40 protein-coding genes and 6 pseudogenes (2 of these 46 cut by a window edge) are annotated in these 57671 nt (G+C 56.1%); 29 read left to right on the top strand and 17 right to left on the bottom strand.

Translation table 11 applies throughout. The annotated features are described in order from the left end of the window. The 10 genes and pseudogenes from ispC to LJ360_RS13900 all read left to right on the top strand — a co-directional run. Positions 1 to 1053: pseudogene (ispC, locus tag LJ360_RS13945) on the top strand (1-deoxy-D-xylulose-5-phosphate reductoisomerase); it begins 152 nt to the left of the window's first position. 34 nt (positions 1054 to 1087) lie between these two features. Next, entirely contained in the window at positions 1088 to 2434 is a 1347-nt protein-coding gene (rseP, locus tag LJ360_RS13940) for an RIP metalloprotease RseP (protein WP_264996048.1), read from the top strand. 43 nt (positions 2435 to 2477) lie between these two features. Further along, complete coding sequence (bamA, locus tag LJ360_RS13935; RefSeq protein WP_091854136.1) at positions 2478 to 4796, top strand: outer membrane protein assembly factor BamA; 2319 nt, start codon at positions 2478 to 2480, stop codon at positions 4794 to 4796. A gap of 169 nt (positions 4797 to 4965) precedes the next feature. Continuing rightward, complete coding sequence (locus LJ360_RS13930) at positions 4966 to 5421, top strand: OmpH family outer membrane protein (RefSeq protein ID WP_413774431.1); 456 nt, start codon at positions 4966 to 4968, stop codon at positions 5419 to 5421. Position 5422: 1 nt separating this feature from the next. Next, positions 5423 to 6447: pseudogene (gene lpxD / locus LJ360_RS13925) on the top strand (UDP-3-O-(3-hydroxymyristoyl)glucosamine N-acyltransferase). A 12-nt stretch (positions 6448 to 6459) separates the two neighbouring features. Further along, positions 6460 to 6897 carry a 3-hydroxyacyl-ACP dehydratase FabZ gene (gene fabZ / locus LJ360_RS13920; protein WP_264994329.1) on the top strand — a complete coding sequence of 146 codons (438 nt, stop codon included), beginning with the start codon at positions 6460 to 6462 and terminating at the stop codon, positions 6895 to 6897. After that, positions 6897 to 7687 (top strand): annotated as a pseudogene (gene lpxA, locus LJ360_RS13915) (acyl-ACP--UDP-N-acetylglucosamine O-acyltransferase). The gene fabZ and the pseudogene lpxA overlap by 1 nt, the downstream one beginning before the upstream one ends. 89 nt (positions 7688 to 7776) lie before the next feature. Continuing rightward, positions 7777 to 8907 carry a lipid-A-disaccharide synthase gene (lpxB, locus tag LJ360_RS13910; RefSeq protein WP_091854171.1) on the top strand — a complete coding sequence of 377 codons (1131 nt, stop codon included), beginning with the start codon at positions 7777 to 7779 and terminating at the stop codon, positions 8905 to 8907. After that, a complete protein-coding gene (gene rnhB, locus LJ360_RS13905; protein ID WP_264994328.1) occupies positions 8907 to 9605 on the top strand; it encodes a ribonuclease HII in 699 nt (232 codons plus the stop codon). The genes lpxB and rnhB overlap by 1 nt, the downstream gene beginning before the upstream one ends. 63 nt (positions 9606 to 9668) lie before the next feature. Beyond that, a complete protein-coding gene (locus LJ360_RS13900; RefSeq protein ID WP_264994327.1) occupies positions 9669 to 10334 on the top strand; it encodes an SOS response-associated peptidase in 666 nt (221 codons plus the stop codon). Positions 10335 to 10548: 214 nt separating this feature from the next. On the opposite strand, the gene LJ360_RS13895 is transcribed toward LJ360_RS13900, so the two are convergent. From LJ360_RS13895 to LJ360_RS13885, 3 genes are all read right to left on the bottom strand, one after another. Continuing rightward, on the bottom strand, positions 10549 to 11502 hold the full coding sequence (locus LJ360_RS13895; protein ID WP_264994326.1) for a cyclase family protein: 954 nt from the start codon (positions 11500 to 11502) through the stop codon (positions 10549 to 10551). 81 nt (positions 11503 to 11583) lie between these two features. Further along, on the bottom strand, positions 11584 to 12474 hold the full coding sequence (locus LJ360_RS13890) for an alpha/beta fold hydrolase (RefSeq protein ID WP_264994325.1): 891 nt from the start codon (positions 12472 to 12474) through the stop codon (positions 11584 to 11586). A gap of 224 nt (positions 12475 to 12698) precedes the next feature. Then, on the bottom strand, positions 12699 to 13943 hold the full coding sequence (locus LJ360_RS13885) for an acyl-CoA dehydrogenase family protein (protein ID WP_413774430.1): 1245 nt from the start codon (positions 13941 to 13943) through the stop codon (positions 12699 to 12701). A gap of 709 nt (positions 13944 to 14652) precedes the next feature. Here LJ360_RS13885 and LJ360_RS13880 point away from each other — a divergent pair. Next, positions 14653 to 20073: a hypothetical protein gene (locus LJ360_RS13880; protein ID WP_264994323.1), complete on the top strand. Its 5421-nt coding sequence runs from the start codon at positions 14653 to 14655 to the stop codon at positions 20071 to 20073. Positions 20074 to 20121: 48 nt separating this feature from the next. Here the strand turns inward: LJ360_RS13880 and LJ360_RS13875 are convergent, their stop codons facing one another. Next, positions 20122 to 20691, bottom strand: coding sequence for a hypothetical protein (locus LJ360_RS13875; protein WP_264994322.1), 570 nt, complete (start codon positions 20689 to 20691; stop codon positions 20122 to 20124). An 886-nt stretch (positions 20692 to 21577) separates the two neighbouring features. On the opposite strand from LJ360_RS13875, the gene LJ360_RS13870 reads away from it, so the two are divergent. The 6 genes from LJ360_RS13870 to LJ360_RS13845 all read left to right on the top strand — a co-directional run bounded on the left by LJ360_RS13870 (position 21578) and on the right by LJ360_RS13845 (position 31320). Beyond that, the gene (locus tag LJ360_RS13870) at positions 21578 to 22699 is read left to right on the top strand and encodes a metallophosphoesterase family protein (protein WP_264996047.1); all 1122 of its coding nucleotides are present in this window, start codon (positions 21578 to 21580) and stop codon (positions 22697 to 22699) included. Next, on the top strand, positions 22696 to 25344 hold the full coding sequence (locus LJ360_RS13865) for an AAA family ATPase (protein ID WP_264994321.1): 2649 nt from the start codon (positions 22696 to 22698) through the stop codon (positions 25342 to 25344). The genes LJ360_RS13870 and LJ360_RS13865 overlap by 4 nt, the downstream gene beginning before the upstream one ends. A 237-nt stretch (positions 25345 to 25581) precedes the next feature. After that, positions 25582 to 26364 (top strand): hypothetical protein, encoded by a 783-nt coding sequence (locus tag LJ360_RS13860; protein WP_264994320.1) that lies wholly within the window; start codon positions 25582 to 25584, stop codon positions 26362 to 26364. Continuing rightward, positions 26357 to 29299, top strand: coding sequence for a hypothetical protein (locus LJ360_RS13855; protein ID WP_264994319.1), 2943 nt, complete (start codon positions 26357 to 26359; stop codon positions 29297 to 29299). The genes LJ360_RS13860 and LJ360_RS13855 overlap by 8 nt, the downstream gene beginning before the upstream one ends. Beyond that, a complete protein-coding gene (locus LJ360_RS13850; protein ID WP_264994318.1) occupies positions 29292 to 30719 on the top strand; it encodes a hypothetical protein in 1428 nt (475 codons plus the stop codon). Before LJ360_RS13855 ends, LJ360_RS13850 begins: the two co-directional genes overlap by 8 nt. After that, positions 30712 to 31320 carry a condensin complex protein MksE gene (locus LJ360_RS13845; protein WP_264994317.1) on the top strand — a complete coding sequence of 203 codons (609 nt, stop codon included), beginning with the start codon at positions 30712 to 30714 and terminating at the stop codon, positions 31318 to 31320. The genes LJ360_RS13850 and LJ360_RS13845 overlap by 8 nt, the downstream gene beginning before the upstream one ends. A 195-nt stretch (positions 31321 to 31515) precedes the next feature. Here the strand turns inward: LJ360_RS13845 and LJ360_RS13840 are convergent. Beyond that, positions 31516 to 31842 (bottom strand): annotated as a pseudogene (locus LJ360_RS13840) (IS66 family transposase); the annotation flags it as partial. A 184-nt stretch (positions 31843 to 32026) separates the two neighbouring features. On the opposite strand from LJ360_RS13840, the gene istA (LJ360_RS13835) reads away from it, so the two are divergent. Both istA (LJ360_RS13835) and istB (LJ360_RS13830) read left to right on the top strand, forming a co-directional pair. After that, positions 32027 to 33568: an IS21 family transposase gene (gene istA, locus LJ360_RS13835; protein WP_264994316.1), complete on the top strand. Its 1542-nt coding sequence runs from the start codon at positions 32027 to 32029 to the stop codon at positions 33566 to 33568. A 12-nt stretch (positions 33569 to 33580) separates the two neighbouring features. After that, the gene (gene istB, locus LJ360_RS13830; RefSeq protein ID WP_264994315.1) at positions 33581 to 34336 is read left to right on the top strand and encodes an IS21-like element ISSpu5 family helper ATPase IstB; all 756 of its coding nucleotides are present in this window, start codon (positions 33581 to 33583) and stop codon (positions 34334 to 34336) included. 103 nt (positions 34337 to 34439) lie between these two features. On the opposite strand, the pseudogene tnpC reads toward istB (LJ360_RS13830), so the two are convergent. Together tnpC and tnpB are read right to left on the bottom strand one after the other, a co-directional pair. Further along, positions 34440 to 35687: pseudogene (tnpC, locus tag LJ360_RS13825) on the bottom strand (IS66 family transposase); the annotation flags it as partial. A 75-nt stretch (positions 35688 to 35762) separates the two neighbouring features. Next, complete coding sequence (gene tnpB / locus LJ360_RS13820; RefSeq protein WP_264994314.1) at positions 35763 to 36098, bottom strand: IS66 family insertion sequence element accessory protein TnpB; 336 nt, start codon at positions 36096 to 36098, stop codon at positions 35763 to 35765. Positions 36099 to 36392: 294 nt separating this feature from the next. Here tnpB and LJ360_RS13815 point away from each other — a divergent pair, with 294 nt between their 5' ends. Continuing rightward, positions 36393 to 37646: an IS256 family transposase gene (locus LJ360_RS13815; RefSeq protein WP_091854776.1), complete on the top strand. Its 1254-nt coding sequence runs from the start codon at positions 36393 to 36395 to the stop codon at positions 37644 to 37646. Between the two features lie 3 nt (positions 37647 to 37649). On the opposite strand, the gene LJ360_RS20060 is transcribed toward LJ360_RS13815, so the two are convergent. From LJ360_RS20060 to LJ360_RS13800, 4 genes are all read right to left on the bottom strand, one after another. Next, positions 37650 to 37862: a transposase gene (locus LJ360_RS20060; RefSeq protein ID WP_413774368.1), complete on the bottom strand. Its 213-nt coding sequence runs from the start codon at positions 37860 to 37862 to the stop codon at positions 37650 to 37652. 441 nt (positions 37863 to 38303) lie between these two features. Then, positions 38304 to 38990, bottom strand: a complete 687-nt coding sequence (locus LJ360_RS13810) for a helix-turn-helix transcriptional regulator (RefSeq protein WP_264994313.1) — start codon at positions 38988 to 38990, stop codon at positions 38304 to 38306. 140 nt (positions 38991 to 39130) lie between these two features. Next, positions 39131 to 39385, bottom strand: coding sequence for an AMP-binding enzyme (locus LJ360_RS13805; protein WP_264994312.1), 255 nt, complete (start codon positions 39383 to 39385; stop codon positions 39131 to 39133). Between the two features lie 17 nt (positions 39386 to 39402). Next, positions 39403 to 40722 (bottom strand): AMP-binding protein, encoded by a 1320-nt coding sequence (locus LJ360_RS13800; RefSeq protein WP_264994311.1) that lies wholly within the window; start codon positions 40720 to 40722, stop codon positions 39403 to 39405. Between the two features lie 216 nt (positions 40723 to 40938). Between LJ360_RS13800 and LJ360_RS13795 the strand changes: the two genes are divergently transcribed. Together LJ360_RS13795 and LJ360_RS13790 are read left to right on the top strand one after the other, a co-directional pair. Further along, positions 40939 to 41358 carry an RrF2 family transcriptional regulator gene (locus tag LJ360_RS13795; RefSeq protein WP_245742734.1) on the top strand — a complete coding sequence of 140 codons (420 nt, stop codon included), beginning with the start codon at positions 40939 to 40941 and terminating at the stop codon, positions 41356 to 41358. Between the two features lie 83 nt (positions 41359 to 41441). Beyond that, a complete protein-coding gene (locus tag LJ360_RS13790) occupies positions 41442 to 42623 on the top strand; it encodes an acyl-CoA dehydrogenase family protein (protein ID WP_264994310.1) in 1182 nt (393 codons plus the stop codon). A gap of 57 nt (positions 42624 to 42680) precedes the next feature. Here the strand turns inward: LJ360_RS13790 and LJ360_RS13785 are convergent, their stop codons facing one another. Then, on the bottom strand, positions 42681 to 43844 hold the full coding sequence (locus LJ360_RS13785) for a C4-dicarboxylate TRAP transporter substrate-binding protein (RefSeq protein ID WP_264994309.1): 1164 nt from the start codon (positions 43842 to 43844) through the stop codon (positions 42681 to 42683). A 440-nt stretch (positions 43845 to 44284) separates the two neighbouring features. On the opposite strand from LJ360_RS13785, the gene LJ360_RS13780 reads away from it, so the two are divergent. The 6 genes from LJ360_RS13780 (at position 44285) to LJ360_RS13755 (ending at position 51262) form a co-directional block, all read left to right on the top strand. After that, positions 44285 to 45157, top strand: coding sequence for a CoA transferase (locus LJ360_RS13780; RefSeq protein ID WP_264994308.1), 873 nt, complete (start codon positions 44285 to 44287; stop codon positions 45155 to 45157). After that, a complete protein-coding gene (locus LJ360_RS13775) occupies positions 45150 to 46325 on the top strand; it encodes a thiolase family protein (RefSeq protein ID WP_264994307.1) in 1176 nt (391 codons plus the stop codon). Before LJ360_RS13780 ends, LJ360_RS13775 begins: the two co-directional genes overlap by 8 nt. Before the next feature lie 10 nt (positions 46326 to 46335). Next, on the top strand, positions 46336 to 48003 hold the full coding sequence (locus tag LJ360_RS13770) for a long-chain-fatty-acid--CoA ligase (RefSeq protein ID WP_264994306.1): 1668 nt from the start codon (positions 46336 to 46338) through the stop codon (positions 48001 to 48003). Then, a complete protein-coding gene (locus LJ360_RS13765; RefSeq protein WP_264994305.1) occupies positions 48003 to 48779 on the top strand; it encodes an enoyl-CoA hydratase/isomerase family protein in 777 nt (258 codons plus the stop codon). The genes LJ360_RS13770 and LJ360_RS13765 overlap by 1 nt, the downstream gene beginning before the upstream one ends. A 5-nt stretch (positions 48780 to 48784) precedes the next feature. Then, positions 48785 to 49945, top strand: coding sequence for an acyl-CoA dehydrogenase family protein (locus tag LJ360_RS13760; protein ID WP_264994304.1), 1161 nt, complete (start codon positions 48785 to 48787; stop codon positions 49943 to 49945). A gap of 112 nt (positions 49946 to 50057) precedes the next feature. Then, positions 50058 to 51262 (top strand): IS3 family transposase gene (locus tag LJ360_RS13755; protein WP_264994303.1). Its coding sequence is split into 2 segments (ribosomal slippage): positions 50058 to 50385 and positions 50385 to 51262, totalling 1206 coding nucleotides; the frame shifts between segments, so codons are not numbered across the junction. 178 nt (positions 51263 to 51440) lie between these two features. Here the strand turns inward: LJ360_RS13755 and LJ360_RS20055 are convergent. The 3 genes and pseudogenes from LJ360_RS20055 to LJ360_RS13740 all read right to left on the bottom strand — a co-directional run. Next, a pseudogene (locus LJ360_RS20055) lies at positions 51441 to 52456 on the bottom strand (IS256 family transposase); the annotation flags it as partial. A 262-nt stretch (positions 52457 to 52718) separates the two neighbouring features. Then, positions 52719 to 53723, bottom strand: a complete 1005-nt coding sequence (locus tag LJ360_RS13745; protein WP_264994301.1) for a hypothetical protein — start codon at positions 53721 to 53723, stop codon at positions 52719 to 52721. A gap of 480 nt (positions 53724 to 54203) precedes the next feature. After that, the gene (locus tag LJ360_RS13740; protein ID WP_264994300.1) at positions 54204 to 54674 is read right to left on the bottom strand and encodes a MaoC/PaaZ C-terminal domain-containing protein; all 471 of its coding nucleotides are present in this window, start codon (positions 54672 to 54674) and stop codon (positions 54204 to 54206) included. A 191-nt stretch (positions 54675 to 54865) separates the two neighbouring features. On the opposite strand from LJ360_RS13740, the gene LJ360_RS13735 reads away from it, so the two are divergent. After that, entirely contained in the window at positions 54866 to 55474 is a 609-nt protein-coding gene (locus LJ360_RS13735) for a TetR/AcrR family transcriptional regulator (protein WP_218144780.1), read from the top strand. 241 nt (positions 55475 to 55715) lie between these two features. Here the strand turns inward: LJ360_RS13735 and istB (LJ360_RS13730) are convergent, their stop codons facing one another. Next, positions 55716 to 56456: an IS21-like element helper ATPase IstB gene (gene istB, locus LJ360_RS13730; RefSeq protein ID WP_041336312.1), complete on the bottom strand. Its 741-nt coding sequence runs from the start codon at positions 56454 to 56456 to the stop codon at positions 55716 to 55718. Beyond that, positions 56443 to 57671: the 3' portion of an IS21 family transposase gene (istA, locus tag LJ360_RS13725; protein ID WP_213480217.1), read on the bottom strand. It continues 277 nt past the right edge of the window; 1229 of the gene's 1506 nt are visible here — the last part of the coding sequence; its start codon lies off the right edge, out of view — the gene reads right to left on this strand; it ends in the stop codon at positions 56443 to 56445. Before istA (LJ360_RS13725) ends, istB (LJ360_RS13730) begins: the two co-directional genes overlap by 14 nt.

Here is a 57671-nt window from a genome sequence, read left to right as displayed (position 1 = left end):
TGAGTTCCGGCCTGCGGTCGCGGTGATGGCGGATGCTGCAGCGGCGGAACAGCTGGAACGGGCCCTGGCGGACCTTTCCGATACCCGGGTGCTGGCCGGTGAAGCCGGGCTGGTGGAGGTCTCTGAGGCGACAGAAGCCGATACCGTGGTAGCCGCCATTGTCGGTGCCGCAGGACTGGCTCCCACGCTGGCCGCGGTCAAGGCCGGCAAGCGGGTGTTGCTGGCCAACAAGGAAGCCCTGGTGATGTCCGGACAGTTGTTCATGGACGCCGTGGCGCAGTCCGGCGCCCTTCTGCTGCCCATTGATTCCGAACATAATGCCATCTTTCAGTGCCTGCCGGCGGAGCGGGTGCGGGACCTGCCCGGTGCAGGGGTGCGGCGCATCCTGCTGACCGCCTCTGGCGGGCCTTTCCGTAACCATACGCAGGACATGCTCCGTGAGGTGACCCCTGCCCAGGCCTGCAAGCACCCCAACTGGTCCATGGGCCAGAAAATCTCGGTGGATTCCGCCACCCTGATGAACAAGGGGCTGGAGCTCATCGAGGCGTGCTGGCTGTTCAACACCGGCCGGACCAGATCGAAGTCCATGTGCACCCTGAGAGCATCATCCACTCCATGGTGGAATATGTGGACGGCTCTGTGCTGGCCCAGCTGGGCAGCCCGGACATGCGCACCCCCATTGCCAATGGCCTGGCGTGGCCGGAGCGGGTGGATGCCGGGGTGGCGCCGCTGGACCTGTTCGCCCTGGGGCGTTTTCATTTCGAGCGCCCGGACGTGGAGCGCTTCCCCTGCCTGCGCCTGGCGGCGGAAGCCTTCGAGGCGGGCGGCACGGCACCGGCGGTGCTCAATGCTGCCAATGAGGAGGCAGTGGCGGCCTTCCTCTCCGGGGAGCTTTGCTTTGCCGATATCCCGGTTATCATAGAGCATACCCTTGCCAGGGTGCCCACCCGGGCCGCGGATGATTTCGGTGCCATCATGGCGGCGGACCAGGCTGGCCGGGTCGAGGCTCGCGCTGAAATCGAACGCCGGACCAGACGCACCCTGGCGCCCTGACGTTGTAACGGCCGGAGGCCACCCTGACACCATGTTGGACATTCTGCAGACAGTACTGGCGCTGATCGTCACACTCGGCATCCTGGTGACCATCCATGAGTTCGGCCACTTCTGGGTGGCCCGCAAGTGTGGTGTGCGGGTGCTGCGTTTTTCGGTGGGCTTTGGCAATCCCATCTGGTCCCGCTATGACCGCCATGGCACCGAGTTTGCGATTGCGGCCATCCCACTTGGTGGCTACGTCAAGATGCTGGACGAGCGGGAAGGCCCGGTGCCGGACGACCAGCGTCATGAGGCATTTACCTCAAAGCCACCAGGGCAGCGTATCGCCATTGCCGCCGCGGGTCCTGCCGCCAACTTTATCTTTGCCATTGCCGCCTACTGGCTGCTCAGCGTGGTGGGCTTCACCACGGTCGCGCCGGTGACCGGCGAGATTGCCGAAGGCTCCATTGCAGACCGCATGGGGCTCCGGTCCGGCATGGAGATTCACCAGGTGGATGGCCGAAACGTGACCTCCTGGCGGGACATCAATATGCGCCTGCTGGAGCGGGCAGGCGAACAGGACGAAGTCAGCTTCACCATCAGCGACGGTCAGGGCGAGCGTACACTGACCACCACGCTGAACGGCTGGCAGCTGCCGGACGATAACCCCGATCCTCTTGGCCAGTTTGGCCTGAGTCCGCTGCGTCCGGATGTACCGGCGCAAATCGGGCAGGTTGTCAGCGGCGGACGTGCAGAGGCAGCGGGACTACAGGAAGGCGACCGGGTGCTCGCAGCCAATGGCGAGCCGGTAGCAGACTGGTTTGCACTGGTGGAAGTGATCCAGCAGTCACCCGAACAATCCCTGGAGCTGCGGGTCCGGCGTGGTGATGACACCCTGACCCTGCAGGTTACCCCCGCTGTTCGAGAGGTGGAGGGTGTCGAGCAGGGCTATGTGGGTGCCGGTGTGGCCCAGGTCAGCTGGCCGGATAACATGCTGCGGGAGGTTCGTTACGGGCCACTGGCGGCGATTCCCAACGCATTTTCGGAAACCTGGTCCGATACCCGGTTGACCCTGGTGGCGATACAAAAGATGATTACCGGCCTGCTGTCGCCAACCAATCTCAGTGGGCCGATCACCATTGCCCGGGTAGCAGAGGCCAGCGTCAGCTCCGGGTTTGAGGACTTTGTCCGTTTCCTGGCCTATCTGAGTGTCAGTCTGGGCATTCTCAACCTGCTGCCCATACCGGTGTTGGACGGCGGGCACATAGTTTATTACACCATCGAGGCCATCCGCCGGCGCCCGCTCTCCGAGCAGGTACAGGCACTGGGATTGCGGATCGGTATGGCCATGATTCTGACTTTAATGGTGTTTGCTCTTTACAACGACCTGATGCGGTTGTGAGAATTGCGAGCTCCTTACGCGCATAAACAGGCGATCTGACTGAATGAGACGTTCTTTACTGGGTGCAGCGATTGGTCTTGCCCTTGCCGGTATGGCCAGCCAGCCGGCCACGGCACAGGAATTTACGGTGGCGGATATCGAAGTCGAAGGCCTGCAGCGGGTTTCGGCCGGTAACGTGTTTTCGGCGTTTCCTGTCGATATTGGCGAATCCCTCAGCGAACAGGAGCTGGCCGAGGCCATTCGCACCCTGTTCAAGACTGGTCTTTTCACCGACATCGAAGCCTACCGTGACAACGGCACCCTGATCCTGGAGGTCCAGGAGCGGCCTGCCATTGCCTCCATTGATATCGAGGGCAACAAGAACATCGAAACCGATGTGCTGATGGATGCGCTCTCCGGTGCCGGCATGCAGGAAGGGCAGGTGTTCCGCCGGGCCACCCTGGAGCGACTTGAACTGGAGATTTTGCGCTCCTACGTCGGGCAGGGCCGTTACAATGCGCGGGTGAAGGCCAACGCAGAGGAGCTGCCCCGTAACCGGGTTGCTATTCGCCTGGATATTAACGAAGGCGACGTCGCCGCCATCCGCCATATCAACATCGTGGGGAACGATGCCTTCTCTGACGAAGAATTGCTGGACCTGTTTGAACTGCGCACCAGCAGCTGGTGGAACTCCCTTACCAGCAAGGACAAGTATGCCCGCGAACGCCTGAGCGGTGACCTGGAATCCCTGCGCTCCCATTACCTTGATCAGGGCTACCTGGACTTCAATATCGAGTCCAGCCAGGTGTCCATTTCGCCGGACAAGCAGGATGTCTTTGTGGCGGTCTCTGTGAATGAAGGCCGTCAGTACACGATTTCTGATATTCAGTTGCGTGGTGAGCTGATTGTCGGTGAGGAAGAACTGCGTGAGCTGATCGAGCTGGAGCCGGGGGATGTGCTCTCCCGCTCAGAGCTGACTGCCACTTCCGAGCGTCTGTCCCGCCGGCTTGGGCGTGAGGGCTACACCTTTGCCAACGTCAACGCCATTCCCGAGTCAGACTCGGAAGACACCGCGGCTGTGACCTTCTATGTGGAGCCGGGCAAGCGTACCTATGTGCGTCGTATCAACTTCACCGGCAACGTAACCACTAAGGACGAGGTCCTGCGCCAGGAAATGACCCAGATGGAAGGCGGGGTGGCCTCCACCGACCGCATCGAGTTCTCCAAGGACCAGCTGGAGCGCCTCGGGTATTTTCGTTCCGTTTCTGTAGATACCATACCGGTGCCCGGCTCGGACGACCTGGTGGATGTTAACTACAGCGTCGAAGAGCAGCCTACCGGCAGTCTGTCTGCCTCTATCGGTTTCTCCCAGGTTTCCGGGGTCATCCTGGGGGCGAATATTTCCGAGAACAACTTTTTCGGCACCGGCAAGCGGGTGTCCATCGGCGCCAACGTGAGCGATTCCATCAAGAGCGCCAACTTCTCCTACGAAGATCCCTACTACACCGTGGACGGCGTCAGCCGGGGCTTCAGCCTGTTCGCCCGGGAGACGGACTTTGAGGAGCAGGACATTTCCTCCTACCTGCTCGACGAATACGGCGGTCGCCTGACCTTCGGTTATCCCATCGACCGCTTCACCCGCCTGAATTTCGGGGTGGGCTATACCCTGTCGAAGATCAAGCCCGGTGATTACACCGCAGACGAGGTGCTGCGCTTTATCGAGGAAGAAGGCAACGACTTCAACAACTACTTCCTCACTGGTTCGTGGCGCCGCAGCACCCTTAACCGGGGCATGCTGCCTACGGATGGTTACAGCCATACGCTGTCGGCCGATGTGGCAGTGCCGGGCAGTGACCTGACCTTCTATAAGCTGCGTTATCGGGGAGACAGCTTCTGGCCGCTGAATGAGCAGGAAACCTGGGCTATCCGTGCCCGTGGCGAACTGGGTTACGGTGATGGTTACGGCGACCGCTCCCAGATGCCGTTCTATGAGCACTTCTATGCTGGCGGTTATGGCTCGGTAAGGGGCTTCGAGGCCAACTCCCTGGGTAACCGTGTCGATACCAACAAGACCTGGACCGACGATGATGACCCGTTTGGCGGTAACGTCCTCACGGAGGGCAGCCTGGAGCTGATCGTACCGACCCCGTTTGCCGGCGACACCCGCAGCATGCGCACGGCATTCTTCCTGGACGCCGGCCAGGTGTTTGACACGGCCCGCGGCTTTGACCCGGAGTTTGGTGAAATCCGCGCCTCGGTAGGTGTCGGCTTCCAGTGGATTACCGTAGTTGGCCCGCTGGCGTTCAGCCTGGCGAAGCCAATTACCGACAAGAGCGGTGATGAGACCCAGATATTCCAGTTCTCGCTGGGACAGAGTTTCTGACGACCGCATGCCATGGGGCGATCGCGGTCACAGCAATGGGGTGGCTTTTCAGGCAAAAAGAGCCTGGAAACCGCATGGCAGGACAGGAGGCAACACAATGGCTGGATTCAGGAAATTCGTAAAGCGTGCGCCGGGCGTGCGAGTGTTTGTGGCTGCCGTGGCGCTGGTCATGGCTATGCCAGCCCTGGCGGAAACCCGTATCGGCGTGGTTGACCTGCGCCAGGCGTTGTTTTCGTCTGACGATGCGCGGGCGTTCAGTGATCAGCTGGAGCAGGAGTTCTCCGGTACGGAGGCCCAGGTTCGTGAGGCCCAGCAGGAGGCCCGCCGGCTGCAGGAACGCCTGCAGAAAGACGGTGCCATGATGAACGAAAGCGAGCGCCAGCAGCTGACGGCCGAGTTCCAGCAAAAGGCAGAGGCGTTCACTCGCCAGAAGCAGCAGCTGGATCAGACGCTGAATAGCCGTAAGCAGGCGTTCCTGGACCAGGCGCGTCCGGAAGTCGATGCCGCCGTGAAAGCGCTGATGGAAGAACACGACCTGGATATCATCCTGCCTTCTGAGGCAGTGGTTTCGGTCAAGCCGGAACTGAACCTGACCGAACAACTGCTGGAAAAGCTGAATCAGTAATATGCCTGCCAGGACCATCACGCTCGGGGAGATTGCCAGTGCACTGGGTGCCGAACTCAGGGGTGACCCGCACCTGGTCATTACCGGGTTGGCGACACTGGAGGCGGCGCAGCCGGATCAGCTGAGCTTTCTGGCCAACCCCTCCTACGGTCGTCACCTGGAACGCACCCGGGCAGGGGCGGTACTGGTTTCCCCGGCCATGGCCGACAAGGTACCGACCAATGTCCTGGTACTGGACGATCCCTACCTTGGGTATGCTCGCATCAGCCACGAGTTTGATACGTCACCGGCGCCGGTGGTCGGGGTGCACCCACGGCGATTATCGATGAGTCGGTGACGGTCCCTGCCAGTGCCAGCATTGGTCCCTACGTGGTCATCGAGGCAGGCGTCAGGCTGGGTGATGGCGTGGTCGTTGGTGCTCACTCCATTATTGGCGCCGGTTGTGTCATCGGTGACCAGAGTATACTGCGTCCGCGGGTTACCCTGGCCCACGGCGTCACCATGGGCAAGCGTTGCCATATCCTCAGCGGGGCCGTGATCGGTTCTGACGGGTTTGGCTTTGCCGTTCACAAGGGTGCCTGGCACCGCATCGCCCAGATAGGCGGCGTGACCCTGGGGGACGACGTGGAAGTGGGCGCTAACACCGCCATTGACCGGGGTGCCCTGGACGATACCCGCCTGGGCAACGGCGTCAAGCTCGACAACCTGGTGCAGATCGCCCACAACGTCCAGATTGGCGATCACAGCGCCATGGCGGGCAAGGTCGGCATTGCCGGCAGTACCCGCATCGGCAGCCACTGCATGTTTGGTGGCGCTGCCGGAATCAGTGGCCACCTGACCATTGCCGATGGCGTACAGGTAACGGGCATGTCGCTGGTTACCGGAGATATCCGTGAGCCGGGGGTGTACTCCTCCGGTACTGGTCATATGACCAATCGCGAATGGCGCAAGAACGCTGCTCGCTTCAGACAGCTGGACGCCATGGCGCGCCGGTTGAAGGAACTGGAAAAGAAAATTGAGGGCTGAGGCCAATACCCGATGATGCAAATTGACGAAATAATGAACTTTCTGCCACACCGATACCCCTTCCTGTTGGTGGATCGCGTGGTGGAAGTGGAAGCCGGTAAATCGATAGTCGGCTACAAGAATGTGACTTTCAATGAGCCGTTCTTTACCGGCCATTTTCCGGGCAAGCCCATTATGCCCGGCGTGTTGATCATCGAAGCCATGGCCCAGGTATCGGGTATCCTCGGCTATGTTACCGCGGGCCGCTCTGCCGCGGATGGTTCTATCCACCTGCTGGCGGGGTCCAACAAGGCCCGTTTCAAGCGTCCGGTCGTGCCGGGAGACCAGCTTCGCCTGGAGTCTACCCTGTTGTCCAACAAGCATGGCATCTGGAAATTTGACTGTCGCGCGCTGGTGGATGGCGAGGTAGTCTGTGTTGCAGAAGTCATGTCGGCCGAGAGAGACGCTTGATGACTGAAAAGCACTGGAATGGTGTCCATCCCCAGGCAATCGTTGATCCTTCCGCCAAACTGGCTGACGGGGTCAGTGTGGGGCCGTGGAGTTACATCGGACCGGGGGTCGAGATCGGTGAAGGCACCGAGGTGCATTCCCATGTGGTGATCAAGGGCCCGACCGTGATCGGTCGCAACAACCGCATATTCCAGTTTGCCAGTGTGGGCGAGGACTGCCAGGACAAGAAGTACGCCGGCGAACCGACTACCCTGGTCATTGGCGACAATAACGTTATCCGTGAGAGCTGCACCATCCATCGTGGTACGGTGCAGGACCGGGGCGAAACCCGTATCGGCAGTGATAACCTGTTGATGGCCTATGTTCACGTGGCCCATGACTGCGTGATTGGTGACAACACCATCCTGGCCAACTGTGCGACCCTGGCTGGCCATGTAACCATTGGCGACTGGGCGATCCTCGGTGGTGGCACATGGTGCACCAGTTCTGCCATATCGGCCCCCACAGCATGAGTGGCGGGGGCAGCATCGTCCTCAAAGATATCCCCGCCTATGTGATGGCCAGTGGCCAGTCGGCCAGCCCCCATGGCATCAACACCGAAGGGTTGCGTCGTCGTGGCTTCAGCAAGGAGGTGCTGGCCGAGCTGCGCCGGGCCTACAAGATGATCTACCGTCAGGGCCTCACCACAGCCCAGGCACTTGAGGAGCTGGAGAAGGCGTGGCCCTCCCTGCCCGAAATGCAGCCTCTGATGGAGTCCCTGCGCATCGCCGACCGGGGCATCGTCCGCTAGGTCGTCCGGTGACTTCCGCCGACGTTTCCATTACTGAGCAGCCTTCGTCGGTGCCCGGGGTTATTCACCGGTCACCGGTCACCATTGCCATGGTGGCTGGTGAGGCTTCCGGGGATATTCTCGGGTCCGGCCTGATTCGCTCCCTGCGCAAACGCTATCCCAATGCCCGGTTCGTGGGTATCGGTGGCGAGGAAATGATTGCCGAAGGCTTTCATTCCCTGGTTCCCATGGAGCGTCTATCGGTGATGGGACTAGTGGAGGTGCTTGGCCGGCTGCGTGAACTCTTTGCTATCCGTGCCCGCCTGATGAACTACTTGCTGACCACGCCGCCGGACGTGGTCATTGGCATCGACTCACCGGATTTTACCCTGGGTGTGGAAGAGCGCTGCCGCAAGGCGGGCATACCCACCGCCCATTACGTCAGCCCCTCAGTCTGGGCCTGGCGCCAGAAGCGTATTTTTCGTATCGCTCGCTCCGTTGACCTGATGTTGACCTTGCTGCCCTTCGAGGCCCGCTTCTATGAGGAACACCAGGTGCCAGTGGCCTTTGTGGGCCATCCCTTGGCGGAGCGTGTGTCGATGGAAGTGGACACCGCCGGTGCCCGGGACGCCCTCGGGCTCGACCAGGACAAGCCAGTGTTGGCGATACTGCCAGGCAGCCGGGCCGGGGAGGTGGAACGACTGGGCGGCCTTTTCATGGAAACTGCCCGAAAGTTGCAGGCGGTACACCCGGACCTACAGTTGGTGGTGCCCTGCGTAAATCGTGAAAGGGAAGTGCAGGTCAGGGCATTGGCCGATGCCCTGGATGTAAAACTGCCGCTGACAGTGGTCAGGGGCCGATCCAGGGAAGTGATGGCGGCCGCAGACGTCGTTCTGCTGGCTTCCGGAACCGCCACCCTGGAAGCCATGCTGCTGAAAAAGCCCATGGTGGTGGGCTATCGCCTGAGTAATCTCAGTTATGCGTTGGTCTCCCGACTGGTGAAGGTGCCCTGGGTGTCCCTGCCCAACCTGCTCGCGCAGGAGGAACTGGTCCCGGAATTGTTGCAGGATAACGCCACGCCAGAGAAACTGGCTGCAGCCGTACTGGAGCGGCTGGACAATCCAGCGGAGCGGGAGCGGCTGCATGAGGCCTTCACTCGCCTGCACCACATGCTGCGTCGCAACGCTGACGAGCGTGCTGCCGAGGCGGTGTCCGCATTGATCGAAAAGGAAAGACGCTGATGGCCGCTAAAGCTGTACTGCCTCCGTTCGAATGCCAATACCAGGGCTGGAAGCTGGCTGGTGTCGACGAGGTAGGTCGCGGTCCCCTTGCAGGGCCAGTGGTGACTGCAGCCGTCATACTGCACCCGGACCGTCCCATCAAGGGCCTGGCGGATTCCAAGAAACTTACCGAAAAGCGCAGGGAGGCGCTGTACGACGAAATCATTGAAAAGGCTGCTGCCTGGAGCCTCGGCCGCTGCGAAGCCGACGAAATCGACCGCCTTAACATCTACCAGGCTACCCTGCTGGCCATGGAGCGTGCCGTAGCCGGGCTATGCGTGCCGCCGGAATACGTGCTGGTAGACGGCAACCGCTGCCCGAACTGGCACTGGCCATCCGAACCCGTTATCAAGGGCGATGGCCGGGTTGCCGCCATCAGTGCAGCGTCTATCCTGGCAAAGGTTACCCGTGACCGGGAAATGGTCGCTATGGAAGAAATCTATCCTGGCTATGGCCTGGCCGGCCACAAAGGCTATCCCACACCCGTACACCTGGAGGCATTACAGCGCCAGGGCGTCACCCCCATTCATCGCCGCTCATTCCGCCCGGTCCAGGAGGCACTGGAGGCGTTCGGGGTCTGGCAGGGTGAACAGGCTGGTATTGCTGACATCCACGGGGAAGAACTGCATTGGCCGGAGGACCTTTTCGAGAAGGTCTGAAACCACTCCCCGACTGGTGTAAGCTCAGGGTGTCACGGTGTACCTTGGTCAGGAAGCCAGCCCATGTGCGGTCGTTATAACGTCACAGATTCGCCAGAGGTCCAGGAACTGATGGGGCAACTGGGCTTGCCGGGCATTGCGCCGCGCCCCCAGTTGAACGTCCCCCCGGGCGGTATTGGTGAGTTTGTTATGGAAGCTGGTGGAGATCGTTACCTTGAACCGGGTATCTGGTCGCTATTGATCGAGCCCCGGCCGGAGGGGCATGGCTACCGGCCAAATCCGAAGTTCCAAACCTTCAATGCGCGCAGTGACCGACTCACCAGCAGCCCGCTCTGGAAGAAGGTCTATCCCTCCCACCGCTGTATTGTGCCGGTCAGCGCCTTCCATGAATGGCAGGGCAAGCAGGTCTACAACATCCACCCGCAGGGGGAGGCCACCGCCCTGGCCGGGCTATGGCAGTCGTGGCATTTTGGTGAGGAACAGGTGAGCTCTTTCACCGTCATCACCTTGCCGCCACACCCAAGGTTCAGTCACATTCACCCCGCGAGCATACCGTTGATGCTCCGGCCGGAGGATTTTGACCTGTGGCTGGACCCGGACTTTCATCATACCGATGCCTTTGCACACCTGATGAAGACACATATCCCGGCGCCGTTGGTGTGTGAGCCGGTCAGGGGTACCAGGGACCTGAAACCCGTCGCAGAGGGCGAAGTGCTTCCGGCAGATTAGGCATTGAGAAAGAGCCAGAGAATGGCGCTACCCAGTGATTGGGGGGTGAAAGGAGAGAGCAATGACCAGATCCAGGTTGTGGTACGCTTCTTAAACCAGTACTTTGCAACCGTAAATAGATCAGCGCGGCGGACGTCTGTTTCCTGGAACTGAGTCAACGGTCCCGTTCCTCACGAGGAACGGGACCTGCGCTGCAACACCTATAAGTCAATATTCACTTGATGGCTATCGGGTTCACCATCATCTGTACGGCACCCTTAACTTTGGGTTGCCCCAGAACGAACATGAATTCATGCACATTATCTTTGGCTAGTTCAGCCGTATTCATGTTTTCAAGAATATAGACGCCATTCTTGGCCAGCAGGGTCTGATGAACTTCGAATACGCCGGTACCTTCTTCAAAGGGGATGACTTCCAGGCCCCAGTTATCCGCACCGACGGCAACGACGCCCTGGTCAGCCAAATAGTTAGCACCATCGACACCCAGTCCCGGTTGAGCCTTGCCAAACCGTTCATTATCTTCACCGACCAGGCTTAGCCAGCCGGTATGGAACAGCACGACGTCTCCCTCCTGAATCTTCACACCTTGGGCTTCCGCTGCAGCGCGGATTTCTTCGCGGTTGAAACCCTGTCCCTCGGTGAGCATGTCCTGGCCGAAGTGTTTCGTCATGTCCAGAAGCACGCCACGGGTGACGATAGGAGGAATACCTTCTGTGCCCAGCTTTTTCAGGCCATCAACAGCTACGATGTCCTCAGCTGCCAGCCCGTTGTAATGTTTGTGATCGATGCCGATGTGGCCGAAGCCATCGATCTGACTGCCAATGCCCAGCCAGGTATGAAGAATGTCATCCGTGCTGGTCAGCTTGGTTGGCCCGATAGCCTGACCGCCGGCCCTGGGCTCCATCACGGTGATGTCAAAGAAGCGCGTGCCATACGCAGGGAAGTCACGATTTAGCTCAACACCCAGGGAGTAGGCCTTGCCTTCAGTGACCAGGCGTGTCGCTTCCAGGATACGATCTGCGGACAGGTAATTGGCGGCACCAATCGTATCGTCGTCACCCCACTTGGAAGTCTGCCAGTCATCGTTCGCAATCGCGCCCGGCGCGGTTGCGGCGATTAAAGTACCTGAGACGATTGTTGCCAGAAGTGGCTTTATTATTGCTCTCATGGGATCTGCTCCATCATGTGGTTTTTTGTTGGGGAATGCTGGCTGCGTATGATTTGTGTCAGTGATGCAGCACACATCGGCTCATTTCCATTTACTGATGAAATCCACTGCGGCAGCATTGACCTCTTTTGGGTCTGAGGCACTCAAGAAGTGCTGGCCACCCTCAACAACTTTCAGCTGCGCATCCTTCGACCCGGTGAAACGGGCGATGCCGTTTTCGGCGTTGGCAACGGAGTAAACCGAGTCCGCAGTGCCATGAATCCACAGCACCGGACAGGTAACGCTGTTAAGCCGTGCCAACAAGCTGTCCCGGTCGCGCAGGTTGATCGAGCAAATCCGCAGACGCTCACGGCCGGCATCTCCGGAATAGTTCCTGCGGTAGACGTCCAGCCAGAAGGCCCGGTCCTCGTCTGATACCGAGTCGCCCAGGCCGGCGTCGAGCACGCCAATAACGAATTCATCCGGTACCACCCAGTCGTCGGGGACGGATTCAGCCAACGCGTCAATGGCTGGCGTACAGAACTCGGTGCCATCCCAGCAGCCGAGCGCCTGGCTTTGCTGGCTTTCGCGGTCCATGGACGTGCCCAGCGGAATAATGCCCTTGATTCGGTCCGGCGCGAGCATGGCGGTTTGGGTAACAATCCAGCCCCCTTGGGATGTGCCCATTGCGAAGGCCTGGTCAATGCCCAGTGCATCCAGCACCTGCAGGTTGGCGATCGCGCTGTCCCAATAGGTGAACTGGCGGTAGGTGGGGTGGGTTTTGCCGTGGCCGTATGGCTCGATGGCCAGGAGGTTGGCCACCTTCAAAAGTTCCTCGTCAGCGAATTGTGGCCTGAACAACTCAGCCGAGGTGGTAAACGAGTTATTCAGGATCAGTGTCGGGAGCGATGGATCGTAGGGCTTGCCAAAGCGGTAACCCACAGTGGAGCCACCGAGGTGGGGGATATCGACGGTTTGGGTGGTGTCAGTCATTGACCAATCCTTTTGTTATTAATATCAGAAAGGAAATATCGAGACATTTGTTACAGCTGGGCGTGGGAGTAAATGCCCAATTCAGTCAAAGCTACAATGGGCTGGAAGTCAAACCCGGGCGGGTGGCAGCCGGTTATTGCGCCGGGGTGCCGAGTGGGAGTTCTTCTGATTGTACTGAAGAAGGGCCGTCCCCGGCGATCACATCCGGGGACGGCTGAGCAGTGTTACTCCTGCCGACGGTAGGGATCCTGGTTATAGGCCTTTACCTCGGCGCGGGCGACCACATTATGGTGGACCTCGTCCGGTCCGTCTGCCAGTCTCAGGGTGCGCTGCTTGGTATACATGTCGGGCAGCTCTGACCACTGGCTGACGCCGGTGGCGCCGTGGATCTGGATTGCTTCGTCGATAATCTTGCAGACTTTCTCTGGCACCATGGCCTTGACCATGGAGACCCAGACGCGAGCTTCCTTGTTGCCAAGCACATCCATCGCTTTGGCGGCCTTGAGGACCATCATGCGCATGGCTTCAATTTCGATCCGCGCGCGGGAAATGGTTTCCATGTTCTTGCCCAGATCCAGGATCGGGCGACCGAAGGCTTCTCGGCTCTGACCGCGTTCGATCATCAGGTCCAGTGCTTTCTCGGCGGCGCCGATGGAGCGCATGCAATGGTGGATGCGACCCGGGCCCAGCCGCAGCTGTGAAATCTCGAAGCCGCGGCCTTCACCCCACAGTATGTTCTCTTTCGGCACTCGCACATTCTCGAGTGTGATGTGCATGTGGCCGTGGGGGGCGTCGTCGTGGCCGAACACGTGCATCGGGCCGACCACAGTCAGGCCCGGCGCATCCATGGGTACCAGGATCTGGGACTGTTGACGCCAGGCCTCGGCATCCGGGCTTGTCTTGACCATGCAGATCATGATCTTGCAGCGGGGATCGCCGGCGCCGGAAATGTAGTATTTTTCGCCGTTGATGACCCACTCGTCGCCTTCCAGTACCGCGCTGGTTTCAATATTGCGAGCGTCTGAAGAAGCCACATGGGGCTCGGTCATACCGAAGCAGGAGCGGATCTTGCCTTCCAGCAATGGCTTAAGCCACTGCTCTTTCTGCTCGGGGGTACCAACCCGTTCCAGTACTTCCATGTTGCCGGTGTCCGGCGCGGAGCAGTTGAGGGTCTCCGAGGCCAGGGGGTTCTTGCCCAGCTCCACCGCCAGGTAGGCATAGTCGAGGTTGGACAGACCTTCACCGGTTTCGGCGTTGGGCAGGAAGAAGTTCCACAACCCGGCTTCCTTGGCTTTCTGCTTCGCGCCCTCAAGCAGCTCGAGCTGGCCGGGAGCGTAGCTGAACCGGTCTGCGCGGCCTTGGCCCAGGCGCTCGAAGTCTTCCAGAATGGGGTCGACATTGTCACGGATATGTTGCTTGACGGCCTCAAGCAGTGGCCGGGATTTTTCCGACATGGTGAGGTCGTTCATTTCTGCTGGCGTGGTAGTGATGTCCACGGGGCTTCTCCTTGTTGTAGTGAGCTTTCCAGACTCGGGGTTGAGGGTGCTTTCCGACAGTTTACGGATTGCCTTCTGTTATTCTTCGTCCAGGTTCTGGCAGAGCCGATGCAGACTCTTGTGGTCCACAATATCAATCAGGCGGGACATAGGTCAGCTAACGCTAAAGGGCAGACCGGGAAGTGTCAATAATAAAACGAGCGGTCGCTCTATTGCTATTGCTCGGTGGTGCGCCCGGGAATGAGTGAAACTCTTTGCACTGGCTTTCCAGTCGTACCAGCCTCAGGGTAGGTGGTCCTGATAGCACAGCGGCACTTTTTTCATCGTCTGCCATGGGATGCGCCCAGGAATCACACCAACGAGAAACAAAAAAGGCAGACCAGTAACTCACTGATCTGCCTTTCTTTTATAGGGTAGCGGGGAGCAGGGGCGACCCAGCGCCGCGGCAGCAAACTTGCTGCAAGCTTTGCGGGTGTAAGGTGCTGACTCAAAAGCCCACTTTAGAAACGAGAAAAGCCAGCTATAAGCTGGCTTTTCTTAATATGGTAGCGGGGGCAGGATTCGGTTATGAGCCTGCGGCAGCAGATACTGATAGATAGTCCCTAATTGGCGTAAATCGGTAATAAATCGTAAGATAGCGGAAAATCTCTAAAAAGAAAGCTTTCGGACGATAGGTCGATTAATGACAAACGAAACAGCTCAGGGATGGCACGGCAGCCACGCTGGAATAGCAAAAAAAATGACCTTAAGGCTCGGTGGGCTTTTTCAGGAGTTATGCGATTGGGCTGTCCGAGAGGAGCTAGACCAATTGTTAGAGGTCAGTTACCACATCCTTGGCTTGGACAGCCAAACGATGGGTATCCCCAACCTCATCAAAGAGCTCGCCTATCCCGAATCACAACGGGTGTTAAAACTCTGGTCAGACAACTCCAGTACGGACAGATTTCTCCGACTCGCCGAAAAATTCAACAACAATGAAACCATCCGTAACAGCTACCAACCACTGAGCCATAAGGGCTCCGCAACACAAACGAAGCGTCGGTTTCCTGACTTATCAACACGTACATTTTTGCTGACTTTATTTACGCATCCATTAGCAGTCACCGATCAAAGCCATATTTTCGAGTTGAGGCGGGCTCTCAGGCTGTGGCTGTTTTTTCAGGCCGTTGATCGGCTTGTTCGTTATGGTTGCATAGCCGACTCAGCTATATCCGATGCAGCCCGCTTCCTGATTCTGGATTCGACAGATCCAGGCTGGGCTCTTGTCGACAGGTTGCTGAGTGACGTCCTGATCCAGTTACAGAACAAAGGGATGACTTACCAGCGATTTGGTAACGCTCTGAAAAGTGCTGCCGAGCGCGGAAGGCAGGATGTGAAATCAACACGGGAAACGCGTTTCCTCAACAGTATCGGCGCAATCGCGAAGGGCAACTGTCAGATTATTGAGGCTCGACAGTCCAAGTGGTTTTCGACCGAGCACCTCAAAGACTGGCGTTTCCAGGCTCAGCCTCGGGTTTCCTTTGAAGCGGACGGGACTCGGTTTGAAGTGTTAGCCGGAGAGATTCAGGAGGAAGAAGGGGGACCTTACAGCTTTCTGGCAGAAGTTGATCCCACTGACTCTCCGGCTCAGCAAACGCTATCCTCCGGTAGCGTTCTCATCCAAAGTATTGAGTTGTCCCATTACTTGCCGTGGTCATGGGATAGGTTGTTGCCCCCGGAAGCTGAGGCAATCGACGAATGGTTAAACGAAACGTTAAGCGCTGACGGTATCCAGGACCGGCTTGGTGCAGTGTTCGTTTGGTTATCGATGAACCTGTCTCGCTCACTGGCTTTAGTCGAACGGATCGTTATTGGTGACGAAGAGGACGGTGATGAATGGGGGTTTTCAAACGACTTTCAACTTTTGTATCGAGCTTCACCTCGACGGCATAGCGGCTGGAAACCCGATGACGAATCCACCCCGTTTGTTGCCCCGACAGAGGAGATCTTGACAGTTGAAACACCTGAGGCTGCAAGAACAGTGCTGCTTGAATCCAGTGAAAGGCTTGATCGGTGGCCAGCTAGCCTGGGTGAACTCTGGGCCGGGATCCACAAGACGTCAGTTGAGCGATGGTTTAACCAGCAAACTACCGGAATTTTGAGGCGCATTACCAGTGCCAAACTGGCAAACCGTAAAGCACAGACTTTGTTCGAGTCTACAGCGGATCACCGGTTTGCCAGGCTGTTAACATCTCATCCTCAAACGGCCTTGCCTGGCGCATGCAGTTACTCAACTTGGAATATGACCGCGATAGAAAAAGGTCTCGGCCTCTCGGTTTATAGAGCGGATCAGCTTCCTGAGGGCCTGAACCTGATTGGCAGTCGATTGGTACCCTTCAAGGCGGTCTTGGTTAGGGAAATCCAAGAGGCACAACGACGGCTGCATTCCACGCAACGCACGGACATGATTGATTACCACAACGCGCTAGCACAGTACGTGGTGATGGCGCTGTACGCCGCAACTGGCTCACGCCCCCTTCGGGATCCTTTCGAGTCGGCTCGGCTTTTTAGCCTAAGCGCCGCTTGTGTTTACGTGAACGACAAAAGCGACGATGGGCTTCATAACGGTCGTTTAGTTCCGTTGCCATCTTTGGCGATTGAGCTGGTGAAGTACTATCAGAGTCACTTGATTACTCTGGCCCGAGAAATATCATTACATCGATCTGAGCTCTCAGACTCGATACGGTCGCTGCTTGAGGTAACGGGGACTGGTATGCCCCTTTTCTTTTTACTGGACCGACAGCTGAGATGGCATTCAATGGCGGATGCAGGTGACGTAAGTGAGGAGCTTTTTCGCTGGCCGTTGCCGGCCAATCTTTTTCGTCATCACTATGCCCAAGAGCTGTCTGCGTCAGGAGTAGATGCCGAGGTAATTGAAGGATGGATGGGGCACGCTGAACGCGGTGTGGCAACCTACAGTGATTACTCTCCTCGGTGCTGGGAAAACGATGCCAGACACTACCGTGAGGTCATCGATGAGGTATTCGAGCGTCTCGGTTTTTCTGTGCCGAATCTTTCAACTAATCCTCCTCCCTTAAAATACCTGCCCAGCGAAGATCGATCATATAAAGAACCCAAAACGTTTGGTATTAAGTCCAGAGCAGCGCAACGAAAACGCCGGCTTCAGGCAGCGATTCAAGATGCAAAGTACGACATCGCACTCTTCCTTGGCGAAAGGGCACTCGAAGATATAAGCGCCGACGAGCTAGCTGAGTTGAGTAATCAGATGCTATTACGCTCGAATCAGCTTCCGCACCCCCAAGCCTCCCTGAGATTCCGTATTCTGGCAAAAAAGGTTGAAAGGTCGTCGTTGGAGGCGAATAAAAAGTTCAAAAAGCGTGTGGTTACTCTCAAAGAAGAAAAGACACTGGTGAAACAGGATGTTATTCGTGCACTTGAGGTTTTCCCGTTGCTCCAGGGCTGGGCAGATAAGATCCGGCTGTCAGCCCAGAAGGCTAAACTGACGAAAACTCACGCATTATGTATCGGGGCGGCACTGCTCGCTATAGAGAAACGGCTGAGTTATCGACGCCTTTTGATCGACGTGACCGCCGGGCGACACTTTCGTGTTGTACAGTGCAAAAACCAATTCTTTTTCGAGTATAACGAATCTCTGATCGCTGAAGATTTTTCAGAGCCAGTCCAGCGGCATGAAATTAGCTATAAAACAGCATCTCTATTGGCCCACGGCCTCGAGCGTACACAAGACATTGCGCCGCCTGAGCCAGGTAAAATCACCGCGTTCCAGGAGCTTTTAAGCCATTTTCGTAACGATTGTGCGCAACAACTCCAGCCTTCAAACGAGGAATTTTTTGACTGGCTTGCCGACACGATTAGCCAGTGTAACCTCGTTCAGCTTCCTGGCATGGTGAGTGCCGCGCTGAGTGAACGAGTCCCTCCAACTAGCGCTTCTTGGGCGGACACACTTCGGCTTACCCACAATTGTTTCATTCAACTCCCGGAACATGCGATTAACGCAGAAAGCGTTAACCTGCCTAATACCGCGATCCCAAAATCGAGAAAGCCCGAGTCTGACAAGTGCGTCCTTCAAATCAATGCAGATCAGTTTATATCGACTGTTCATAAGGAGCTGAAGCAGTATAGACAATCAAGCGCGCTGGATACGGCGAAGGCCATCGAACAGCTCTGTATAGAAAACCGGGCTGCCGTGTCAGTTGCGCTCATATTATTGGCACACTGGATCGCCGCAACCATTCGAAGAGGGAAGGGGGCCAAGGGACGAAAATTCAAACCGTATGCCGGTAGCTCGTTGGAAAACTATTGGGGTGTGATGAATAAACCTTTCGCGCAGCTGGCTTATAGTGCCAACCTGGTCGCTATGGACAACGAGGAAGTCACCGAACTATGTGACCAGATGCTACAGTTCAAGCGACAGTCTTCCACCAACACCCGGTACTTTGCTCAACGGTTGCTCGGGTTCTTCAATTGGGCGGGCCAGATTGGTGTAGAAAGCCCGGATTGGACTGAACTGGATATGGACGTCGATGTGCGGACTGTTAGTCCAGGGCTGATCGGCGAGCAGGAGTACCTGGAAACACAACATCATATTCGCTCAGATTCAGGATTAGCTCGAGAGCAGCGCTTGATGTTGGGCTTTGTGCTGCTTTGCTGTTACCGATTTGGGCTTCGCGCACGTGAGGCAATTTGTTTGTTGAGACGGGACTGGCAACTGGCTAATGGTCACCGCTGGATCCTGGTTCAGAATAATCAATACCGGCACCTGAAAAGTACCGCTAGCCGGCGAGCGGTGCCACTGCTGTTCCAGCTTTCCGGTCAGGAGGAGAAGCTGATCGAACAGGTCCTGAGTCGATACCACAGTATCTGTGGCGACGACACCAAACGCCCCATTTTATGTGAGACGACGGGTGACACCACACCCGCATTAACCGGTTTGGCGTCACGGCTGTCTCTTACCTTAATCCTCGCGATCAGAACGATCACTCGAAGCGATACTTTGGTACTTCATCACTGCCGGCACACTTTTTATAATCGCGTAGCCACGGCGTTACTGGCGCTCGATACGCCGTCATCAAGGCAAATAAGATCCGGGCTTGACCCCCAGCTAGTTCAAAAAATAGTGCTGGGCGTCGAGGTCAACCAGTCTCGTCGGGTAGGTATGGCGTTAGCGCGCCTGATGGGCCATCAGTCACCACGTCCCGGGATGCTTAATTATGCCCATTTATTGACCGAGTGGGCGGATCAGTTAACGCCTGTCAAGAGCCATCGATTAAGAAAAATACGCACGGTCAAGGACATGATGGCCCTCTCCATGGCGTCGCCAAGGCCTGCGCCAGCATTAAAAACTGCACTGGAATACCCGGAGCCGACAATAGCGACTTTGCTGCAGACTCTGCATCTGGTGGCATTGGGGCAATCCTGGGCACGTGCGGGATCGGCGATGCAGTTACCTCCAAATTGGGGGGGCTGTCTCGAAAAGGTATTTTCAAACGCCAACAACAACCAAAGTCACAAAGGCCTTGATGGTGAGAGGGGCTGGCTTGATGGAAAAGACTGTCCCAATGCGCTTTTGGAGAGTATTTCGCCCTCCGCCTGGCACCGTTTAATACATCACGCCAACGAATTGGACGGTCGTGGTGTATTAAAAGACAATCAATATCAAAGCCTGGATTTAGATGAACTGCCGATACTGATCAGCCGGCGACGCCACCTGGTTATGGATCAGCCGGAGCATGCACTTTTCGCGAGGCAATTTCTGAAACTATTCGATATCGCCGATGAGCAATACCATGTGATCGCCCGATTCGATGACCCAGAGATGATCGGCATTCTGATGGATGCGGGATTTGGCGTCGAATCAGAGTATTATATTGCGAAGGAAGACGTAGATGCAGGATCTAAATACCGAGGCAAATTAATAAAGAAACCTACTTATTTGCATGGGTTCCCTATTTATAATCGGCGTCAAGGGCGATTCAGCTATGGCGAGATTATTATTCCGCGATCGCCTACAGGCGTAATACGTAATAGCTACGAGCTCGCTGTTTCATTTTTGACTATTGGAGTTTATAGTGCCATGACTTAAAAATTTAGTTTTTGAAAATTAATTATGTGTGATCCAGGTTCGCGGTTCTTATTTTAGAGTGAAATCTTCATTGTCCTTAACCTCTTTGATACCTTCTAGGTACCAGTGAGTTCGTCCCCTCCCGTCCTCCGTCTGTCGCGCCCGTATGTGCAATATTTTTGATGCCTCCCCAGAGATGGTACATATGCGAGCAATAATTTCATCCAGGTCGGATACAAAAGTCAGAAACTTACCACTCACGTCTTCATCTTCCAATAGTCGCAAAAACGCAATTTTCTTTGAAATTTGGGCGCCGTCAGCTTCTGCGAGACCATCGTAGGATCTAACGTGCCTCTCAACGTCCGGCGCGCGCTGGAAGCGCCCTTGGACTGCAATTTGGTGAGATGGCAATAGCTGTGGGAAATTAATGACAAACGGATCATTTATTACAGAACCACCGTTTTTGGCTATGAATTCGTCCGCGAATATTTTGACATGATCGAACTGAATGTCAGACAGTTGATAATCGATTTCCCGGTTGAATAGATCTTCGGACTCCTGAATTGCAATCGAGAAAAACAAGTGTATGACATGACTGATAATTTTTATGAATTTTTCATTGCATTCATGTGTGATCATTACTGTGCATGAGTGTTTTATGAGTGAGTTGTCATTTTTTCGAGAGATGAAGTCGTCATGTGTGGCAGTCGCCTGATTGCCACTGTAAACTGGTCTGAAAACTGATTGATTAGATTTGCAGCTGAATCAAGTAGCTTTTTTAATCTGGAATCGCTCAGTCGCGTTGGATCGATCTGGTAGAGTTCATCCGAGTGTGGTTGTACGGGCGAATTATTAAACTGAGCTTCAACTATAAGATCACGACGTAGTTCTAGGGTCGTGCGATCGCTATCTTGGCTTATTGCATGATAATTCATTGTCGTTACCTCGCCTAATGCAATTAGGTATTAAAAATGGTTTATCAATTTCGAGTAAACCTCGAGAGTAAGATTTTCTATAGCCGAAAAACCATTTAGAGATAACGTATCTCCTCATAAGCCGAACTACCACACCGCAGCATCATGTTGTCGGGTAAACCGGACTTTTCTAGAAGGTGGCTATCGAGGTAACGGATCGAAGCGGCTCGGAATGTATCATCGCTGCCTCACCTGGTAGCAGAGGAGTGACGCTGTCCGAGCATTCGTTAGTACGTTTCAGTCATTGCTCTGCAATCGTCGATCGGCAGTCATCGACCGGTAAATCCATTTACAAGGCCATAACGGCTTCGGTGAGCGCTAGAAAGGCATGTTCATTCGTTTAAACCTGACCGCCTGACCATGCTAACTGCAGTGGTAAGGCCACCGTCCATCTACAGATGCTGATACAGTTTCCAGGCTCATACAAAGTTCCGAGCCTGAACAGGCCGACACGGTATGTCGTTTTTCTAAGGTAAGATGTCAGCAAATCAAAATTTCCGGAATCTCCGGCACGGCGATTGACAACTTCTGAACAGGTTGAGGGCTACAAGATGCCAAGGTTCTTGCACACGGCAGACTGGCAAATGGGGCGGTCATACAGCCGCTTTGATGCAGAAGATGCGGCTGCGCTGGTTGAGGCCAGATTTCAGGTTATTGAGAGACTTGCTGATTTGGCGACGGAACATGAATGTGATGCTGTTTTGGTGGCGGGAGACGTATTTGACGCTCAAACCGTATCAGATCGCACCATTCGCCGAGTTTTTAACGCAACCAAAGGGTTTTCTGGTCCCTGGATCATGCTCCCCGGCAACCACGATGCAGCACTGGTGGAAAGCGTCTGGACCAGGGCCCGGCGCCTTGAAGCCGTGCCCGATAACGTCCATTTCGCCCTCGAACCCGGCGTGATCGAATTGGAACAGGCGGGCCTCGCGGTTCTTTGCGCACCCCTCACGCAGCGTCATACCTATAGCGATCTGACCGAGCCGTTCAACTCCCTGGAAACCACGGAAGGCCTGATCAGGGTTGGCCTTGCCCATGGCAGCGTGCAGGGCGTGTTGTCCGACGACATCGATGCCACAAATCCCATTGCCCCTGAACGTTCAGTCGTTGCCCGGCTGGACTATCTCGCACTGGGGGACTGGCATGGCACAAAGCAGATTGATGAGCGTACCTGGTACTGCGGGACCCCGGAGCCGGAGCGATTCCGGAATAACGAGACCGGCCAGGCATTGGTGGTCAACGTTGCCGAGCCGGGTGAAAGGCCAGAAGTTACCCAGGTCAGCACCGGTCGTTACGAGTGGCACCAGTGGCGCGAGACGCTGGCCGTCGACTCCGATCTTGATCAACTGCTGGAGCGGCTGCTGGCTCTGCCCGAATCGTCCGTAGTTGACCTCCGTCTGGATGGGTCGGTCACCCTTGTCGGTGAAGAAAAGCTTCTGCGGGCACTGTCAATAGCAGAAGCCAGGTTCCGGAGCATACAGTGTGATCGAAGCGGATTGCATCTGGAGCCCACTGAAGATGATATTGCTGACCTGAAAGCCGATGGCTATGTGGGAGAGGTTGTTGAAGCACTTCGCACTAAACAACAGGAGGAAGACAGTGATGTTGCCAGGGAGGCGCTGGCCATTCTGGCGGGACTGTTGCGGGGCAAAGAACAGGAGGCCGGTCAATGAAGCTTCAGCGCGTACGTATCGAGCAGTTACGCCAGTTCCGCAAACCGCTGGTGCTGGACAACGTGCAGCCGGGTCTGAATCTGATCCACGGCCCCAATGAATCTGGTAAAAGCACCCTGGTACGGGCCATTCGCGCTGCGTTTTTCGAGCGATATCGTTCAACAACGGTGGATGACCTCGCCCCCTGGGGAGATTCAGCCGCCGCACCCACCATCGAGCTGGATTTCGAACACCAAGAGATAAACTGGCACCTTACCAAGAGTTTCCTGAAACGAAAACGCTGCGACCTAAAGGTCGGTACGGACACTTACGGTGAAGATGATGCGGAAGAAAAGCTCGCGGAACTGCTCGGCTACCAATACCCGAAACGGGGTGTCAGCAAGGCAGAACACTGGGGTATTCCGGGATTGCTCTGGGTCGAGCAGGGCACCGGTCAGGATATCGATCAGGCCGTAGAACACGCCGGAGACCACCTGAAATCCGCCCTCAATTCACTGGTCAGTGAAGTTGCCAGCTCCGGAGGCGACGAACTGATCGAGTCCGTACGCTCCCGGCGCGACACCCTGCTCACGTCAACTGGCAAACCCCGGGGTGATTATCTGCAGCTGGAGAAAGACCGTGATCAGTATCAGCAAGACATCGAAGCGCTCAAGGGCCGGATCCGTAATTACCAGGACCAGGTTGACCGACTACAGAAGCTGAACCACGAGTACGAACAGGCCGAGAAAGAACGTCCCTGGGAGGACGCTCAACGGCAACTGGATCAGGCCAAAGCCCGGTATCAGCAGGTAGAACGTCTGGAGCAAGATCAGAAGCAGGACGAGGCTGCGCTCGAGCAATTGCTACGACATCAACGTTTGCTGAAGCAGAACAAGGATCATCTTGAAAACCTGACACGCCAGCTTGAAGGGCGAAAATCCGAGCTGGACAGGGCGCAGCGTGAGTTCGAGCAAACGCAAGCAAACACAGCGGCCATTGCCAGAGGTCTGGTTGATGCGAAGTCCGCCTATGAGGCGGCTGAAAATCAGCTCAAACTGGCCCGATTGCTGGAAACCCGTACCAGGCTTGAAGAGGACATCCGCCGCCTTGAGCAGCAAAACCGTACCTTATCTCAGAACCTGGACAAAGCTCGCGATCACCAACGACAGCTTGACGAGGCCAGGGCCGAAGCCCGGGCGAATCAGATCGAGGCCAGCGCAGTAAAAGCCCTGAAACGCACCGAACAGCAACTCAATGAAGAAACCATACGCTCACAGACCATTGCCACTCGCCTGAGCTGGCAACTTGAACCGGGTGTATCGGTCACCTTGAACGATGCACCATTAGATAAGCAGGGAGAGGAGCTACTGCTGGAAGACTCCAGGCTGGCCATTCCGGGCGTAGGAATCCTCGGCATCACGCCCGGGGGCGAGGAACTGGCCAGCACCCGTCGCAAACTGAATGCGCTTCAGCAGGCCCTGGCCGAGCAGATCAAGACGTTGGGTGTGGATTCGGTTGAGCAGGCCGAGACGCGGCTGGCGACCTATGAAGCGGCCCGGCGCACGCTGCAGCACGCCGAAGAGTTATTCAAATCAGTCGCGCCGAAAGGCATGGATCCGCTGGTTTCCGAGCAGAAGGACATTGAGGTCGGACTGGAGAAGGTCAGGGGCCAGCTGCAGGCCACACCAGAGCCCGTTACGGCGCAGGGTGTGCCTGATATGGCCGGAGCCGAAGCGGCCTTTACCCGGGCAGCAAGCAAGGTTGAGGCGGCCGAAACCGAGGAGCAAAAGCATCGGGCGGATTTGCTCACCCGAGAACAGGCACGGAACAGCGCCAGGGCAGAGTGGCAGCGTCTGGCCGAAGAAGAACAGAGCCCCGAGCGCCAGCAACAACTACGGCAGCTGAGCGACGATCTGGTCGACAACGAAGCCCGGAAGACGGTGCTCGAAACCCGCATCAAAAACCGTGAACAGGAAATCCTTGAAGCCAGACCGGACATGCTCCGGCAAGATATCGAGCGATACCAGAGGAGCATCAACCATCTTCGGCAGGCACAGGAAACCCGCGGGCGTGAGCTGAGGGACATCAAGGTCAGGCTGGAGGCCTGGGGTGCCGAGGGCCTGGAAGAACAGCTGAATGAAAGGTGGGCAGAACTGAAGCAATGCGAACGCCGCCATCAGGAGTTGCATCGCCGGGCCCTTGCCCTGGACTTGTTGCTGACATTATTGACGGAAAAGCGCCAGGCACTGACACGACGCTTACAAGCACCGTTGCAGAAACACCTCAATCACTATTTGTCGGTAATGTTTCCCGAGGCTTCGCTTGAAGTGAATGAGCAGTTAAAGCCCGGAACCTTCTGTCGGGGGTCTGAGCTGGGACAGATAGCTGAGTTGAGCTTTGGTGCCAGGGAACAGATGGGTCTGATCAGTCGGCTTGCCTATGCGGATCTCTTGCGAGAGGCGGGGAGGCCAACTCTGGTGATACTGGACGACACCCTTGTACACAGTGACAGTGATCGGCTTGAGGACATGAAACGCATCCTTTTCGATGCGGCTAGTCGACATCAGATCTTGTTGTTTACCTGCCATCCGGAAAACTGGAACGATCTTGGTGTCCCACCTATTGACCTCCAGAGCCTGAAGGTTCAGACCGTTGAAGGGACGTAAATGGTGGTGACAAGCGTCGGCTCTGCCAATTATGCACGGCTGACGTGACAAGCTGGATACCTTGTTTGGAGGCGGATTGAGGGAACATAACCGGCTCAGGGTGACATCAAGTCTGAAATGCACATATCCATCGCAAGTTTCCGGTTGTGATTTAACCTTGCCGCACTTAACGGATATCCCCTTGTATTTGGCTATAGAATATCGAACAAATTTCATTGTGTATCGTCAGGTGAATAATTGAACGACTATCTCCAGAAAATCCTTCGCGGCGAGGCGATCAATTATGAGGTCTTTCTAAAGAAACTCCCGAAACCGTTTCGTCGTCGCCATCGGGACCTCTTTGCAACGGAGAAGGTTGGAGGCAATCGTTGGATTGTCACGATTTTGGATGAAACGGCTTTTGTCGAGCTCCAGAACTTGGCAGCGGTTCCTGTGAGCCGTGCGGATGCAGCCAGAAAGGGAGATTCCCACCGCCACGGGACCAATGTCAGTTTCCTTCTTGCATACCATCAGGCACTGACCTCCAGCCGACCGGATGTAGTAGTGATTGCTGGCGATGCTGTCGACAAGGGCTTTCGTCGGGCGTCACGGGTGTTGGTGGTGGAGAACGAACGCAATTTCTATTGTTACGAGCAGATGTTGGCGTTTGCTGACGAGGTCCTGGATAAGCGACTGGATCTGGCGACATGCGATGTAGTACTTGGTGGAGGAAACCGGATCACCCGGGCGGCCGTTATTGAATGGCTGGGTGATTACGAGGAAGTGTTATGTGCATTTGACTATGACGCGGGCGGGCTGCAAATGTACGCATCTATTGTCGCGGCGCTGGGTAATGCCGCTGTCTTTGTGCAGCCAGCTAACTGGCAGGCCTGGCTTGGCCATTTCGTCAAAATGCCTGACTCCACCGAACGATTTACAAGAGCCCTGAGACTGGCGGAAGATCTGGGGTTTACATCGCTGGCACAGGTTTTTCGCGCCACCGGTAATTTTATGGAACAGGAAGTGATTCTGGATGAATGATGTACAGGCTGGTTCCAGCGCCTTCAACTTTGGGATCCGTCGGCTGGTTCTGGTGGACTCCGCTGGCTTCTGTTATGTGGAAATTCCGGTAGACAACCATGGCCTGATTCTGGGGCCGGGTAATCTTGGCAAATCCAGTCTGCTCAATTCCTTGCGCTTATTTCTGCTGCCCGAGAACAATTTCAAGAACAGCCGTAAGAAATTCGCCTTCCGCAACGCCAGTGCCGGCAGTTTCTACACCAATGAGGAAAGCTACCAGCATTACTTTCCCACCCAGTTCAGCTTCCTGATCATGGAGGCGGAAAACCCGGCTGGTGTGCACTGCCAGATTCTGTACCGGGAAAATAGGAACCAGCTCAGCTATGGCCGGGCATTTGTGCCGAAAAGCTATGATCAGCTCCGGCCTTTGTTCTGGAGTGGCGACGACTCGGATGGCATTGGCCAAGCAGTGCCGGATTTGTCATTCAGCCGTGTGTCGGAAGCCGTAAAAAAACTCTCCAAAGATACCCGCTTTATCAATGAGCCGGCCCAGCTCAAGAGGATGCTGTATAGCAGCGAACTGATGAACGTGGATGCAGTGCGTTACTCCGTACTGCCGCTGGGAGAATCCGACGAGCGTCGTGTACAGTCCCTGCGTACTTTGATCCTACTGCTGTTCGAGATGAAAGCCGACGACCAGGCCATGGCCAATGCAGTAGCCAGCATTATCGAGGCGGACAAAAAGTTCGCGGACGATGCTTTCGATTTCAATATCGATGATTTTCTGAACCACCATGATCAGCTTAAACAGCAGCAGGCCCAGCTCAACCGAATTGAAAAAGAGCGTGCGCGGTTCGACAAGCTCAATAATGATTACCAGAAATATCAGGCGTTACTGCGCAGCCAGACTGACTTTGCGGCCTTCCGGGATGGTTTGGACAATGCCTGCGCTGATATTGCCCGCCGCCGCAAGACGGCGATGGAGGCTTACACCGAGCAAAACGAAACCCTGCGTCATGTTCGTCGAACCCTGGATAAACTCAAGCAGGAAGCCGACAACCTGACTGGAGAAATCCGCTCTGCCGATCGCCGGATAAAGCAGGCGGAGCAGAACAAAAAAGACGGTGATCTACTGGTCTCGCGATATGGGTCGATGTCCCTGCAGGAAATTGAGGACATACAACGCGATGAATTGAAGAGCAAAAAGGACCACCTGGCGGCCTTGAAAAGCGCTGCCCAGGCTGAAATCCGGTTGCAACAGCTCGAAGAGAAGAAACGACGACTGGACAAGAAGCTTGAAACTGTCCGGGAGCGTGAGAGCAAGCAGCAGTGGCAGTTGCAAAATCAGCTTGATGAGTCCGTGGCTGGGCCACTGCGCTCTGTCGACCCACGTCTGATGATGGCCAGTTCGGGTCGAGACCTGGACGCCAACAGCAAGTCGGCGATCGAAGCCTTCGCCAGGTTGTTTGAGCCCAGCGAACGGGGCTTTGAGTGGTTCGATACCGAATACCAGCCACAACCGGTGCGCCAGGAAAACTTTGCCGAACAGCGACAGCGTCTCCACGGCGAGTTGAATGGCCTGGAGACAGAGCGGTTAGAGCTGACAAATACCACCAATCAGCAGCATGATCGGCCGCGTCTGATTGACCGTACGGAAAAGGAAATCCGAGCGATTGAAAATGACCTGGATACCCTGGCTCGCTATCCAGCGGTTGAGACATCACTGAGTGATGCGACGGAGGAAAAACGAGCGGCGAAAGAAGCCTTGGCAAAACAGGAGGAACAGGCCCGGCAAGAGCGAAAGAAACAGGACGCGCTGCAGGAAAAGGCCGCCAAGGCAAAAGCCGAAAAGGAGCGCATTGAAGAGTTGGAGCGCGAGCTCGTTGGCCTCAGCCGCAGTGTGGGTGTGGTGGAGCACCGCTTTCCTCATCTGAAATCAGTGCAGTCCGAACAACCTCTGGCCATTGAGCACGTCTCCGCGGTTGCGTTTGATGACCTGCAGGCTCAGTTGAACGAGCTGGAAGACCTGCGTCGGGATATTCTGGAGCACCTACGTCGGTTCGTTTACGAGGGCATTCATGAGGACACTGATGGCGAATTGCAGAAGGACAGCCCCACCTCGGCCGCGATCCGCCAGGCATTCAAAAGCCTGTCTGACCTGTTTGCCGGCTTGGCCGAGCGCTGGCGGGTACTGGAAGAGCAGGTCGGCATTCACAATGAAACCGTGGCGAGCTACCGGCAGGCTCTGAAATCCAATGACGAGCATGTTACCCGTTTCGAGTCTCAACTCAATCGGGAGCTGGATGGGGTTCAGATCAACGACCTGGTGGAGATCCGGGTGGATATCCACAAGGATCCGAAGTTCCGCAATCTGGTGGAGGAAGCAAACAACATCGACCCGTTCGGCAGTCAGCTGCAATCTGACGCTTTCTATGATCGGCTGCGGGTATTTGTGGCGGATTTTTTCGGAGAGCAGGGCGAAAGCAGACGGCTGACCATGGACAAGGTGATCACTGGTATTTCCTACCGTACCCGCAAGGAAAACACCTCCACGCTGGACCGGAAAGGTCAGTCCACATCCACCACAGCCCTGATCAATCTGGAGTTGGTATACCGTCTGCTCAAGCGGGTACTTTATCCGGGCGTACAATTGTCGTTTCCGATGGTACTGGACGAATTGGCCAGTGTGGACATCAGCCAGGTTCCGTCCCTCCTGGAGCGTTTGCGCAAGCAGGGCTTCAACCTGTTTTCTGCGGCCACTCACAGTGCCAGTGCCGAAATAATTTATCTCATTGGCCGCCATCTGGAAGTGGGGCAGATGCGCACGGCTCGACCGTACAGCCCGCAGCGAACGCTGGTTTTCTGGGGCGGGCCGGAAGGCTTCACCGATGGCGAGTCCCTGAGCCACTGGGCGGACCATACCCAGAACAGTTTGCTGGAGCCCTCGGATGAGTAAGCGTTTCAGCACGCTGGATACGACCCGGTTGATCTTTGATCACCCGAAAATCCTATTCCGGCTGATCGAACGGATGGATCGTAATGAAACCCGCTACATTCGCGAGAGCGACCTGGTGGCTGAGGTCATGGAGTACACTCGTAATCTGGGCAAGGCTGACCGGGACCGGTTGCGACTGGCCATGAACACCGACAACCTGTTCCGCACCGGTCTGGTGATCGACATCATCAAGGCGGAAGGCGAACGTCGGCTTGTCTTCCAGGATGCGCTGATCAACCTGATGCGGGCGTGCAATGCCTCGCTCTACCAGGAACTTACTGATGCCCGATTGCGGGGCCACCTGGTTACCCTGCGAGATGTGCGCGATCGTTTGGAGACGAGCAGCTTCAGCGAGGCCGATCTGGATTACACCGAATTGCGAGATGACCTTAACGAGCGGGTAAGTCAGCTGATCGGCATGCTGCGCCAGAATGTGCTACGTATGCAGACTATCAGCGCCCGGCTGGCGGATATGTCGGGTGATGCCAGCCGGGCGCCCGATAAGTACCTCGAATTTCGCCAGAACCTGTTTGAGCAGATCGTAACCCTGTACAACCGGCACATTAAGCCTATCCTTGTATTCCTGAACCCGGACACCCGGTTGCCTGACGGCACCAACCTGTTTGAAACCCTGGAAGCAATGGTCCGGCTGCTGGAAAGCCATGGTGATCTCAGCCTGGCGGACCAGTTGTTCCGGTCATCTCTGAGTCTTAACGCGCTCTACAAGCCTATACAGTCGGTAGCCCAGGAGGTGGAGCACTTCCTGCGCAAAACCCGTCGAGGCATGGTCCAATACAACGCCATGGAGAATTTTTACGACAAGCTGCGGGAACTTAAGGGTGAAACCGAAACCCTCAGCCTGCGCCGCAAATGGCTGGAAGGTGGCGAATTCGCCCGTGGTACCGGCTTCCTGGTGGGCTTGCGAGCCCAGCAGCGACCCAAACACTATGCCTTTGGCGGCTCTGCCAGCTACTACCAGCTGTTGTTTAGCGAGCTGGAACTGCGCCTGGCGGACCTGCAGCGTAAAGATGAAGTGCCGGTGCTGCAGGAAGTTGAGGGCAGTGGACGCTATGCCCGGGTGGATGTGCAACGAATCAATCAGCTCTACCAGTGGCTGGAAACCCTGCAGCTGAGACCCACCCAGGACCTTGTGCGGGAGCTGCACGGTCGGCTGGAAGGTTTCATGCCCGGTTACCGGTTCCCTGATCTGCTTGCTGCCCTGAACTGGCTGATCAATACACCGCCGGAGGGCATGCAGGTGATTACCACCAATCGCTTCCGCACCCTGGAGCAGGAGCCGGAATCCGGGCAGTTCGTCTATCGCAAACGTCTCCTGGAGAACCGGACGCCGCAAACGCAAGCGGAGGCACAACATGTCTGAATCGAGTGATATTCAAGAACTAGCGAAAGCCAATAGCGATTTCGATCAGATCCTTCCCGCCCATAGCGCTGCCATCTACCGGGAATTTCAGGCTGGACGTGTGATTGTCCGGGATGTCTGGGACAGCAACCGCTCGGAGCTACGGCCCAATCTGCTCTATAACGTACTGTACAACCATCTGTCCCATTTCCGGACCTTCTACGAGCACCTGGGCAGTGAACTGGTGTTTAATGAGAGCGGAGCATTCTTCTTTCTGAAAGAGAGCAGCGACGACGAAAGTGAGGAACACGATGAGAACGCTTTCCGGGTACAAGTCATCCTGCTGCTGATCGGGCGTTATTTCGCTCGCAGCGGCCGGGACCTGGATTACCTGGGCCGTCCCGATGCTGGCTTGAATGATCAAGACGTCAGCGCTATGGCAGACGATGACGAGTATCAGGACATACTCAGGGCGGCCCGCTTCGACAAAGGCTTGCCTGAAGCTTTGGAGTATCTGGACAAACGTAATCTGCTGTTTCGCTCTGGCGCGGACCGATGGTTTCTGAGTTCGGCAGGGCTTTATTTTTTGCAGGAGCTGGTTAGGGAATATGAGCAGGATTAGGAGCCAGATTTTCCAACTCTGGTTGAACCTAATACGGTGACAGGAGGGAGCTCCACTCCGAGCAGGATGACTCTCTCCGAGGGTGCAGTGTTGGAGACACGGTTGCTCAAACCGCTTGGGGGCACTTGACCTCAGCTGGCCTTTTAACACCGTTTAGTATCTGGATTTACTAATTAGTAAGTAAGCGTTCGAGCATTACACCTTGTCAGGTATAGCCGGCTTCCAGTTGTGGGGCAATAGCTCGTCGATGGCGTTGTTCTTCTGTGTCGGCAGCCGGGTCAGCACATCCTTCAGATAGGCGTACGGATCATGCTCATTCAGCTTGGCTGACTGGATCAGGGTCATCACCGCAGCCGCACGCTGACCACTGCGCAGCGATCCCGCGAACAGCCAGTTGGAACGGCCGAGTGCCCAGGGTCGGATCTGGTTTTCCACCCAGTTGTTGTCGATGGGTACAGCGCCATCATCCAGGTAGCGCGTCAGCGCTTCCCAACGTTTGAGGCTGTAATCCAGGGCTTTGGCTGCGTATTCCAGACCAAGGTTGCCACTGATTCCAGACGAAGCCTGCCACCCATTCCACGCGAAAGCTGCCACTGATTCCACGGCAAAGCTGCCACCCCGGCAGGCTGCCTGAAGCTCCATCAAAATCGTCCGGCGCGGGATAACTTAACGGTACTCTGACCCTTTTCATCCGGAGATGGGCCCGATGCCAGCGAAGAGGTTATCCATGCGTAAGATCAAAGAAGTTCTTCGCCTCAAGTGGGAGCGAGGGCTGAGCAACCGCCAGATTGCGGCGGCCTGTGGCGTCAGCCGTCCCACCGTGAGCGAATACCTGCGCCGCACGGTTGAGGCCGGTCTGAGCTGGCCGTTGCCAGCGGATCTGGATGAGGCCCATCTGGAGCAGTTGCTGTTCCCGCCGCCACCGGACCTGCCGGCACAGGCCAGAGGTATACCCGACTGGCAACACATTCGCGACGAACTCACGGGCAAGAATGTCACCCTGTTCCTGCTCTGGCAGGAGTATCGGCAAGCCAACCCGGACGGTTATCAGTACAGCTGGTTCTGCGAGCACTACCGGGCCTGGCGGGGCAAGCTGGACCTGGTGATGCGCCAGGACCACCGGGCCGGTGAGAAGCTGTTCGTGGACTATGCCGGCCAGACCGTGCCCGTCATTGACCGCACCACCGGAGAGATCCATGACGCGCAAGTCTTTGTCGCGGTGATGGGCGCATCCAATTACACCTACGCCGAAGCCACCTGGAGCCAGACATTGCCGGACTGGATCGGCTCTCACACCCGGGCCTTCCAGTACCTGAACGGAGTGCCGGAATTAGTGGTCCCCGACAATTTAAAATCGGGCGTTACCAAGGCTCACCGATACGAGCCGGACCTCAATCCAACTTACCAGGATATGGCTACCCATTATGGGATCGCCATCGTCCCCACGCGCGCCCGTCAGCCCCGCGACAAGGCCAAGGTGGAAGGGGGTGTGTTGATCGTCGAGCGCTGGATCCTGGCAGCGTTGCGCCATCGCCAACACTTCTCACTGGGGCAACTCAACGCCACCATCCGTGAGCTGCTGGAGCGGCTGAACACCCGCCCCTTCCGCAAGTTACCCGGCTGCCGGCGCGACCACTTCGAACAGTTGGACAAGCCGGTCCTGCAACCGTTGCCGACGGAGCCGTACGTCTACGCGGAGTGGAAGAAGGCCCGTGTTCACATCGACTACCACGTGGCCATCGACGGGCATTACTACTCGGTGCCCTACACCCTGATCAAGAAAGAGGTGGAGGTTCGCATCACCCACAACACCATCGAGTGCTTTTACCGGGGCAACCGGATCGCCAGTCACCGGCGTTCCGACCAGAAGGGACGGCACACCACCATCGCCGCGCACATGCCCGAATCCCATCGCCAGGCTGGTGAGTGGTCGCCGGAACGGCTGATCGCCTGGGCAGCCAAGACCGGACCGGCGACGGAGAAGCTTATCCGCACCGCACTGGGTGCCCGCAAGCACCCACAGCAGGCTTACCGCTCCTGCCTGGGCATTCTCCGGTTGGGTCAGAGCTACGGCGAGTCCCGGCTGGAGGCCGCCTGCCAGCGCGCCCTGATGCTGGGCAGCTGCCGCTACAAGAGCATCGAATCCATCCTCAAGCATCGCCTGGATCAGCAGCCCCTGGAAGAGCAACAGGAGCTGGCCTTACCCGACACTCACGACAACATCCGTGGCCCCGCCTACTACCACTGAAGGACCTCTGACATGCTGAAACATCCCACACTGGACAAGCTCCACGCCCTCAAACTGACCGGCATGGCCGCCGCCCTGGCGGATCAGTCGGCCACTCCCGACATCACCGATCTGAGCTTCGAGGAGCGCCTCGGGCTGCTCGTGGACCGGGAAATGACCGAGCGAGATAACCGGCGCATGAGCAGCCGGTTGCGCCGTGCCAGGCTGCGACACACGGCCATCCTCGAAGACATTGACTACCGGAACTCACGCGGCCTAGACAAGGGGCTTGTACAGTCCCTGGCTGGCTGCCAGTGGGTCAAAGAACACCTGAACGTGCTCATCACTGGTCCCACCGGGGTTGGCAAAACCTGGCTGGCCTGTGCACTGGCACACAAGGCCTGCCGGGAAGGCTACACCGCACAGTACGTGCGCCTGACCCGACTGATGCGGGAGCTGACCATTGCCAAGGGCGACGGCCAATACTCAAAACTCCTGACAAGTCTGGCCAAGGTCGACGTGCTGATCCTGGATGACTGGGGGCTGATGAAGCTGAGCGCGGAGAACCGAAGGGACTTGCTGGAGGTGCTGGAAGACCGACATGGCCGGCGCTCCACTATCGCCACTAGCCAATTACCCATCGAGGAATGGCATGGCGTGATCGGTGACGCCACTCTGGCAGACGCCATTCTGGACCGGCTCGTTCACAACGCCTACAAGATCAGTCTGCGGGGCCAATCCATGCGAAAGCGGCAGGCAAAGTTGACGGACACTACGGCTTCGGAGTAAGAAGAGAAACCCCGCGTCGCTACGCTCCGATGGGTGGCAGCCTTGCTCCGGTCCGGGTGGCAGGCTTCACGTGGAATGGGTGGCAACCTTCGGCGGTTTACGCAGCTTTGGCCGTGCCGGAGCCATCCGGCACTTTCTGGCGATGCGCCAGCATCCATTGATGCAGTGCATCGGCAATCGGCTTCGCTTTGGCTTGTCGTATTTCCTGCCGCTTGTCCGGGGGCAGGTCTTTGGTGTCCCGCTCGATCTCGTACAGCCCGCCGATGTATTCCAGTGCCTTCGCGGCCAGCTCGCTCTTGTTGGCTTCGTGCAGGTCGTAGAACTTGCGCCGGGCGTGGGCCATGCAGCCGATTTCGGTGATGCCGTTACCGAACCCGGCCTTGTAGCCGGCGTAGTCGTCACGCACCAGTTTGCCCTGCCAGTCGCCCAGGAAGGTGCGGGCGTGTTCACCCGCCCGACTGGGCGCGAAGTCATAAACAGTGGCTTTCAGGTCCGAGAACGGTGTGGTGCAGTAGGCCCAGACATAGGCCTTGTGGGTTTTCTTCTTGCCCGGGGCCAGCATGCTGACCGGGGTTTCATCGGCATGCAGAACGTTGTGTTCCAGCAAGGCGCTTCGCAGCGCATCCGCCAGGGGTTGCAACTGCACACCACAGGCACCCACCCATTCAGCGAGCGTGGAGCGTGGGATCTCCAAGCCAGCACGACCGAAGATGCGTTCCTGACGGTACAGAGGTAGATGATCCGCGTACTTGGCCACCAGCACTTGGGCCAGCAGACCGGCGGTGGGGATACCTTTGTCGATCACCTGCGGTGGTACCGGTTCCTGGATCAGGGTCTCGCACTTGTCGCAGGCCCACTTGCCCCGGATATGACGCTCCACGGTGAACTCGCCCGGGACGTAGTCCAGCTTCTCGCTGACGTCTTCGCCAATGCGTTTGAGCTGACAACCACATCGGCACTGGGTGTTTGCAGGTTCGTGGTGGATCAGGGGACGGGGCAGCTCTGGTGGCAGTGGTGTGCGCTTGGGTTTTTGCTTTGGCCGTGCCGCTTTCTGCTCCTCGGTCATCGCCTGATCCAGCTCGGCTTCGATCGCGGCCAGGTCGCTGTCGATCAGTTCATCCAGCAGCTTTCCCTGAACCGCGTCCAGCTGCTCGCTACGCCGGGCGTACTTGTGGCGCTTGAGGATGGCTACTTCGTGAGTCAGCTTCTCGATGATGGCGTTGCTGCGCACCAACTCTCGCTCCTTCCGGCCCAAGACTTGATCCTTGGCATCCAGAGAGTCCATCAGTTCCGTCGCCAGGGCACGGAGCTGATCGGCAGAGAGTTGGTTGATGTCAGGGCGCTGAGTCATGCCCCTTAGTATGCCAAGCCCTTGTGCTGTGGCCGATTCGCGGTTCTGGCTATAGCGGCATTACGGCACTTGTGGTTACAGGATGGAGATGACGCCGTCGGCTCCAAGGCGCTGCCAGGGCAGACCCTGAACGAGGGCGGATAACTGTTCCTCGGTCAGGCTCAGTTGGTCACCGCGCCAGGTTTCGCCCCAGTGGAATTTGCCTCGATTCAGCCGGCGGGCACAGAGCCAGATGCCCAGACCATCATGGATCAAAACCTTCATTCGGTTGCCTCGCTTGTTGGCGAACAGGTAGGCGCAATGGGGTCTGGCAGAACCGAAGACCTGAATAACCCGGGCCAGGGCCTTGTCTGGCCCGGCCCGCATATCCAGCGGTTCGGTGGCCAACCAGATCTCGTCAATCCGGATCATCCCAGCAGGTCCCGCAACAGAGCGGCACACTGGTGGGCCTGCTCCGCAGGCCACTCTACTATCACCGCGCCACCGGCGCGGGGAATCTCAATTCGGATAGCGCTACGCTTGCCTGAGACCGATTGATTGTCCGGTGTAGAGTTTGCCGCTGGCAGGCTAACCGGAACAAATCCAGGTGTTGCTGGTGTTTTATGAGTTATGGTGATTTCTGGTGTATGGAAGCAGGCTGAAGGGGTGGCGTATCCTGTTGGTTGATTTCCGCCAAGATCACAACCAACAGAGGAATGATACGCCATGTCCAAGTCTAACCTGCATGCTCTTTCACAACCAGAGGTAGCCAGCAACGACCCGTTGCACGAGTTGATCCGGCAGGGTGCCCGGGATCTGATCGCACAGGCCGTTGAGACGGAGCTGGAGAGCCTGTTGAAGCAGTACGCGGACGTCAAGACGCCGGATGGCCGCCGTGCTGTGGTGCGTAATGGACACCTTCCCAAACGCACTGTCCAGACAGGCGTCGGCGACGTGGAAGTCCGGGTTCCCAAGGCCCGGGACCGCAGTGGCGCTGGCATTCGCTTCAACAGCCACCTGCTGCCACCGTACCTGAAGCGCGCCCGGAGCCTGGAGGAACTGATTCCCTGGCTCTACCTGCGTGGCGTTTCCTCCGGTGACTTCCAGGAGGCCCTGAGCGCGCTGGTCGGCGAGCAGGCCAATGGCCTGTCGGCTAACACGGTATCCCGGCTCAAGGTGAAATGGCTTGATGAGCACAAGGACTGGCAGAGACGGGACTTGAGCCAGAAACGCTATGTGTACTGGTGGGCCGACGGCGTGTACAGCAACGTCCGCCTGGACGACCGGCTCTGCCTCCTGGTGATCATCGGCGTGACCGAGCATGGTCACAAGGAGCTGGTTGCTGTCGAGGACGGCCACCGGGAGTCCGAGGCCAGTTGGCGAGAGCTACTCACGGATTTGCGGGAACGGGGCCTGGAGCCCTCGCCCAAGCTGGCTGTTGGCGACGGCGCACTGGGCTTCTGGAAGGCCCTGAGCAAGGTGTTTCCGGATACCCGGCATCAGCGGTGCTGGGTCCATAAAACCGCCAACGTGCTGGACAAGCTGCCCAAGTCGGTGCAGCCGAAGGTGAAGTCAGCCTTGCATGAGATCTATCTGGCCGAGACACGAGACAGTGCCCACAAGGCGTTCGACAGCACCCTGCGGCGGTTCCGGGACAAGTACCCCAAGGCCATGGAAAACCTGGAGAAGGATCGGGATGAATTGTTGGCCTTCTATGATTTTCCGGCGATTCACTGGATTCACTTACGGACCACCAATCCGATTGAATCCACCTTCGCCACAGTACGACTGAGAACCAAGCGGAGCCGCTCCTGCGGCAGCCGTGACACCACCTTATCGATGGTGTTCAAGCTGCTCCAGTCCGCCCAGAAACGCTGGAAGCGGATCAAGGGGTTCGACCAACTGAAGCTGGTCGTGGACAACGTACAGTTTCAGGATGGAATACAGGTGGAAGACCAATCTGACAGGAACGCTGCCTGATGGTCATACACCAGATTTGACAATAACTCGTGTTTTATCCGCTCGCTGCACTTCTCTTATCCAGCGCCGGACCATGTTAGCGTTGAGGCCGTTATCCAGGGCGATCCGGGAAACGGAGGCACCAGGTGCCAGACATTGGGCGACAATCTCGGCTTTGAATTCGCGGGAAAACCGGCGACGGCGTTGGTAGGGTTTGGTTACGCTTAAGTCATTCATGTTAAGTGTCCACTAGAAAATAAGTGGACACTATCCTGACGGCGGCAGCGGCTGGCTCAAGATGGGATTACCGGCCGCTTACATTAGTAAATCGGACTACTAAAACCTATTAACCAAGACATACCGTACTCACTCAAAGCGATTCTAATGCCCGGTTTGCAACCACGGGGGGTAGACTTTGCCCTGGGCCCAAGTGATTTAGATAGTTGGATTTCAGCAGCGATGTCGGCTCGGCCTCGGGGCATTCGCTGGATGCGGAATCTGCGACTGCACTCAGTGTTCGGCCGTCAGCGGGCGTTGTCCGGTACCGAGTGTGCTCATGATTGGACTCTTTTTCAAAGTGGTTTACCGCCAAGGCCTGATGGGGGGACAGTGGAGGCTCCCACCAAGGTCTTGAGCCCCGGATCCCTAATAAACACTCAGTCACCAAAACTCAAAACATTAGACAATACCGAGACGCCGGGCGATAGCCACAGCCTGCGTCCGATTACTCGCATTCAACTTGGAATTAATATTCCGTAAATGAGTCCGCACGGTGCTGTCGGAGACGCACAGTTTCTCCGCCATGGTGCTGTTGGAATAGCCCTCGGACAATAACTGCACTACCCGGGTTTCCTTGCGGGTGAGGGGATCCAGCAGGGTGCTTTGCGGCTTTGGTGAGGCTGCCTGCTCCTGGATTTCTGGACCGAAGGTATCCAGCAGTGACTGGATATGATCGATGCGGAGCGGCTCGGTATGCTCATTATTTTCCTTCAGGCTCTGGGATAAAAGCAGCGCCAAGGTGCCAACCGCTTGGCCTTCATCCTCGATTCGCCTCACGTACACTTCCGAAGAGGCGATGTGTAACACACCCCTCATAATCTCCAGGGCTTCCTGTAGGTGGTGTTTAGAGCTGAGGACGATCAGGTTCAAGCTACAAGGCGCGGCATCCTTGCCCTCAGGGTGGGCGTCAATCTCCTCCAGCCACTCTACGAAGTCTTCGCTGGGACGTTGATTAAGGCCCGGAAAGGCGTCCTCGACACCGTTGAGGCGGCTTTCTACCTCTAGTTCCAGGCCCGAAGTGAGAAACATGGGAGCAACAATGGCCGGGGCTTTGAGCCGGCCCTGAAAGGATTCGGGAGTAGCCATAAACAAAACTCCTGTCTTGTGCGTTGCGAAACCCGGCGGAAAGGTTATTGGTCTTGGGGCTGGAGTGCGCTAGCAGCTTCGCCGGATATCTGTTTTCTTGCGCCGAAAGAAATAACCCCAGAGGTAACAGTTGGTTTTTGTCAACTCTCGGCCGACACCTCATAAAGCTCTCTCAGGTTTCGCTTGAGGATTTTGCCACTCGGGTTACGCGGTAAGGCATCGGCGACAACCACTCGCTTGGGAACCTTGAAGCTTGCCAGTCGCGCCTTGCAATGATTGACGACCATCTCTTGGTCGATGGTCGAACCGTCCCGGGGAACAACAATTGCAGTAACAGCTTCAACCCAAACAGGGTCGCTTACAGCAATAACGGCTACCTCTGAAACCTGGTCCATCTGGAAGATGGTTTCTTCTACCTCTCTGCTTGAACGTTCTCGCCTCCGGTCTTGATCATGTCTTTCTTGCGGTCGACGATCGTCAGATAGCCTTCCTCGTCGAAGAATCCTAAATCTCCACTATGAAACCAGCCGCCCTTGAATGCCTCCCTGGTGCGCTCTTCATCATTGAAATAACCACTCATAAGCTGGGGTGACCGATGCACGATTTCACCAACGGTCCCTGCTGGCACCTCCTGCTCAGCGTCATCCACCACACGAGTCTCAACATTGAACACAGGCTTACCTGCTGATCCGGCTTTCCGTATCTGGTCCTCCGGCCCGAGAATAGTCGCCGTGGGAGCAATTTCGGTCTGGCCATACAGGTTCCATAAGCGGACCTCTGGCAGGCGCTCTTGAAGTTCCTGCAGAACGGCGACTGGCATAATCGCGGCGCCATAGTATCCCTTGCGCAAACTGGACAATTTTTCGCTGTCAAACATTGGGGAGCGAAGCAGTGATATCCAGACGGTGGGTGGAGAGAAAAACGAGGTGACCTGGTACTTTTCAAGCGCTGGGAGAATGACCTCCGGAGAGGGAGTGGCGGTGATGACGTTCGTGACACCTGCGTAAACGCAGGTCCCGAAAAAGGTGTCGAGTTGCGCGCAGTGAAACAGCGGCAATGCGTGCAGCATTATGTCTGACGACTCGAATCCAGCAGCCATGACGCAGCTCATATGCTGGGTCACGACGGCTTCATGTGTAAGCATGGCACCCTTTGGAAGGGATTCGGTGCCACTGGTATAAACAATTTGTGCCAGCATGTCCCCTGATACACGGGGGCGCTGTTGATTGGAATCGGCTCCCTCAATAAGGAGGTCGTCGAACGACGTCATACCTGAAAGGGGGGCTGAGCCAGCCTCATCCGGAATCCAGAGAAATTCGTCGACATTGGTATTCTGGCTGGCAGCCTCCCTGGCCATGTCTGCCATTGAGGTGTCCGTACATAGGATCCTGGCCTTTGAGTGGGTAAGGATGTAGGCCATCTCTTTGGCATTCAGCATGAAATTGACCGGCACCAGAACCGCGCCAATGCGGGCAAGTGCAAAGCGCATTGCGACGAAACCATGGGAGTTTCTAGCCAGGATGGCGACCTTGTCACCACATTGCACGCCGCGCCGGATCAAAGCGTTGGCGAGACGGTCGCAAATGTCATCAAATTCGCGATAGCTCCAGTTTATCTGACCGCAAATAACGGCTGTCTTGTCAGGGTTCCTCCTGGCTGTACGCCGTAACATGCCGGAAATAGTCTGTTCGCGGGCTGCAGCAATGGTTTGCTCCAGAGCATTTGTTGTCATTATTGGCTCCTAGGTCCATCAGGGCACCGCCAGATTGGATGTGACGGGCATTGATGCTTTGTTGATGTATTCGCGTTTGATGGTTATAGTTACTGAAACATTTAACATATAAGAGCATGGCGTTCGAGGTCAAGCCGGCCGAATGACTTGCACCAGCATAGGAAGGTTTCCTTGAACTCAACAAAGTTCACCACAGCGTGTTACATCCTTTCCTTTGTGGCGTATCACAGCGAGAAGCAGCACTCCTCACGGACCATTGCAAAGTGGGTGAATGTTAATCCGTCAAGGGTGCGCCAACTCATCTCACGCCTGGTCCAGGCGGGCTTGCTGACATCAACCAGGGGAGGGAAAGGAGGGGTCACAATGGCCCGCGCACCATCCACTGTCTCTTTGCTGGATGTATTTGAGGCAGTTGCGGAGCCAAACGTGGAGCTTTTCTCGATAGATAATCCGTTTTCAGACTGGAAAGACCGGTGCTATGTGCATGACGTACTGAGCGGTCTTCGGAATGAGATGGACCGGGATTTCCGAAATCGTCTGGCCTCAATCAAGGTGTCATCCCTTTATAGTGCTGACAGGGCACTGGAAAAGGAGGGGCTGGCCGATGCTATTACCCCATCCCACATGAAAGCCTGATTCCTTGGTTTTCCTGGCAGTCGCTGCGTGCATTACACAGGTGCGCCCCATTAATTCCACAACAAAAATGAGGGTTCGAAATAATGAGTAGTACACCATCTGCTTTTGCAGTTACTGATTCGACAACCGGTGAGGAATACAACCTGTTTCTGGATTCGGTTCGAAAAATCCTCCATCAGGAAGTGGCGCCCTTTTATGACGACTGGGAGGAAGCCCACCAGGTTCCCAGGGAACTTTGGAACAAACTGGGCGAGGCCGGCCTGCTTGGCGTGGACCTTCCCGAGGAATATGGCGGCTCTGATGCAGGGCCGGATATCTGCCTGATGATCGTTGAGGAAATATCACGGCAGGGCTTCGGGGGCCTGACCGGTGGCTACAACATCCATTCAAATATTGTCATTCCCTACATTGAGCGGCTGGGCACCGACGCGCAAAAGCAGCAGTGGCTGCCGCGGATGGCAAGTGGCGAGGTGTTGGGCGCTATTGCAATGACGGAACCGGGTGCCGGCAGCGACCTTGCGGGTATGCGTACCTCAGCCCAGAAAGTGGATGGGGGCTGGAAGATCAACGGGGCCAAGGTATTTATTACCAATGGCATCCTCGCAGACATGGTCATCGTCTGTGCCAAGACCGATCCGGGCGCCGGGGCTCGTGGTGTGTCGCTGTTTCTGGTCGACACCACCTTGCCGGGTTTTGCCCGTGGCAAGTCGATCCGCAAGATTGGCCAGCATGCCAGCGATACCGCTGAGCTTTTCTTCGATGACCTGGTCGTTCCTGACGATGCCCTGCTGGGTGAGGCAGGCAAAGGGTTTGGTTACCTGATGCAGGAATTGCCCCGCGAGCGTCTGGGCGTCGCTGCCCAAGCACTGGGAGCCATCGAGGGTGCGCTGAAACTGACCCTGGACTACGTCCAGGATCGCCGGGCATTTGGCCAGCGCATCGCGGATTTCCAGAATACCCGGTTTACCCTTGCCCAGGTGCGGGCGGACCTTGATATGGGGCGCGGGTATTACAACCAGTGCCTGCAACGCTACCTGGCGGGTGAAATGACAGCGGTGGATGCGGCTGTCATCAAGCTGCAGCTAACGGAGATGCAGTGCAGCTGTATTGATCGCTGTATGCAGCTGTTTGGCGGTTACGGTTATACCCTCGAATATCCTATCTCCCGGTTTTATGTGGATTCCCGGGTGCAGACAGTCTATGCCGGTACCTCTGAAATTATGAAGGAGGTTATTGCTCGAGATATGCTAGGACGGGCACATTAGGGGAGGCAGGTTCCGGCAGGGTGTGTTTCCCTGCCCATGAGGGCAGGGAAACAGTGCTCAGGCGCCGTGGTTGTTAACATCCACTTTAGACCAGACTTCCTTCCAGAAAAGCTCCGTCAGCTCCTCGCTGCTTTCAACGCTTTTAACGAGTGGCAGCCACCGATTGAGCGTTTCCGAGAATTCCTTGACGATCCGGGCAGCATCTTCCACTCCATATTTTTCTTCATAGGCCGAGGCAATCTGTTCGGCATCCCTGCGAGTAAACTCGGCTGTCGCCGTAATCAGGTCCTGGTCGGGCTGATGTACTTGAATCTCAGGGTCCGACTCCACAGAAGCCATGTTTTCCTCATGGCTAAGCATGTAAGACCAGCTTATATCGGCGGCAAACAGCGCAGACCCGCGCATCACGTGGGTGCGCTGCTTTTCCGTCAGGCTACTCCAGGTATCGCTATTAATATTGTTGACCGCCAAACCTGCGAACAGGCCACCGGGCACGTTTACTGTGATATCGGTTACGACTTCCATCAGGTTGATCAGGGTGAGTTCTGGAGTGGACATCATAGAGCAGTCCAGAACTCCCTGGCTCATTGCCTCGTAAACCTCGTTCTGGGGAATGGACACCGGTGAGGCATCAAGGTCCTCCGCCCAGCGCGCCCATTGGGCGCCCCCTGCACGCAGGCGCTTTCCTGCAACGTCTGCCAATGAGGTTACGGGAGTGTTGCATAGCAGGTAGTAAGGTGTGGTTGCCCCTGCACCGGTAAAGACCTGTCCCTGTTGTGCGAACTCCTGCATACATTCCGGACAATCAAGCATCAGGTACTCTGAGAGAGCGCCAGCATAGGCAAGCCCCATGAGTTTTGAGTCTATTGATTCCCCAAGCTGCACCACCATAGAAAGTTCGGCGAGCATGCTATTGAGCGGATATTGGGCAGGAAAGTAAGGAAACAGAAGTGTTCCACTGTCTGCCATGCCATCTCGGATGCCATCAGACATTTCCGCCCAGTTTAACAGTGACAAGGCATACACCTTGGCGCTGACATCGCCCCCTGAGATCTCTTCCATCGCTTCGGCGTAGGTTGTCGTTGATTCTGCCCCCATGGAACCGGGTGCATAGCCGGTGGCATGACGAAGCTGTACTGCTTGAGTGCTGGTTGAGGCTAAAGTAACACCCACAGCGAGTGCAGACAGGAGTGAGATCGTTTTGTTTTTGTTCAGTTTCATAATGAATCTCCTAGGCTAAGGTTATTGTTATCGTAACCAATACCGAAGTGTAGAGGAAGTTGGAGATACGTCAATAAATCTTTCATACAGAAGACGAACTCCATGCCGGAATCCTAGGCTAGGCGTGTCCACTACACCGGGGGAAGTCCAAACTCTTTCTAGAAGTGTCCGCAGTAACGGGGTAGAACCCCTTCGCAGTCAAGTCGCTATTCACTTTAGGGGATAGCCCCACCGTCTTCTTCACTATCTAACTCGTAGTTGCATAGCTGAGTCTGCGTAGTTCCTCGCACATGACCGGATTATCACGCTGGCGTTGGCTTTGTTCGCTGAGAAGCCGCGATCGGTCGAGACGTGCAAAGTTACCAGAAACGTTGATATTGTACCTTCGTATATTATGCTATACAGTCGTATAGTATTGATGAATTCGACAGGTGATAATGATGAAATCGGTTGCTTTAATGAGCACTTCCTCACCGGAACCACTGGCCGGGATTCGGGTCGTCTCGCTCGCCTCCAACCTGCCAGGCCCCGTCGCGGCCGCGCAACTGGCTAGCATGGGTGCACAGGTCACTAAAATTGAGCCCCCAGCTGGAGATCCGCTTGCTGCAGTGGCCCGAGCTTGGTACGACGAGCTTGTGGGTGATCAAGAGATCGTTGTCCTGGATCTAAAGCAGTCCGAGCAGCGAGGCCGTCTCGATGATTACCTTGCAGATGCTGATGCCCTAATAACGGCCATGCGTCCGTCTGCGTTAAGCCGTCTTGACCTACACCGACTCTCCGAGACTCACCCTGCTCTGGTTCACGTCGAAATAGTCGGCCACGACGGAGATGCGGCTGAAGTTCCCGGGCATGATCTGACCTATCAGGCTGCACACGGCACGTTGTGTCCGCCGACCATGCCACTCGTTCCGGTGGCGGACTTTCTGGGTGCTGAGCGTGCGGTCTCTGCTGCGGTCGCGGGACTCCTGAGTCGAACGCGCGTTGGTAGGGGTGGCCACTACAAGATAGTACTTGACCATGCCGCTCAGATGGCTGGTGCCGCAGTTCGCCACGGTCTGATGGGGCCTGCAACGCCTCTGGGGGGAGCGTTACCCACCTACCGCATATATCCCACTTTGGACGGCTATGTCGCTCTCGGTGCGCTCGAGCCCCACTTTGCCGCCCGGGTTTCAGAGCATATCGGTCGTACGATTGAGGAGCTCGAGTCCACTTTTAAAACACGGCCTACAAGCTACTGGGAAGTGATCGGTCGCGAGCTCGATATTCCTCTGGCCGAAGTCAAGACCCCTACCTCCGGAGTAACAAATGACTAATCGTGAAGCAGTTATCGTCGATGCCGTAAGAACCCCGGTCGGCAGACGTGGTGGAATACTGAGCCAATGGCATCCCGCCGACCTGCTCGGCTGCACTCTAAGATATCTTGTTGATCGCAGCGGCGTTGATCCATCCACAATCGACGACGTGATCGCTGGCTGCGTGCTGCAGCACGACCAACAGTCCTCCAACATCGCCCGTCATGCCGTGCTTTCCGCCGGCTTGCCCGAGTCCGTGCCCGCGGTAACTGTGGACCGCCAATGTGGTTCCGGCCAGCAGGCAGTCAGCTTTGCCGCCCATGGTGTCATGGCTGGTAGTTATGATCTGGTGATCGCAGGTGGGGTTGAATCGATGTCGCAGGTGACTATGCCGTCAGCATTTCAGCCAGGTGCGCCACTCGGCCCGCAGTACGGACCGCTTGAGCTGGAGCGCTACGACGGTCGACTTATGGCACAGGGGCCAAGTTCCGAACTCATGAACGATCGCTTCGGGCTTAGTCGCGAGGAACTTGATGCTTACAGTGTTCGAAGTCATAAGCGGGCCCTCGCTGCTACCAGGGCTGGTGCTTTTGTCAAACAGATGGTGCCAATCACCGCCGATCCCCAAGACCCCAACGGTCCATGTATTTCCGCTGATGAGGGCATTCGCGAGCATCTCGATACGGAGAAGATAGCGGGCCTGAAGACGGTCTTTGCGAAAAATGGCCGCACGACGGCCGCGAACGCATCTCAGGTTAGCGACGGTGCGGCGGCACTACTGGTCGCTGATCGTGGATATGCTGAGCAAAAAGGCCTCAAACCACGCGCCCGCTTTCGTGCTATGTCGGTCGCGGGTGCGGACCCCGTGATCCAGTTCACCGCGATACTTGAGGCTACCCACAAGGCACTAAAAATGGCGGGACTAAGCGCGGCGGACATTGATTTGTACGAGGTCAACGAGGCTTTTGCAGGCGTACCGCTGATGTTTCAGCGCGAATTCGATATTCCGGATGACAAGCTCAATGTCAACGGTGGCTCAGTCGCAATCGGGCACCCGCTGGGCTCAACCGGTGCCCGCATGCTTACGGATTTACTTTGTGAACTTGAACGCTCAGGGAAGAAGTTGGGCTTACAGACTATCTGTGAAGCTCATGGCACTGCCAACACAACAATAATTGAACGCATCTGAGGAGAAAGATATGCAATCGACATATATTACTAAGGGCCGTCCTTCCACCCATGGTGACAGCTACCAGCTCAACACAACGACCATGATTCGGCATGCGGCCCGGACTTATCCAGAACAAGAAATCGTCTACCGTACCGCCGATGGCGGCTGGGACCGGTACACCTACGGCGAGTCCTACCTCCGGATCTGTCAGGCGGCCAACGCATTGCGCAGACTCGGCGTCGGCCCTGGGGACGTAGTTGGCATCCTGGACTGGAATAGTCGCCGACATTTCGAGCTTTATTGGGCGATCCCCGGCCTCGCTGCCGTCATGCTGCAGATGAACCTTCGTTTGGCGCCCGAGGATTTGGGCTATGTTACCGACCACAGTGAGGCGTCCTGGATTCTAGTTGACGAGACCCTGCTGCCAATTGCAGAGAAGCTCGCTCCGCTGGTGCCTCAAGTCAAAGGCTGGATCGTGATGACCGACCGTCCGCTGTCGCAGATCAGCACGACCCTGACGAACGTGCATCACTTCGAGGATCTGCTCCGGGCAGAAGATAAACACATCGATTGGCCGATGGTGGACGAGACGTCGGCCTACAGCGCCTGCTACACGACAGGCACCACCGGTAGGCCCAAGGGAATCTACTACTCCCACCGCGGTATCTATCTGCACACCTTGGCGATGGACAGTGTGATCGGCATGAGTAGTGACGACACCGCCATGCTCATTACGCCGATGTTCCACGGTCAGTGCTGGGGTCTTCCGCAGGCCGCCGTCCAGGCGATGGCTAAAGTCGTCCTGCCAGGCCGCTACGTCGCTGAGGATACGTCGGTTTTGGTCGATGCAATGATAGAAGAAAAGGTTACTGTAGCTAACGGTGCGCCAGCGATCTTTACACCGATGCTGGAGTACATCCGATCACTGGACAACAAGCCCGACTTCAGCCGTGCGAGGCTGCTGAGCGGTGCCACCGAGCCATCTTTGAGTCTGATGCGTGGCTTTTATGATCTAACCGGGGCCGACATTATTCACGCCTATGGCGCCACCGAGACCACTCCGCTGGTCACGGTCAACAAGGGGCTTAAACCGTCGCTGCGCGAAGTGTTGAGCGACGAGCAAACATGGAACCGCAAGCGCTGCCAAGGCTTGATGGTATCGGGCGTCGACTTCCGACTTGTTGACGGTGCCGGTAAGGATGTGCCCTTCGACGGCATTTCCCAGGGCGAGGTGTTATTAAGAGGACCTTGGATCATCGAGAAGTATCATAAGCTTGACGACGATGGAGATCGCTTCCTCGACGGCTACTGGCGGAGCGGTGACGTCGGCACGATCGACCAGCACGGCTACCTCAAGCTGACCGATCGTCTAAAAGACGTGATCAAGAGCGGCGGCGAGTGGATCTCCTCCATCGACATGGAAAATGCGCTGATCGCACACCCGCGCATCCGCGATGCTGCAGTTGTTGGCATTGAGCATCCCAAGTGGCAGGAGCGCCCTGTCGCCCTGTTGGTTACCGACGACGGCACCGAGTTGCCGCTGGACGAGATCCACGAAGTTCTAACACCCAATTTCGCCAAGTGGCAGCTGCCAGATACTGCCTTGTTTCTCGAAACGTTGCCCCGCACCAGCGTCGGCAAGCTCGACAAGAAGTCGATCCGCGCCACTTATAAAGATATCTACAAGGACATCTGATGGCTATTCTCAATATCCGCCGCAACGAATCCATCGTTATCCTCGAACTCAATCGGCCAGAAGCCCGCAATGCACTTAACGAAGAAGTCTTAAGCGCACTGGGACAGGCGCTGGTGACTTTTCAGTACGACGACAGTGTGCGTGCCGTAGTAATCCACGGTGCCGCTGGGAACTTTTGCTCGGGCGCCGACATCACTGCCTTTGACCGTATTCGTGAGGATGCGCTGATCGGCCCGCGCAAAGCCCTTGGTGGTACGTTCTGGGATGACTTGGCAGGCTTTCCCAAGCCCGTTATCGCCGCTATAGAGGGCCTGGCGTTGGGCGGCGGCTGTGAGCTTGCCCTTGCCTGTGACATCGTCATCGCAGCTGAAACCGCGAAATTTGGGGTGCCCGAGGTGAAGCTCGGCGTCATCCCCGGCGGCGGCGCCACGCAGCGTTTGGTAAGCGCGGTAGGCAAAGCCAAGGCAATGACCATGCTGCTAACTGGCAATTTCATCAGTGCGGCTGACGCATGCGCCGATGGCATCGTCGCCCGCGTGGTCCCAGAGGGTGAGGCTCTTGACCAAGCACTTGCAATGGCTGGACATATTGCCGCCAATTCGCCGCTGGCCGTAGCGCTGGCCAAAGACGCGGCGTTGCAGGCCTTTGAGACATCACTCAGCCATGGTCTCAAGTATGAAAAGCAGAACTTTCATTTGGCAATCCACTCAGCCGACAGCCACGAGGGTCAGGCCGCCTTTCTGGCGAAGCGAGCACCTCACTACACAGGAAAGTAAACACCATGAGCGAATTGTTTCCCGATTATAAGGCACCTTGGGAGGCCGAGGACCACACGTTGCTGCGCGACCAAGCGGCCAAGTTCTTCGCCCGCGAAGTCACGCCTAACCAGGAGCGATGGGCTGAGCAGCACCAGGTTGACCGTGAGTTATGGAACAAAAGCGGCGCTGCTGGTTTATTGTGTACTGGCCTGCCCCATGAGTACGGTGGTGGTGGTGGCAACTTCGGCCACGAGGCCGTGGTCCAAGAGGAGCTGGCGCTGGCCCGAGACACTGCGTTCGGATTCAGCGTACACTCGACCATCGTCGCCCATTACATAGCGGCTTATGCAACAGAGGCGCAGAAGCAACGCTGGATTCCGGCAATGGCGAACGGTGAGAAGGTGATTGGCATCGCTATGACCGAGCCCGGCACGGGTTCGGATTTGCAGGCAGTGCGTACGACCGCGATCCGCGACGGTGATCACTACGTGATCAATGGGTCAAAGACGTTCATCTCGAACGCCACCCACGCTGACCTGATGGTTGTGGTGGCTAAGACTGACACGTCAGAAGGCGCCCGTGGTATTTCATTATTCGTGGTCGAGGTGGACAAGGTCGAGGGCTATGAGCGCGGACGGGTGCTGCAGAAGGTTGGGCAACACGGCCAGGACACGCGCGAGCTTACCTTCATTGACATGCGCGTACCCGCGGAGAATTTGCTTGGTGGCAAAGAAGGCCAGGGCTTTTTCCAGTTGATGGAGCAGCTACCCCGTGAGCGCTTGATTATCGGGATTGCCGGTGTCGCGATGGCCGAAGCCGCAGTCTTGGAGGCGATCAAGTATGCCAAGGTACGGACGGCGTTTGGCAAGCCAATCCTGGATTTTCAGAACACGCGCTTCGTGCTTGCCGAGTGCAAGACCGAGGTCTTGGCCGCGAAAACCTTTATGGATCACTGCGTCCAGCGCTACATGGACGGTGATCTCGACCCTGCCACCGCTTCAATGGCTAAGTTGCTCGGTACTGACAAGCAGGTCGCCATCATCGACCGTTGTCTGCAAGTGTTCGGCGGCTATGGTTATTTGATGGAGTATCCAATCGCGCAGATGTACGCCGCTGCGCGGGTGCAAAAAATCTACGGTGGCACCAACGAGATCATGAAGGAGCTGATCGGGCGATCACTTTGACGGAACCTGTTAGCATACTATCGTTGCGATGCTGTAGTAGCCCCCATTTAAACCGGACACCTTGTTAGAAGCAAAGGCCTAGGCATAGACCTAGTGCAAAGGAGTGTCCAAGGTGGAGAGAATCGAAGTCATAACCGGAGTGCAGCGTCGTCGCCGGTATTCCGCGCAGGAGAAGGCATTCATGGTCGCGGAGTGTGAGCGGCCTGGCATGTCGGTATCGCTTGTCGCACGACGTCATGGTATATCAGCAAGTCTTTTGTTCCGTTGGAAGAAGCTGATGAAAGACGGTGGCATGTCCGCGATTGAATCCGGTGATGAGGTTGTCAGTGCATCCGAGGTGAAGGCCCTGAATAAGAAGGTTCGGGAGCTGGAGCGGATGTTGGGCCGCAAGACAATGGAAGCTGAAATACTCCGGGAAGCCCTGGAGGTGGCTCAGTCAAAAAAGTTGATCTCGCGCATGCCGTTGCTGCCACCGGACGATACCCTCTGAAACGGGTTGCGGAGGTAATGAAGGTATCGCGCTCCAACCTGTTGGATCGCCTTCATGGTCGCCAGAAAGGGAGAAGTCCTAGATACGACAAGCAGGACGATGACCGGCATTTGCCGTTCATCCGAGAGCTGTGCGATGCCCGTGCTGCCAATGGTTATCGAAGGATCACTGCTCGGCTGAATCGTTTGCTTGCAGCCAACGATGAGCGAGTGAACCACAAGCGCGTGTACCGATTGATGAAGCAGGATGGACTGTTGTTGCCCCGTTACACGGGCCGACCCCAGGAGCGCTGCCATAACGGCCAGGTCATCACCTTGAAGCCAGACCTTCGCTGGTGCTCAGACGGCTTCGAGATCCGTTGCTGGAACAAAGAGGTAGTTCGTGTGGCCTTCAGCCTAGACTGCTGTGACCGCGAACTGATGCGCTACGTGGCGACCACCGGCGGAATCACCGCCGAGATGGTTCAGGACTTACTGCTGGAAAGTCTGGAGTACCGCTTCGGCCAGTCAGAACAGGTCCCACATCCGTTGGAATGGCTGACGGACAATGGCAGTTGCTACATTGCCAAAGAAACGCGAACCTTCGCATCCTCTCTGGGTTTTGTGGTGTGCACCACGCCTGTGAGAAGCCCTCAGAGCAACGGTATGGCTGAAGCCTTCGTGAAGACGTTCAAAAGGGACTATGTTTACCTGAACGATCTTCCTGATGCAGCCTCTGTGATGGCGAAACTGCCGGAGTGGATCGAAGACTACAATCGCAGCCATCCGCATAAGGGACTGAAAATGAAATCGCCCTGGGAATACCGGGCGGAACTGGCATCAAATTGATGAGGTGGTGTTCGGTTTAGCGGGGGCAACTACAGATGCAGACCGGGACATTGATAACAATGTCCCGTGATAAAGGTAGCCGATGAATGGAGATGGAGCATCCTCTGGGCCACGCATTAACACTGCGGGCAGCTGCCTAGATGAGACTGTAAATAAATCTGTGTAACTACCCTCCACATTACAGGTGGCCGTCCAGGCGGTCACCGAACTCGATACAAAAGCAATTCAATGCCGGCCCCAATCACGGATTGGCATGGTACATTTCTTTGAGGCCTGCTGGATCGCCAAGAAGGCCACTTTCAGTGCTGAGTTATCCGTGGTGGAAAGCTTGAGACGCTTGGTGGCTTTGTGGATGACGCTATTCAGTAACGCAATGGCATTGGTGGTGTAGATCACCTTCCGGATGGCCGGGCGGGACTCGAAGAGCGTGATGAGATTGTTCCAATAGTAGTGCCAGAATCAGGGAGATCTGAGGGCACGGGTTGTTGCAGGTTCGCCAAAGGCTACCAGCGCCTGCCGGGCCTCGTGTTCTGATAGATGTACTTCAGATCGGCTGTATCGGCTCTGTTCTGCCGTTCCGGATACTTAACGAATCATGTGCACGATGCACAGTTGCACCTTGATCTGGGCCACTCAGCAGCAATGGCATTTGCAAAGCATTTGAGGCAGCCCAGACGGACGATCAGTATATCCTCCAGACCACAGTTCTTCAGTTCCGTCAGAACTATAGCCAGAACTTCGCACCCTCTGTCTTGGCTAGCCAGAGGCCTAGCAGTTCCTTCAGGCCCTCCATTTCGATGCCCATGGCCAAGTTTGTTGATCACTCTCTTGTCCTGACGAATGTTCAGAACGACGCAGCAGCCCAGATAGACGATGTGGGGAATTGGATCAACCGGACGATGCTGCCATTTGTGAAGCGTGTCGATCACACGTTCGGCCACCTTGGACAAGCACGTGGTCGAGATTTCCGCGTCTCAAACCTCCTTGCAGGGGGCCACGATTTCCCGGCTGCTCAGGCTCTTGGTGTAAAGCGCCAGGATCTGGTCGTCAATCTTGTCAGGCGGGTCTGTCTTATGAAGATGGACTGAGGTCCAACGGAACCGTCCCGGTCACGAGGAGACGTTATTGGCATTGCTCCGTGCTAACCCTTCAGGTGCTTGGCGGATATCCCTTACGGCTGTTGCTGGTGCCACGGCACCAACAATCGACCGCTCGCAGCAATGGCAAAAAATAATCATTCAGGCATTTCTCGACAGAGAATAATGCCAAAAGTTCGGATGTCGTCGAGCGACACTGCAGGGTAGCAGTTTCAGACTACGCCACTAGAACGTTCGTGGATGAGGCTGAGTATGGCGAATGGCCTATTTATATTTTTTTTGCATAGAGCAAAGTCGATCTTGCAGCATACAGCCATGTCGCCATGCTTTTTATTTAAATATCAATATAAGCGGTCTTTCTATAACCCATATTTCGATACATCAACTTTCGAAAATATTTCTTCCCAATAAATTTCCGAAAGCTCTTCCGAACTATCAGCTTCCTTTACACGATCAACCCACTTTCTCAGAATCTCAGTGAAATCGCTGAGCAAGGCGTCTCCATTTTTAACTCCGTGTTTAGTTTCGTAGTATGAGACCAGCTCAGACATATCATCTTCAATGAATTCCTTTGTTAGTTTTACAAACTGCTCAGATGCATAATGCATTTGGCCATCATTTTTCCTGAAATCTTCCATAACCTCTCTTGCCTGAAGCTCTGATTGCCAAGCTATTTCGGCAGTTAGAAATGCTCCGGCTTTTAGGATTGCCTTGCGCTGATCAACGTCAAGGCTTCTCCATGTATCCCTGTTAAAGGTAGCCCCACCAACACCAGCATAAACGCCGCCTGGCAGGTCAATTGTCACGTGGTTTACTACCTCTGAAAGTCCAAGATTTCGAAGCTCAGAAGGCTGTGCCAATGTACAATCAACGACACCTTGGGATAACGCTTCCCGAATATCGTTAATTGTCATATTAACTTGCGTGGCATCAAACTCTTTCAACCAACGAGCCCAGTGAGATCCCCCGGCTCTAACCCGAGTACCATTCATCTCTGAAGGCTTCGTTATTTTCTTGTTACACAGTAGGGCATAATTTGCTGTAGTCACGTTAGCTGTATACACCTGATTTTGAGATTGATATTCATTTAAGCACTCAGGGCAGCTATGGAGTATGAATTCAGCCATCGCCCCCTGAAAAGCAAAGGTCCCCTTACCATTTAAGTTATTTTCACTGATAAGTTTCATTTGCATTGCGGACTCATTAACCATATTGCTATGAGCATAACTTCCCGGCCAATAAGCCATGATTACGAATCCAACATCAGCAATTCCGTCCCTTATTCCTGGGGATGCTTCAGCTGCGCTCAGAAGAGAAAGAGGGAACACTTTAGCGGAGACCTTGCCGCTTGAATATTCGTTCACCTTAGAGGCCCACTGCTCAACGACATTTGTTGGTAATGATCCAGATGGATAGGGAGAAGCAAAATTAAGCGTTGTAGCATTAGCGGTAGATACAATCAGAGATATTAATATAACAGTTGACAATAAGTTGGTAAGGCTTTGTTTTTCATGATATAGTTCCTTATATTATGTTGTTTTTGTTCGATTTTAAGGGGTATTTTTATCCTAATTCGTCATATTCTCCTTGTGGTGCGTAGGGTGGGGAATGCTTCGCTAGAAAGGAAGGCTGACTTTCGTGGCTGTCGACTGAGTGGATCGTCAAGTGAAAATTTTGACTTACCTCCCTCAGACTTGGGCTGGTGGATATCTCAAAGGTTTGAAATGTTGTGTCTTCTACGCGAACTGCAGCCAACGGCGATTTGGCAGCCGGAGGCGGGCCGGGCAGGTTGGGGGCGAGCGAGCCCCTCCAAATCCCGGTCGATTGTTCAGGTGCGTGAGCGCTCATAAGCTGGGCATCCGCAGATATATCAACATCGTCAGAGCAAGTACCTGTCTGCGACTCTGGTTCACTAATCCCCCCGTTAACGCGACCTGTATGCGGCCGCGTTCGGATTGGCCCTGAACATCTTCGATGACAGTGAATCCCGTAAGAGTGTCGCCCGGACGCACCGGGTGGCGGAACTCCAAGTCACGGATACCGGCGCCGCCTATCACATCCCAGTGCCGGAAGAGACTACCGACGGTGAGTCGTTGGTATACCGCCAGGGTTTGTACACCACTTGCAATCAAGCCTCCGAAGTATCCTTTGTTCGCAGCGCGACGCTCGTCGATGTGGAAGAACTGCGGATCCCACTGGGTTGCAAACGTTACGATTTCTTCTTTGCTGAGCGTGTAGCTGCCTAGCTCGACCCGGTAGCCGGAGCGTAGGTCCTCTCTATCTGGGACAAAGGTTGGAGTAAACGATTTCATCATTATCACCTGCCGAACGCATCAACACTATACGACTGTATAGCAAAATATACTAAGGTACAATATCAACGTTTCTGGTAACCTTGCACGTCCCGACCGATCGTGGCTGCTTAGCGTACAAAGCCAACGCCAGCTTGATAGTCCGGTCATGTTCGAGGAACTACACAGACTCGGCTATGCATAGGAGTTAGATAGTGAAGAAAACGGTGGGGGTATCCCCTAAATTGAATAGCGACTTGACTGCGAAGGCACGCATCCGCAATGCGGCATTCGCTCTGTATGCGAACTACGGAGAGGACGCGACCTCGATGCGTGCCATTGCCGAGGCGGCGGGTGTAACGGTTGGTTTGGTGGTGCACCACTTTAGAACCAAGGACGGACTGCGCGAGGCCATTGAGCAACATATTGTTGATTTGTTCTTCGGCGCGATCGAGCAAGTCCCCCTCGAAGGAACCACTGCGGAGATTGCAGCTGCTCGTGACGAAGCAGTCGCGGACATGCTCTCTGATAACCCAGCGGTAGTCGGTTACCTCAGGCGGGCTTTGCTCGATCCCATGGGGCACCGCGGCCGTATTCTGGAGATGCTCACCGATCTCGCTGCCAAACAAGTGGCGACTTTGCGCAATGTCGGCGTTGCGTCGAAGGCACACCGTGACTCCAGTCAAGTAATCGGCGTCATGATTCGCCAGCTCGGGCAGCTCTTTCTTCAACCCATGGTCGATTCCATGTGGAATCAATTGGCCGGACCGAACGCGGCTGAAGATGACAAGCCGCTCCTGGTAGTAAAGGTGCAGGAGTCCTGATCCGAAGGAGCGTCTTGATACAGATCTATTCGCTCCTTAGCATCATTTGCTTGTTTATCTTCCAACACCCCCTAATATCATTTCACTGCTGCGGGTCCCAGTCCGGTTTAAATGGGGGCCACTACACTGATAGAGTCAGTCGATACAGCCAGTTCCGAAAGTCTCGCACGCAAAGGGCAATGTCAATGGCCATTTATTTTGACCCACCTTTGGCCAATAAAATTGACCCACCTTTCATAGTCTAGCTTGTTGTCTTCTGCTTTAGCCGATAGCTTTCTCCTCCCAGCATAAAGATGTGTGAATGGTGGATGACGCGGTCAATGATCGGCACCGCCACGTTGTCGTCGTGGAAGAACTCGCCCCAGCTGGTGAAGTCCTTGTTGGTGGTCAGGATGATGGACCGGTATTCGTACAGGCTGTTGATCAGCTGGAACAGGTTGTACCGGGCCTGCCGGGTCATGGGCAGGTAACCCAGTTCATCAATGATCAGCAGGTCGTATTTGGCCAAGGCGCTGACCCGCTTTTTCAGCTCACCTTTCATCTCGGCCAGTTCCAGTTCTTCCACCAGATCCAGGGCGTTGCGGAACAGCACCCGGTAGCCGGCCTCCACGGCTTTGTAGCCAATGCCGATGGCCAGGTGGGTCTTGCCTACACCGGGCGGGCCGATAAACACCAGGTTGTTCCGTTCGTCGATGAACTGGAAGTCCAGCAAGGCATTTACCTGACGTTTGGTAATGGTGGTCTGGTGCCGGTAATCGAAGCCCTCCAGGCGCTTCTCCGCTGGGAACGCAGCCATCTTCCGGTTCCGGCGGATGCGTTTGTCCTGGCGCTGAACCAGTTCGTGTTCAGCGAGCCGGTCCGCGAAGCCCAGGTAGGACATCTCGTTGGCTTCTGCCTCGGCCAGCAGGTTGATTAGTTCGTCGGCGGCTGCGCTCAGGCGCAGGCTGCGGTATCGGCTCACAGTTTGCTCAAGCTGGCTCATGGGTCACCCCCTGGCCACTGGAGTGGCCAATACGGCGATAAGCACTCAGGTCCAGCGCTTGCTGTGGTTCTGGCAGCGGTTCCGGCTGCCGTTCCCGCAGCGTAGCTGCCTGGGCTGCTTCCAGGTAACTTTGCAGCCGTGTGGCGGTCATGCCGGGGCGTTCTGCCAGCGTTGTGATCAACGCCAGATCCACAGGCGCATGGCGCTTGAGCAGGTCTCGGGCAGCCACCAACTGATCCTTGTAGATCTTGGGCTCGGAACGCTTGAGCTGTTGGCACAACCGATGCCCGATTTCATTGCCGACCAGGTCGTTGATCTTGCTCTCAAGGGTGGCCACCCGCTGGGCATGATCCCGGTAGTGATGGGTGTTCTTGAACACCTTTCCCTTGTCGGAACATAGAGCGTGACTGGCAATGACATCGCCCGTTTCCAGGTCGCTAATTTGGAGCTGACTGCCGGACTCCAGAACGCCCACCCGGGCCTGTTGCCAGGCCATGGGCACAGAGTACTTGTTGGCCTTCCAGGCGATCAGGCCGGTCTTGTCGGCTCGACGTGTCTCGTGGACCACCGGCTGCACGCAAGCTGGTGACAGGTAGGCCTCCAGGTGTTCTCGCTCATCCCGTTCGAAGCGTTCCCGGGGTGGTTCGCCGGTGGTGCCGTGAATGCGGATATTGGCTACGCTCTCAACCCAGTCCTGCACGTGCTGGCGCACGTGCTCCTGATCCCGGAAGACCTCACCGTAAAGGCAATCCTGCTTGACGTACTTCACGCCAGCTTCCACCTTGCCCTTGCTCTCCGGGTCATAACCTTCGCAGGCATGGATCCGGAACCCGGCCGTGGTGGCATACTCGTGGAACCGTTGGTTGAGGGTCAGCTCCCGGTACTGTTCGTTGATGACCACCAGCTTGGTCTGATCGTAGACGCATTCCTCCGGCAGGCCACCGAAGTAACGCAGGGCTTCGTTATGGAGTTGGATAAAGGTCTGGGTATCCAGTGGGCGGAAGGCCAGACCCACGTACATCAACCGCGAGTAGGACAGCACGAACACCACGAAGTGCAGCGTGCGCTCTTCGCCACCAATCAGCACGCCGCGCAACTCACCCGGGTCCACCTGACACTGAACACCCGGCACATCGTCCAGAATGGGTTCGTAATAGCGCATCTGGGCTGAGGCCACTTCCTCCTTGAGCGTTCGCACATAGCGGCGAATGGAAC

Origin of the sequence: Marinobacter sp. AN1, assembly GCF_026013985.1 — a bacterium.
GTDB lineage: Bacteria > Pseudomonadota > Gammaproteobacteria > Pseudomonadales > Oleiphilaceae > Marinobacter > Marinobacter segnicrescens.
This window is presented reverse-complemented; position numbering and strand designations above follow the sequence as displayed.

Bases quoted from the DNA above. Each gene is read 5' to 3' on its own strand.
- bamA (WP_091854136.1), top strand. From the start codon at position 2,478: ATGAGACGTTCTTTACTGGGTGCAGCGATTGGTCTTGCCCTTGCCGGT.
- LJ360_RS13930 (WP_413774431.1), top strand. From the start codon at position 4,966: ATGGCTATGCCAGCCCTGGCGGAAACCCGTATCGGCGTGGTTGACCTG.
- fabZ (WP_264994329.1), top strand. From the start codon at position 6,460: ATGATGCAAATTGACGAAATAATGAACTTTCTGCCACACCGATACCCC.
- lpxB (WP_091854171.1), top strand. From the start codon at position 7,777: ATGGTGGCTGGTGAGGCTTCCGGGGATATTCTCGGGTCCGGCCTGATT.
- rnhB (WP_264994328.1), top strand. From the start codon at position 8,907: ATGGCCGCTAAAGCTGTACTGCCTCCGTTCGAATGCCAATACCAGGGC.
- LJ360_RS13900 (WP_264994327.1), top strand. From the start codon at position 9,669: ATGTGCGGTCGTTATAACGTCACAGATTCGCCAGAGGTCCAGGAACTG.
- LJ360_RS13895 (WP_264994326.1), bottom strand. From the start codon at position 11,502: ATGAGAGCAATAATAAAGCCACTTCTGGCAACAATCGTCTCAGGTACT.
- LJ360_RS13890 (WP_264994325.1), bottom strand. From the start codon at position 12,474: ATGACTGACACCACCCAAACCGTCGATATCCCCCACCTCGGTGGCTCC.
- LJ360_RS13885 (WP_413774430.1), bottom strand. From the start codon at position 13,943: ATGAACGACCTCACCATGTCGGAAAAATCCCGGCCACTGCTTGAGGCC.
- LJ360_RS13880 (WP_264994323.1), top strand. From the start codon at position 14,653: ATGACAAACGAAACAGCTCAGGGATGGCACGGCAGCCACGCTGGAATA.
- LJ360_RS13875 (WP_264994322.1), bottom strand. From the start codon at position 20,691: ATGATCACACATGAATGCAATGAAAAATTCATAAAAATTATCAGTCAT.
- LJ360_RS13870 (WP_264996047.1), top strand. From the start codon at position 21,578: ATGCCAAGGTTCTTGCACACGGCAGACTGGCAAATGGGGCGGTCATAC.
- LJ360_RS13865 (WP_264994321.1), top strand. From the start codon at position 22,696: ATGAAGCTTCAGCGCGTACGTATCGAGCAGTTACGCCAGTTCCGCAAA.
- LJ360_RS13855 (WP_264994319.1), top strand. From the start codon at position 26,357: ATGAATGATGTACAGGCTGGTTCCAGCGCCTTCAACTTTGGGATCCGT.
- LJ360_RS13850 (WP_264994318.1), top strand. From the start codon at position 29,292: ATGAGTAAGCGTTTCAGCACGCTGGATACGACCCGGTTGATCTTTGAT.
- LJ360_RS13845 (WP_264994317.1), top strand. From the start codon at position 30,712: ATGTCTGAATCGAGTGATATTCAAGAACTAGCGAAAGCCAATAGCGAT.
- istA (WP_264994316.1), top strand. From the start codon at position 32,027: ATGCCAGCGAAGAGGTTATCCATGCGTAAGATCAAAGAAGTTCTTCGC.
- istB (WP_264994315.1), top strand. From the start codon at position 33,581: ATGCTGAAACATCCCACACTGGACAAGCTCCACGCCCTCAAACTGACC.
- tnpB (WP_264994314.1), bottom strand. From the start codon at position 36,098: ATGATCCGGATTGACGAGATCTGGTTGGCCACCGAACCGCTGGATATG.
- LJ360_RS13815 (WP_091854776.1), top strand. From the start codon at position 36,393: ATGTCCAAGTCTAACCTGCATGCTCTTTCACAACCAGAGGTAGCCAGC.
- LJ360_RS20060 (WP_413774368.1), bottom strand. From the start codon at position 37,862: ATGAATGACTTAAGCGTAACCAAACCCTACCAACGCCGTCGCCGGTTT.
- LJ360_RS13810 (WP_264994313.1), bottom strand. From the start codon at position 38,990: ATGGCTACTCCCGAATCCTTTCAGGGCCGGCTCAAAGCCCCGGCCATT.
- LJ360_RS13805 (WP_264994312.1), bottom strand. From the start codon at position 39,385: ATGGACCAGGTTTCAGAGGTAGCCGTTATTGCTGTAAGCGACCCTGTT.
- LJ360_RS13800 (WP_264994311.1), bottom strand. From the start codon at position 40,722: ATGACAACAAATGCTCTGGAGCAAACCATTGCTGCAGCCCGCGAACAG.
- LJ360_RS13790 (WP_264994310.1), top strand. From the start codon at position 41,442: ATGAGTAGTACACCATCTGCTTTTGCAGTTACTGATTCGACAACCGGT.
- LJ360_RS13785 (WP_264994309.1), bottom strand. From the start codon at position 43,844: ATGAAACTGAACAAAAACAAAACGATCTCACTCCTGTCTGCACTCGCT.
- LJ360_RS13780 (WP_264994308.1), top strand. From the start codon at position 44,285: ATGAAATCGGTTGCTTTAATGAGCACTTCCTCACCGGAACCACTGGCC.
- LJ360_RS13775 (WP_264994307.1), top strand. From the start codon at position 45,150: ATGACTAATCGTGAAGCAGTTATCGTCGATGCCGTAAGAACCCCGGTC.
- LJ360_RS13770 (WP_264994306.1), top strand. From the start codon at position 46,336: ATGCAATCGACATATATTACTAAGGGCCGTCCTTCCACCCATGGTGAC.
- LJ360_RS13765 (WP_264994305.1), top strand. From the start codon at position 48,003: ATGGCTATTCTCAATATCCGCCGCAACGAATCCATCGTTATCCTCGAA.
- LJ360_RS13760 (WP_264994304.1), top strand. From the start codon at position 48,785: ATGAGCGAATTGTTTCCCGATTATAAGGCACCTTGGGAGGCCGAGGAC.
- LJ360_RS13740 (WP_264994300.1), bottom strand. From the start codon at position 54,674: ATGATGAAATCGTTTACTCCAACCTTTGTCCCAGATAGAGAGGACCTA.
- istB (WP_041336312.1), bottom strand. From the start codon at position 56,456: ATGAGCCAGCTTGAGCAAACTGTGAGCCGATACCGCAGCCTGCGCCTG.